General features: G+C 31.4%; 56 protein-coding genes and 1 pseudogene (2 of these 57 cut by a window edge). 26 read left to right on the forward strand and 31 right to left on the reverse strand.

Features of this window, described 5'->3' with window-relative positions; all coding sequences use genetic code 11:
- On the forward strand, positions 1–828 hold the 3' portion of the coding sequence (murA, locus tag EM932_RS01290) for a UDP-N-acetylglucosamine 1-carboxyvinyltransferase (RefSeq protein ID WP_135874669.1). The gene continues 483 nt to the left of window position 1, outside the view; 828 of the gene's 1311 nt are visible here — the last part of the coding sequence; its start codon lies beyond the left edge, outside the window; its stop codon occupies positions 826–828.
- Positions 829–926: 98 nt separating this feature from the next.
- Here the strand turns inward: murA and EM932_RS01295 are convergent, their stop codons facing one another.
- From EM932_RS01295 to EM932_RS01315, 5 genes are all read right to left on the reverse strand, one after another.
- Positions 927–1718 (reverse strand): class I SAM-dependent methyltransferase, encoded by a 792-nt coding sequence (locus tag EM932_RS01295; RefSeq protein ID WP_135874671.1) that lies wholly within the window; start codon positions 1716–1718, stop codon positions 927–929.
- A gap of 122 nt (positions 1719–1840) precedes the next feature.
- A complete protein-coding gene (locus EM932_RS01300; protein ID WP_135874673.1) occupies positions 1841–3352 on the reverse strand; it encodes an alpha/beta hydrolase-fold protein in 1512 nt (503 codons plus the stop codon).
- Positions 3353–3743: 391 nt separating this feature from the next.
- Positions 3744–3959 (reverse strand): hypothetical protein, encoded by a 216-nt coding sequence (locus tag EM932_RS01305; protein ID WP_135874675.1) that lies wholly within the window; start codon positions 3957–3959, stop codon positions 3744–3746.
- Positions 3960–4116: 157 nt separating this feature from the next.
- Complete coding sequence (locus EM932_RS01310) at positions 4117–4341, reverse strand: hypothetical protein (RefSeq protein WP_135874676.1); 225 nt, start codon at positions 4339–4341, stop codon at positions 4117–4119.
- Positions 4342–4679: 338 nt separating this feature from the next.
- Entirely contained in the window at positions 4680–5345 is a 666-nt protein-coding gene (locus EM932_RS01315) for an MIP/aquaporin family protein (protein ID WP_135874678.1), read from the reverse strand.
- Positions 5346–5517: 172 nt separating this feature from the next.
- Between EM932_RS01315 and EM932_RS01320 the strand changes: the two genes are divergently transcribed.
- On the forward strand, positions 5518–6366 hold the full coding sequence (locus EM932_RS01320; RefSeq protein ID WP_135874680.1) for a DUF2911 domain-containing protein: 849 nt from the start codon (positions 5518–5520) through the stop codon (positions 6364–6366).
- 177 nt (positions 6367–6543) lie between these two features.
- Here the strand turns inward: EM932_RS01320 and EM932_RS01325 are convergent, their stop codons facing one another.
- The 7 genes and pseudogenes from EM932_RS01325 to EM932_RS21280 all read right to left on the reverse strand — a co-directional run bounded on the left by EM932_RS01325 (position 6544) and on the right by EM932_RS21280 (position 15913).
- A complete protein-coding gene (locus tag EM932_RS01325) occupies positions 6544–7518 on the reverse strand; it encodes a Gfo/Idh/MocA family protein (RefSeq protein WP_135874682.1) in 975 nt (324 codons plus the stop codon).
- Positions 7519–7617: 99 nt separating this feature from the next.
- Positions 7618–9432, reverse strand: coding sequence for a sodium:solute symporter family transporter (locus tag EM932_RS01330; protein WP_135874684.1), 1815 nt, complete (start codon positions 9430–9432; stop codon positions 7618–7620).
- 115 nt (positions 9433–9547) lie between these two features.
- Positions 9548–12070, reverse strand: coding sequence for a PIG-L family deacetylase (locus EM932_RS01335; RefSeq protein WP_135874686.1), 2523 nt, complete (start codon positions 12068–12070; stop codon positions 9548–9550).
- A 288-nt stretch (positions 12071–12358) separates the two neighbouring features.
- On the reverse strand, positions 12359–12613 hold the full coding sequence (locus EM932_RS01340) for a thioredoxin domain-containing protein (RefSeq protein WP_135874688.1): 255 nt from the start codon (positions 12611–12613) through the stop codon (positions 12359–12361).
- A 4-nt stretch (positions 12614–12617) separates the two neighbouring features.
- Complete coding sequence (locus EM932_RS01345; protein ID WP_135874690.1) at positions 12618–15380, reverse strand: outer membrane beta-barrel protein; 2763 nt, start codon at positions 15378–15380, stop codon at positions 12618–12620.
- 105 nt (positions 15381–15485) lie between these two features.
- Positions 15486–15539: pseudogene (locus EM932_RS21450) on the reverse strand (hypothetical protein); the annotation flags it as partial.
- Between the two features lie 203 nt (positions 15540–15742).
- Positions 15743–15913 (reverse strand): TlpA family protein disulfide reductase, encoded by a 171-nt coding sequence (locus EM932_RS21280; protein WP_135874886.1) that lies wholly within the window; start codon positions 15911–15913, stop codon positions 15743–15745.
- On the opposite strand from EM932_RS21280, the gene EM932_RS21390 reads away from it, so the two are divergent.
- Complete coding sequence (locus EM932_RS21390) at positions 15912–16169, forward strand: RNA polymerase sigma factor (RefSeq protein ID WP_369074040.1); 258 nt, start codon at positions 15912–15914, stop codon at positions 16167–16169. The two genes, EM932_RS21280 and EM932_RS21390, sit on opposite strands and share 2 nt — an antisense overlap.
- A 226-nt stretch (positions 16170–16395) precedes the next feature.
- On the forward strand, positions 16396–16608 hold the full coding sequence (locus EM932_RS21030; protein WP_211344243.1) for a sigma-70 family RNA polymerase sigma factor: 213 nt from the start codon (positions 16396–16398) through the stop codon (positions 16606–16608).
- Between the two features lie 115 nt (positions 16609–16723).
- Here the strand turns inward: EM932_RS21030 and corA are convergent, their stop codons facing one another.
- The 3 genes from corA to EM932_RS01375 all read right to left on the reverse strand — a co-directional run bounded on the left by corA (position 16724) and on the right by EM932_RS01375 (position 19466).
- The gene (gene corA, locus EM932_RS01365; RefSeq protein WP_135874692.1) at positions 16724–17785 is read right to left on the reverse strand and encodes a magnesium/cobalt transporter CorA; all 1062 of its coding nucleotides are present in this window, start codon (positions 17783–17785) and stop codon (positions 16724–16726) included.
- Between the two features lie 163 nt (positions 17786–17948).
- On the reverse strand, positions 17949–18470 hold the full coding sequence (locus tag EM932_RS01370) for a mechanosensitive ion channel domain-containing protein (protein ID WP_135874694.1): 522 nt from the start codon (positions 18468–18470) through the stop codon (positions 17949–17951).
- Positions 18471–18506: 36 nt separating this feature from the next.
- Positions 18507–19466 carry a septum formation inhibitor Maf gene (locus tag EM932_RS01375; protein ID WP_135874696.1) on the reverse strand — a complete coding sequence of 320 codons (960 nt, stop codon included), beginning with the start codon at positions 19464–19466 and terminating at the stop codon, positions 18507–18509.
- A gap of 278 nt (positions 19467–19744) precedes the next feature.
- On the opposite strand from EM932_RS01375, the gene EM932_RS01380 reads away from it, so the two are divergent.
- Positions 19745–21676 (forward strand): right-handed parallel beta-helix repeat-containing protein, encoded by a 1932-nt coding sequence (locus EM932_RS01380; protein WP_135874698.1) that lies wholly within the window; start codon positions 19745–19747, stop codon positions 21674–21676.
- Here EM932_RS01380 and EM932_RS01385 read toward each other — a convergent pair whose 3' ends face one another.
- The 5 genes from EM932_RS01385 to EM932_RS01405 all read right to left on the reverse strand — a co-directional run bounded on the left by EM932_RS01385 (position 21677) and on the right by EM932_RS01405 (position 25048).
- A complete protein-coding gene (locus tag EM932_RS01385; RefSeq protein WP_135874700.1) occupies positions 21677–22276 on the reverse strand; it encodes a Maf-like protein in 600 nt (199 codons plus the stop codon).
- Complete coding sequence (locus EM932_RS01390; RefSeq protein WP_135874702.1) at positions 22269–23189, reverse strand: geranylgeranylglycerol-phosphate geranylgeranyltransferase; 921 nt, start codon at positions 23187–23189, stop codon at positions 22269–22271. The genes EM932_RS01385 and EM932_RS01390 overlap by 8 nt, the downstream gene beginning before the upstream one ends.
- 20 nt (positions 23190–23209) lie before the next feature.
- Positions 23210–23527 (reverse strand): hypothetical protein, encoded by a 318-nt coding sequence (locus EM932_RS01395; protein WP_135874704.1) that lies wholly within the window; start codon positions 23525–23527, stop codon positions 23210–23212.
- A gap of 242 nt (positions 23528–23769) precedes the next feature.
- A complete protein-coding gene (locus tag EM932_RS01400; protein ID WP_135874706.1) occupies positions 23770–24300 on the reverse strand; it encodes a KdsC family phosphatase in 531 nt (176 codons plus the stop codon).
- Positions 24281–25048, reverse strand: a complete 768-nt coding sequence (locus EM932_RS01405; RefSeq protein ID WP_135874708.1) for a Rossmann-like and DUF2520 domain-containing protein — start codon at positions 25046–25048, stop codon at positions 24281–24283. Before EM932_RS01405 ends, EM932_RS01400 begins: the two co-directional genes overlap by 20 nt.
- Before the next feature lie 408 nt (positions 25049–25456).
- On the opposite strand from EM932_RS01405, the gene EM932_RS01410 reads away from it, so the two are divergent.
- The 3 genes from EM932_RS01410 to EM932_RS20790 all read left to right on the forward strand — a co-directional run bounded on the left by EM932_RS01410 (position 25457) and on the right by EM932_RS20790 (position 29543).
- The gene (locus EM932_RS01410) at positions 25457–25858 is read left to right on the forward strand and encodes a group III truncated hemoglobin (protein WP_135874710.1); all 402 of its coding nucleotides are present in this window, start codon (positions 25457–25459) and stop codon (positions 25856–25858) included.
- A gap of 332 nt (positions 25859–26190) precedes the next feature.
- On the forward strand, positions 26191–29376 hold the full coding sequence (gene ccsA / locus EM932_RS01415; protein ID WP_135874712.1) for a cytochrome c biogenesis protein CcsA: 3186 nt from the start codon (positions 26191–26193) through the stop codon (positions 29374–29376).
- A gap of 8 nt (positions 29377–29384) precedes the next feature.
- A complete protein-coding gene (locus tag EM932_RS20790; protein WP_170179689.1) occupies positions 29385–29543 on the forward strand; it encodes a hypothetical protein in 159 nt (52 codons plus the stop codon).
- Here EM932_RS20790 and EM932_RS01420 read toward each other — a convergent pair.
- Complete coding sequence (locus EM932_RS01420) at positions 29540–30205, reverse strand: HAD family hydrolase (RefSeq protein ID WP_135874714.1); 666 nt, start codon at positions 30203–30205, stop codon at positions 29540–29542. The two genes, EM932_RS20790 and EM932_RS01420, sit on opposite strands and share 4 nt — an antisense overlap.
- 197 nt (positions 30206–30402) lie before the next feature.
- On the opposite strand from EM932_RS01420, the gene EM932_RS01425 reads away from it, so the two are divergent.
- From EM932_RS01425 to EM932_RS01435, 3 genes are read left to right on the forward strand one after another with little or no spacing between them, the layout of a single operon-like run.
- Positions 30403–31809, forward strand: a complete 1407-nt coding sequence (locus EM932_RS01425) for an MATE family efflux transporter (RefSeq protein ID WP_135874716.1) — start codon at positions 30403–30405, stop codon at positions 31807–31809.
- Positions 31810–31841: 32 nt separating this feature from the next.
- The gene (locus EM932_RS01430; protein ID WP_135874890.1) at positions 31842–32195 is read left to right on the forward strand and encodes a DUF1801 domain-containing protein; all 354 of its coding nucleotides are present in this window, start codon (positions 31842–31844) and stop codon (positions 32193–32195) included.
- 6 nt (positions 32196–32201) lie between these two features.
- A complete protein-coding gene (locus EM932_RS01435; protein ID WP_135874718.1) occupies positions 32202–32630 on the forward strand; it encodes a VOC family protein in 429 nt (142 codons plus the stop codon).
- Positions 32631–32762: 132 nt separating this feature from the next.
- On the opposite strand, the gene EM932_RS01440 is transcribed toward EM932_RS01435, so the two are convergent.
- On the reverse strand, positions 32763–33470 hold the full coding sequence (locus EM932_RS01440; protein ID WP_135874720.1) for a 16S rRNA (uracil(1498)-N(3))-methyltransferase: 708 nt from the start codon (positions 33468–33470) through the stop codon (positions 32763–32765).
- 206 nt (positions 33471–33676) lie between these two features.
- Entirely contained in the window at positions 33677–34699 is a 1023-nt protein-coding gene (gene tsaD, locus EM932_RS01445) for a tRNA (adenosine(37)-N6)-threonylcarbamoyltransferase complex transferase subunit TsaD (RefSeq protein ID WP_135874722.1), read from the reverse strand.
- Between the two features lie 164 nt (positions 34700–34863).
- On the opposite strand from tsaD, the gene EM932_RS01450 reads away from it, so the two are divergent.
- Complete coding sequence (locus EM932_RS01450) at positions 34864–39261, forward strand: translocation/assembly module TamB domain-containing protein (protein ID WP_246040825.1); 4398 nt, start codon at positions 34864–34866, stop codon at positions 39259–39261.
- A gap of 4 nt (positions 39262–39265) precedes the next feature.
- Here the strand turns inward: EM932_RS01450 and EM932_RS21035 are convergent, their stop codons facing one another.
- Together EM932_RS21035 and EM932_RS01455 are read right to left on the reverse strand one after the other, a co-directional pair.
- On the reverse strand, positions 39266–39406 hold the full coding sequence (locus tag EM932_RS21035; RefSeq protein WP_211344244.1) for a hypothetical protein: 141 nt from the start codon (positions 39404–39406) through the stop codon (positions 39266–39268).
- A 97-nt stretch (positions 39407–39503) separates the two neighbouring features.
- Positions 39504–39932, reverse strand: a complete 429-nt coding sequence (locus tag EM932_RS01455) for a hypothetical protein (RefSeq protein ID WP_135874723.1) — start codon at positions 39930–39932, stop codon at positions 39504–39506.
- A 391-nt stretch (positions 39933–40323) separates the two neighbouring features.
- Between EM932_RS01455 and mnmE the strand changes: the two genes are divergently transcribed.
- The 6 genes from mnmE to EM932_RS01485 all read left to right on the forward strand — a co-directional run bounded on the left by mnmE (position 40324) and on the right by EM932_RS01485 (position 45299).
- Positions 40324–41748: a tRNA uridine-5-carboxymethylaminomethyl(34) synthesis GTPase MnmE gene (gene mnmE, locus EM932_RS01460; RefSeq protein ID WP_135874724.1), complete on the forward strand. Its 1425-nt coding sequence runs from the start codon at positions 40324–40326 to the stop codon at positions 41746–41748.
- Between the two features lie 166 nt (positions 41749–41914).
- Positions 41915–43033: a tyrosine-type recombinase/integrase gene (locus EM932_RS01465; RefSeq protein WP_135874726.1), complete on the forward strand. Its 1119-nt coding sequence runs from the start codon at positions 41915–41917 to the stop codon at positions 43031–43033.
- 2 nt (positions 43034–43035) lie between these two features.
- The gene (locus EM932_RS01470; protein WP_135874727.1) at positions 43036–44034 is read left to right on the forward strand and encodes a hypothetical protein; all 999 of its coding nucleotides are present in this window, start codon (positions 43036–43038) and stop codon (positions 44032–44034) included.
- 211 nt (positions 44035–44245) lie between these two features.
- Positions 44246–44587, forward strand: a complete 342-nt coding sequence (locus EM932_RS01475; RefSeq protein WP_135874729.1) for a helix-turn-helix transcriptional regulator — start codon at positions 44246–44248, stop codon at positions 44585–44587.
- A gap of 128 nt (positions 44588–44715) precedes the next feature.
- Positions 44716–45087 carry a hypothetical protein gene (locus EM932_RS01480; protein WP_135874730.1) on the forward strand — a complete coding sequence of 124 codons (372 nt, stop codon included), beginning with the start codon at positions 44716–44718 and terminating at the stop codon, positions 45085–45087.
- Between the two features lie 2 nt (positions 45088–45089).
- Positions 45090–45299: a hypothetical protein gene (locus EM932_RS01485; RefSeq protein WP_135874732.1), complete on the forward strand. Its 210-nt coding sequence runs from the start codon at positions 45090–45092 to the stop codon at positions 45297–45299.
- 37 nt (positions 45300–45336) lie between these two features.
- Here the strand turns inward: EM932_RS01485 and EM932_RS01490 are convergent, their stop codons facing one another.
- From EM932_RS01490 to EM932_RS21285, 6 genes are all read right to left on the reverse strand, one after another.
- The gene (locus EM932_RS01490) at positions 45337–45930 is read right to left on the reverse strand and encodes a hypothetical protein (RefSeq protein ID WP_135874734.1); all 594 of its coding nucleotides are present in this window, start codon (positions 45928–45930) and stop codon (positions 45337–45339) included.
- A 411-nt stretch (positions 45931–46341) separates the two neighbouring features.
- On the reverse strand, positions 46342–47034 hold the full coding sequence (locus EM932_RS01495; protein WP_135874736.1) for a hypothetical protein: 693 nt from the start codon (positions 47032–47034) through the stop codon (positions 46342–46344).
- Positions 47035–47044: 10 nt separating this feature from the next.
- Entirely contained in the window at positions 47045–49273 is a 2229-nt protein-coding gene (locus EM932_RS01500) for a ThiF family adenylyltransferase (protein WP_211344245.1), read from the reverse strand.
- Entirely contained in the window at positions 49239–50369 is a 1131-nt protein-coding gene (locus EM932_RS01505; protein ID WP_135874740.1) for a cobyric acid synthase CobQ, read from the reverse strand. The genes EM932_RS01500 and EM932_RS01505 overlap by 35 nt, the downstream gene beginning before the upstream one ends.
- Positions 50370–50498: 129 nt before the next feature.
- Positions 50499–50654 (reverse strand): hypothetical protein, encoded by a 156-nt coding sequence (locus tag EM932_RS20795; protein WP_170179690.1) that lies wholly within the window; start codon positions 50652–50654, stop codon positions 50499–50501.
- Between the two features lie 55 nt (positions 50655–50709).
- Positions 50710–50835 carry a hypothetical protein gene (locus EM932_RS21285; RefSeq protein WP_262709933.1) on the reverse strand — a complete coding sequence of 42 codons (126 nt, stop codon included), beginning with the start codon at positions 50833–50835 and terminating at the stop codon, positions 50710–50712.
- Positions 50836–50977: 142 nt separating this feature from the next.
- On the opposite strand from EM932_RS21285, the gene EM932_RS01510 reads away from it, so the two are divergent.
- From EM932_RS01510 to EM932_RS01545, 8 genes are all read left to right on the forward strand, one after another.
- Positions 50978–51661 carry an RNA polymerase subunit sigma gene (locus EM932_RS01510; RefSeq protein WP_135874742.1) on the forward strand — a complete coding sequence of 228 codons (684 nt, stop codon included), beginning with the start codon at positions 50978–50980 and terminating at the stop codon, positions 51659–51661.
- Complete coding sequence (locus EM932_RS01515) at positions 51648–51992, forward strand: hypothetical protein (protein WP_135874744.1); 345 nt, start codon at positions 51648–51650, stop codon at positions 51990–51992. The genes EM932_RS01510 and EM932_RS01515 overlap by 14 nt, the downstream gene beginning before the upstream one ends.
- Complete coding sequence (locus tag EM932_RS01520; RefSeq protein ID WP_246040827.1) at positions 51979–52767, forward strand: ImmA/IrrE family metallo-endopeptidase; 789 nt, start codon at positions 51979–51981, stop codon at positions 52765–52767. Before EM932_RS01515 ends, EM932_RS01520 begins: the two co-directional genes overlap by 14 nt.
- Before the next feature lie 385 nt (positions 52768–53152).
- Entirely contained in the window at positions 53153–54133 is a 981-nt protein-coding gene (locus tag EM932_RS01525; protein WP_135874747.1) for a radical SAM protein, read from the forward strand.
- Positions 54093–54710 carry an ABC transporter ATP-binding protein gene (locus EM932_RS01530; protein WP_135874749.1) on the forward strand — a complete coding sequence of 206 codons (618 nt, stop codon included), beginning with the start codon at positions 54093–54095 and terminating at the stop codon, positions 54708–54710. Before EM932_RS01525 ends, EM932_RS01530 begins: the two co-directional genes overlap by 41 nt.
- A complete protein-coding gene (locus tag EM932_RS01535) occupies positions 54700–55437 on the forward strand; it encodes an ABC transporter permease (protein ID WP_135874751.1) in 738 nt (245 codons plus the stop codon). Before EM932_RS01530 ends, EM932_RS01535 begins: the two co-directional genes overlap by 11 nt.
- Positions 55428–56450: a type 2 periplasmic-binding domain-containing protein gene (locus EM932_RS01540; RefSeq protein WP_135874753.1), complete on the forward strand. Its 1023-nt coding sequence runs from the start codon at positions 55428–55430 to the stop codon at positions 56448–56450. Before EM932_RS01535 ends, EM932_RS01540 begins: the two co-directional genes overlap by 10 nt.
- Positions 56451–56459: 9 nt before the next feature.
- A protein-coding gene (locus EM932_RS01545; RefSeq protein ID WP_135874755.1) for an HAD hydrolase-like protein crosses the window boundary here: on the forward strand, positions 56460–57671 show its start. The gene runs 1920 nt beyond the window's last position; 1212 of the gene's 3132 nt are visible here — the first part of the coding sequence; the start codon lies at positions 56460–56462; the stop codon falls past the right edge of the window.

The raw sequence follows: 57671 nt of genomic DNA on the forward strand, positions 1-57671 counted from the left end.
TATATGCTTCTTGAGGAAGCATCGGTTACAGGAACAGCAAATATTGTTATGGCTGCTGTTTTAGCAGAAGGCAAGACTACTATATACAATGCAGCATGCGAACCTTACTTACAACAGTTATGTAAAATGCTAAATAGAATGGGTGCCAAAATAAGTGGTGTTGGTTCTAATATGTTAATTATTGACGGCGTTGAAACTTTAGGAGGTACAGATCATACCATGTTACCTGATATGATTGAAATAGGTAGTTGGATAGGACTTGCTGCAATGACAAAAAGCGAACTGACTATTACAAATGTATCTTGGGATGATTTAGGAGTAATTCCAAATGTTTTTAGAAAATTAGGTATCACTGTTGAACAACAAGGTGATAATATTCATATTCCTGCACATACTGATGGTTATGAAATACAAAGTTTTATTGATGGATCTATATTAACCATTTCTGATGCGCCATGGCCTGGATTTACCCCAGACCTGCTAAGTATTATTTTAGTAGTTGCAACGCAAGCTAGAGGAAGTGTTTTAATACATCAAAAAATGTTTGAAAGCCGTTTGTTTTTTGTAGATAAATTAATTGATATGGGTGCTAAAATTATATTATGTGATCCACATCGAGCTACGGTTATTGGACATGACTATAAATCGACATTAAAGGCAACTACGATGACCTCTCCAGATATTAGAGCAGGTGTATCATTGCTTATAGCCGCACTTTCGGCAAAAGGTACATCAACAATTCAAAATATAGAACAGATTGATCGTGGTTACGAGCGTATAGATGAACGTTTACGAGCAATAGGAGCTAGAATTGAAAGAGTAAATTAGTAGAGTAGGTAGCCTTCAATTAGAATTTACTTATATTGAAGATAGACTGTTTAATGGGATAACACCACAAATTCATTGCATTGTTTTAATAAACAGTATTATCTTGCTGAGTTTTTTCCAATTATGTAAAGATAATCACCCAAGTCGTTTTTATATTTTTGAGTAATTTCATCGAATTTCCCACTATTAATATCCTTTCTTAAGTTGGATAAACCTTGTTTGACTTCCATTCGGTTTGCCAATGACGAAAATGAAGAAATCCCATGCCTGATTTGCTTATCAAAATAAAGTTCGGGATTTTGTTTTCCACAATACAGGAATTGATCCTGCAAATCTGGTTTGATGAAATATTTATCTATTTCTGAAAGTTCAATTCCAGCATTTTTCATAGCACTTTCTATGCTTTTTAAAGTAGGCATTTGTTTTATAGAACCTGCTAACATTTTAGGAAAATAATGGTTGAGCCAATAACCTTTCATTTGTTCTGGGGTGGATGTAAAAATCACGATTTTTCCATTTGGCTTCAGAACTTTTTTAAGTTCTAAAAAGCTTTTTTTTAAATCAGTCCAATGATGAATGGTTAGAGAACCTATTATTCCATCTACAAAATTTTTTGGAAGTCCAGTGTTTTCTGCCAAACCAATTCTCCAATCTATTTCCTTATTTTTTATTCTTGCTTTATCTAGCATCTTTTTAGAAGGATCGATACCGATACATTGAAATCCTTTTTTCTGAAATTCATTTGTATAATTTCCAGTTCCGCAGCCAATGTCTAAATAAATACCATCTTTTTTGGGGTTTAGATGGCGTAGTAGCTGTTCTGTTAAAAACGGATCAGCTTTTCGTGTAAGATTATAACCAATACCTATTTTGTCATATTTCACATCCATCCGAACATTTTTTTAGATCGTAGAGTTGATAGGATACTCATGTTTATTTCTACTATCAAATTTAAAAAGCTTCAATTAAAAATTGAATTTTTTATAGAGTTAAAAACAATAATTCATAAAATCTATTTCCTAGAAGGTTTGTGCCAAAACCTATCGAAATTTAACCTACCTGGTTTTTCTCCTGGTGCTTTATAGTAAAGGTTAATTTCCGCTCCTCCGTCAAATTGAAAGTATTCATAACGAATGGGATGTAACCCTTTTTCTAAATATATTACTGTAGACTTTTGACTATGGGCGTTATGCTTTAAATCATTATTAATCATTAATTTATCATGAATGTAAAACTTAAGCCCATCATTAGAAGACAATACAAAATAATGATATCCGCTAGTTTTAGCTTCAAAATACCCTTTGTATACACTAGCAAAGAATTGCTTTTTAGGGAAAGATTTTAATTTAAAACCTTTAGTGACTAAGCCTGTTTTTATAACGTTTATGGTGTCAAAATTTGGAAGCTTATTAAAATTACCTTCATAATAAGTATAGCGTAACCCAGCTGCATGTTTTTTACCTTTTTTTATACCTTTTAATTTTGTGCCTTCAACAAATTCACCACTTACGGCAGGAAGTGTATGGTCTCTTTTTAAAGGAATTTTTACTTTTAAAGTTGTAGCTTTTAATATGGTAACAGAATCGTTCATAAATTCTGAATCAAAATCTGGTTCACTTCCATCTACAGTATACCTCAATTTGTCATTAGGTTGCGTCATGAAAATAGTTAAAGGAATTCCGGGAATGACTTCTCCTTGGTTTGGTGTAAACCTAATTGTACTATTTCTAAAATCTTGAGATATAAACTTAATACCATCATAGTTAAGTTTATAAATAACACTGTTATGAGTTTCGTTTTCGTAAGCTATAATTTTCCAATCTAAATTATTTGGCGCATATTCTTTTAAAACAGTTCCCATAGCTTCTATACCCATTCCTTTATAAGCTTTTCCTTTTCTACCACCTATAAATAAAGTTTTACCACCTGCTTTTGAGAGTTTTTCTTTAGCCATTTTTACTAATAACTTATTATCATACCAAAATGATGGATCGCTTACTAAATATGAATCAAAATATTCTGGCGATTTAAGCAATGCATGCATGACACAAAGTCCTCCAAAAGAATGTCCTGCAAATGTATTATGTCCCGATGTTTTATATTTTGATTCTACAAAAGGTTTCACTTCTTTTCCGATAAAATCTATAAAATTTTCAGCATTTCCTGAGGTTGGGAAATTATCCATTTTTGTTGGTGTCATATCTGAAGTTCTATCTGGACTAACAACCCCCACAAGAATCGTTCTTGGTGACATGCTTTTCTTTTGCATAAAGTCCAGCAACGATTTCTTAAGTTCCATATTCCATTTCGGATCTAGCATATACAGTACATCATATTCAGTCCATTCATTATAACCATGAGGTAGAGCTATTTGAATTTCACGATCTCCTTTCATATATTTTGATTGAAGAGTAAAGGATTCTCCAGGCATATTCTGAGCATTTAAGAATGCACAAGAAATTAGGAAGGATAGTATACATGTTAAGGAAACTTGATTTTTGATTTTAATTGATGCTTTTTTCATTATGAAGAGTTGTTTTATTTATTTCTATGTTATTATTGTGCCATAATTTAAATTGCTGAAAATAAGTGTTTTTTAGGCTTTTTTGTTTTTAAATGTACGAAATTGATACATAGATGTTCGCTAATGGTAGTGTATTGAGAAGTTGAATATTTCAAAAAAATGAAAGATTTGCTTAATGTTATTTATGTTATAATATATTAATGAGACTATATAATCTCAATTATGTTACATAAAAACGTGAACATTTGGCTTCTATATATAATAAAACCCCAGAAAAATATAATATATATTCTGGGGTTAATTTTTTTAGGATTAAGTAAAATACCTAAGCTAAATATAAAGTGATTATATTCATTGCTTTTTTTATTATATACAATGAATAACAGGTATTTTATGGTCTTCCTTTTAACCTTTTCTCTATTTTTTGCTTAATTACAGTTAAGCGTTTCATTAAATCCATAATTTCTGGATCTTTCTCTTCCTTGTAAATTTTATTTAAGCTTAATATTAAATTTTTAACTTCTCTTGATGCTTCTATTCGTTCGCTTGTCGTTTTAAAAGACTGTTTGCGTTGTTCGAATTCTAAAGCGTTGTTAATAATATCCATGAATTTTAATCTAATTTATATCTGTCTGACAATTTTTCTTTTTCAGAATTTGACAATATAATAAAATATATGAGATATTCGATTTTTGCAGAGAATAATTATGTAAAATTTAATATTTTGAGTTTTTTACGACAGCTAATCGAATAGTTTTTTAATTTTAAGTAGTCAAAGGAGCCCCTTTTAATCGCTTTTCAACTTTTCTTTTTATTACAGTTAGACGCTTCATAAGATTCATTATCTTTTCGTCTTTTTTTACTTTATATATTTGATTTAAATCTAAAATTAAAGCTTTTGCTTCCCTTGAAATTTTTACTCTGTCACTAGTTGATAAAGATCTCAAGCTTCTTTGTTCAAATTTTAGTGCTCTATCTATTAAATCCATAATTTCAATTTTTTAAATAGTTTTCTAATTCGTTCTTTAGGGAGTTAGTCTGTATATATTGTAGTAAGTTTAATACAATACAAATTATGCCAAATATACAAAAGGTTGAATATGCTTTTTAAGAGAATTTAAGCATAAATACTGATAGTGTTATAAGAATTCTTTATGATTTCAATCTTTTGAATCTTGAAAGACTATTGTTTTAGACGTAAAGATCCTTATTTAAGTTACTGGTAATAAGCTATTTTGCTCTGCTATATAAGCCTTATTTACTATGATGAGTTAACACATAGTAGATATATATACTGTTTATCTTATTTTATTAAGTTAAATTTATACTAACAACAATTATCATCTTTTACAAGTTTACAACTAGAAACAGCGGTCACAGCACCCAATATTGGTGCAGAGATGTACAGCCATAAATATTGAAAATTCCCAGTAAAAAGGGCAGGAGCTATAGAACGGATAGGATTCATAGAAGCTTTGGTCATAGGACCAGCAAACATGGCTTCTAAAAGGATAACTCCCCCTACGGCAATGGCAGCCATAGTTCCAATTTCTTTACTACCAGTGGATACGTTTATAATAACAACCATTAAGAAGAAAGTTAATAAAAACTCTAAAATAGCAGCCTTAAATGGTGGAAAACCATCTGCTGGAACAGTTTCTCCTAAAAATTGGCTTTCTGGGAATAAAAACCATAAAATAAAACAGGCAAATATGGCGCCTATGGCTTGAGCTAGTACATATTTTGGAACTTCTTTCCATGAAAATTTCTTTGCAAAAGCAAAACCTATAGTTACGGCTGGATTAAAATGCGCTCCAGAAATTTCACCAAAAGCATATATCATGGCCATTACGATGAGTCCCCAAGTAATAGCTACACCAGCATGTGATATGCTACCATTAGTAATTTCGTTTATTGTCATAGCCCCACAACCACAAAATACCATGGCAAATGTTCCTATGATTTCTGCGTAATATTTTTTCATGAAATTTATTTTTTGCTTTCAATAAGGATATAACGAAAACTTTTCCCTTTGGTCAATTACCGTAATCATTTAATATTGGGTAAATATACAACCTCTTATTTTAAGTTTTTGTTAACAATAATAGGATTTTGTATGCTTAATTTTATAGATATTAATAGAACTATAATTAAACTTAATCAAAATGAAAAAACTATTATTAATTGCCTTGGTATTAACGTTTTCTTTGAATGTAAGTGCACAGGTGAAAACACCACAGCCTAGTCCGTTTTCTAAACAGGAACAAAAAGTAGGCTTAACAGATGTAACTATAGAGTATTCTAGACCAAACATGAGAGGGCGTACTATTTTTGGAAATTTAGTGCCTTACGGAAAATTTTGGCGTACAGGAGCTAATAAAAATACGACTATTACTTTTAGCGATGATGTGACTGTTGATGGACAAACTCTTAAAGCTGGAGCTTATGCTATTTTTGTAAAACCTAATGAAGAATCATGGGATGTTGTGTTTTATTCAGATACTAATAACTGGGGAACTCCTCGTGAATGGGATGAAACAAAAGTGGCGGCTAAAACAAATGTGAAAGTTTATAAGCTACCTATGAAGATTGAAACCTTTACAATGTCATTTGATGATTTAAGTAACAGCAATGCTACTTTAGGTTTAATGTGGGAGGATGTTTATGTTGGTGTTAAATTTGAAGTGCCTACAGATAAAGCCGTTGTTGCTAGTATAAAGAATGCCATGAATGGTCCTAGTGCTGGTGATTATTTTTCTGCAGCTGTTTATTATTTACAAGAGGGTAAAGATATAAATGAAGCAAAGACATGGATTGATAAAGCTGTAGACATGACTAAAGATAAACCACGTTTTTGGTTTTTAAGACAACAGTCTTTAATTCATGCAAAAGCAGGTGATAAGAAAGGCGCTATTACTGCAGCTAAAAAATCTTTAGCTGGTGCTGAAAAAGCTGGAAATGCTGATTATGTAAAAATGAATAAAGATTCCCTTAAAGAATGGGGGGCTATGTAATTTATTACCTAACTCTATTAAAGGTCTAAAAAGTCTAATTCAACTTGTCATTCTGAGGAGCACCAATAAGTGCGACGTGAGAATCTTTTAAATTAAAACTAAAATTAAACAGATTGCCACAGTCGTGCCTCCTTCTCAATGACAGAGGATTCAACTTTTTAGACCTTTGTTATATTATTAATACTCTAAATTAATGTTTGCCCTCACATCATCAAGAAGCTTTATAAGTTGCTTACTAAACTCAAATGTCATAACATTACTTTCAACTTTTCCTTCTCGTAAGAGGTTATTGAAATGTAGAATTTCGTAGTTGTAACCAATAGTTTTATAGCCAAAATCAATAACTTCTTCTTTATCATTAGAAATTAAAGTGACTGTTGTTGGCATAAAAAAGCCTCTATTAATCTTAATAGTTCCATTTTCGCAGTAGAAAATAGCTTCGGTAGGTGTTTCTTCTAAAAGTGTACTTTTTAAATGAGCTGTTACATCATTATCATAATTGAAAACCATATGGCATGAGGAGTCAGCCCCGTTTTCAAAAAAAGAAGCACTTGCCTTTATATTTTGTGGAATACCTAAAGTTGATAATGCTGCAAAAACAGGGTAGATACCAATATCTAATAGACTTCCACCTCCTAAAGACTTTCTAAAAAGTCTGGAAGTATCATCAAACTCACGATAAAATCCAAAATCAGCTTCAAGTTTTAAAATATTACCATAGGTTTTATTCTCTAATTCTTTTAATACATATTGATAATGCGGAAGAAAATAAGTCCAAAGGGCTTCCATAAGAGGTACATTTTTCTCTTTAGCTTTAGAAATCATCGTGTTGACTTCTTCAGCATTCATAGCAAAAGGTTTTTCACATAATACGGCAATGCCATGTTCTAAGCATAACAATGTGTTTTCTTTATGTAATGCATGTGGTGTTGCTATATAAACAGCATCGATATTAGAATCTTTTACTAATGCTTCGTAACTGTCGTATGCTTTAGTGGCATTGTACTTAGAAGCAAAAGTATCTGCTTTTTCTTGAGATCTTGATGCCACTGCATATAGTTGAGCATCTTCAATAGTTAATAAATCTTGTGCGAATTTATTAGCGATATTTCCTAGCCCTATAATGCCCCAATTGATGGTTTCCATTTTCATTTAGTTAAATTATTTTATATGCGAAATATAAAATTATAATTATAAAAATGACTAATATAAGTTAGTCAGCTTTTGATAGTTTTCTTAAACCAATTTATATTATGTTGAGATTTTTTTATCATTATTTACAGTGAAAAATTGAATTGTAAAGGCAATTAATATAACCAATGCACATCCAAATAAATTTAGCCATAAATATGGCATCCAATCAAACCACCATCCAATTATGACTATTGCTTGAGTAATTAAAGCAGCAATGAAAACAGCATTTGCTTTTACAAATTTGAAGAAAAAAGCTAGTAAAAATATACCAAGTACATTGCCATAAAAAATGGATCCAATAATATTTACCAATTGAATTAAATTCTCAGCGAGATTAGCAAAACAGGCTATTATTATAGCTACTATACCCCAAATGAGAGTGAAAAGTTTAGTCGCTTTAACCATGTGTTTTTCATCTTTTTCATCTTTCAGGTTTCTGCGATATAAATCTATAGAAGTAATTGTAGCTAACGCATTAATTTCTGAAGCTGTTGACGACATGGCAGCAGATAGAATAACAGCTAAGAGCAACCCAATTAATCCTTTTGGTAAGTATTTAAGAATAAAGGAGATAAACATGTAATCTCTATCGTTTGTTTGGGTGTCTTTTGCAGCTGCTTTGTACAAGTCTTTTAATTCTTCTTTCTTTAATGTATAGACATCTCCATCTTTATTCTTTATAGCTTGCAATTCATTTTTTAAATTGTCATATTTAGACGAATATACTGTATCAACTGCCCTTTTTATTAGATATTTTGATTCTAATCGATATGTTTTTTCAATACTATCTAAACGTGACAAATCAGTTTTTATAGAGGTTTCATTATTTTTTGAGAATAATACACTTAATTCTTTTTTTCTATTGAAAAGTTGATTTTGCTTTTGTTGGAGTTCCTTATACTGTTGAGAATATTCAGACGCTAGAACTGTTTTTGTTGATGCATCAATAAAATTTAATGGAGCAGGATTAAATTGGTAGAAGACAAAAACCATAATTCCCACAAGTAAAATAAAGAATTGCATAGGAACTTTTAATAAACCATTGAATATAAGCCCCATTTGCATTTCTTTCATGGATTTACCTGATAAATAGCGTTGTACTTGACTTTGATCGGTTCCAAAATAGGAAAGCATTAAAAATGTCCCACCAATTAACCCAGACCAAACGGTATATCTATTTTCTAAGTCAAATGAAAAATCAAGAACTTCCATTCTTCCAGTAGCTCCAGCAATGTCTACTGCTTCTGTAAATGAAACATCGTCAGGAATTAAATTTAAGATTATAAATAGCGCAGCTAACATTCCGGCAAAAATGACAAACATCTGCTGTTTTTGTGTTACTGTAACAGCTTTTGTACCACCAGTTACTGTATAAATTATAACTAAAATACCAATGACGATATTTAAGTAAGTAATATTCCAGCCCAAAACAACGGATAGTATTATTGCTGGAGCAAAAATTGTTATTCCTGCTGCCAGACCACGTTGAATTAAAAATAAAATGGCTGCTAGACTTCTGGTTTTTAAATCGAATCTGTTTTCCAAGAATTCATAAGCAGTGTATACTTTTAAACGATGATATAATGGTATAAAAACAATACAAATGATGACCATGGCTATAGGAAGTCCAAAATAAAATTGCACAAAACCCATACCATCTGAAAACGCTTGACCTGTGGTAGATAAAAACGTAATGGCACTCGCTTGAGTTGCCATTACAGAAAGTCCGATAGTCCACCATTTTGATGTATTACCTCCGCGTACATAATCTTGTACACTAGTACTGCCTTTTGTTTTCCATGTGCCATATCCAACAATGGCTAATAATGTAGAAATTAGAACAACCCAATCAATCCAATCTAAAGTCTGCATAATTAAAAAGATTTGGTAATTATGTAAAAGATGATGAAATACAGTATGTTCACTATTAAAACTATAGAGTAGAGCTTAAGCCAAGTCTGTTTAGGTTGGTTTTTATCCAACATATTTAGTCGTTTAGTTTGGTTTCTAATTTTAAATCTTCTTTTCCTATAGAAAGCATATTGGCGAATAAGCGATAAGCACCAGAAACACCTTCTGGAAACTCTCTAAAAAAACTCAGTCCTGTATAGATATAATGGCCTTTTCCATGTTTGGCAACTAATAAGCTACCATCTTTTGGTGATTCATTTTTATCGTTCATAGACAAAATAGGTGTGAATTCATTAGACCATTTATTAGGAAAATACAAACCACGTTCTTGTGTCCAACCTTTAAAATCTTGTTGCGTGATTTTATTCGGATAATTTAGTAGCTCATGTTGTGGGTTTAAAAATCGTACTTCAGCATTTTCATCGGTCACACGATCTCTTGATAATTTTAAATCATAAGGAGCAAGCTTGTCTGCTTTAAGTCTATGATTGGTATTGTATTGTACAATCATATTACCACCATCTGTCACAAAATCAAATAGTATTTGTTGCTTAAACTGTAACGCTTCTACAGTGTTATAAGCTCTTATACCAACCACTACGGCATCAAAACGACTAAGAGTTTCAGGGCTAATGTCTTCAGGCGAAATAGTTCGCACATTATAACCAATCTGTTCTAAGCTTTCTGGGACTACATCTCCAGCACCAGCTATATAAGCAATATTTTCACCCTTCTTTTTTATATCTAAACGTACAACCTTGCTTTCGCTAGGAAGTAGAACGGTTTGAAACGGAATATGTTCATAATCTATTTCAATGAGTTCCTTTGTGTACTCTTTATCATTAACATGAACTATAGGACCCATGTAGCCTTCACTTTGATTTTTAGGTGGCACTATGGTAAAAACTAGTGTTTGTTCTTCTCCTTTATGGGGAATGTTTACTTTTTGCTTTTCTGGATATACGTTCCAGTCCTTTGGGTGACACAGCTCTATGTAACCTTCCAGATTATCACGTCCAGCTTTAACAATCACTGTTACATCCCGTTGAAGATCATTTTCAAAAACGATCACTTTTTCGGTTATTTTTGCTGAAGCTTCTGGTATTATTTCAAACGGACGGTATAATTCTCCCTTATCTGGTTTTGAAAACCGTTGAATAATATGCTTGGTAAACGTTATTGGAACGTTGTTGATAAGCAAATTAAAATCAATATTAAATATTCTAGGCGTTTCTGGTAAGCCAATATATTTTTCATCAGCTTTATACATGCCTAAAGAGCCTTTTTCGTTAAGCCAATATGGCGTCGTAGGCTTTACGTCATCATCAATTTTTAGGGCTTCTTTAAAAGAGAACTTTATATTGTCTTTTAAAGCTATGTTTTTCGAAACATTTAAATCTTTAGCGTTATTGAAACTTACTAAAGTAATGTCTGTTTTACTTCTATTTAGGGCTTCTATGGTTAAGTTTACAGATTCACCTTGTGTTGCCCAATTTGTTTCAGCCGAAGCTTCTAAATATAGACCAGCACACATTTCTATAATGGCTTTTAGTTCTTTCGTTTTTTGAACTTTCCAATGTTCATCTTCAATGTTTTGAAGTAATTTATAAGCTTCAATTAACTTGGGAATGTGATTAGCAGGGGTTACAAAATCAAATTCATTTTCAACTTTGTATAGAATAGCCCCAATCGTTTTTCCTCCTTTAATACGATTCCAAGATGTATCAACACCATCAAAAATGTTTTTGTTATCTGTTAAAGGCTCTCCTTTTAAAAATTCGATATATTCTTGTTGCGATCCACGTTGTGCCAAACGCCCAAACCCTTGGCATAAATGTTGGCTACTAGCCAAAGCTGCGACTTCATTATTTGATAGTCCTTTTAGTGGATAATAAACACCAATATCAAAATTTATCATATTGCTTTTATCTGCCTTTTCAAATTTTTTCTGGCTGCCATAAAACCACCAGCTTGTATTGAAAAATAAGCGTTTAGGTTGCCATAGGCTAACTTGTTTTAATTGATTTGAATATGCAGATGAAGAATTTGCCAAATCAAAAGCTTCAAAACTTAGCATGGCAGAACTTGTATGATGACCATGTGTACTTCCTGGTGTTCTATGATCAAATCGATTAATAATAATGTCTGGTTTAAATTTTCTGATTGCTAAAACGACATCGCCTAAAACGGTTTCTTTATCCCAAATATTAAGCGTTTCATTTGGGTGTTTTGAGTAACCAAAATCGTTAGCTCTACTAAAAAGTTGCTCACCACCATCAACTCGTCTGGCTGCTAATAGTTCCTGAGTACGTATAACACCTAATAATTCTCTGATTTCTGTCCCGATAAGGTTTTGTCCGCCATCACCTCGTGTAAGCGATAAATAAGCCGTTCTTGCTTTTACATGATTAGACATGTAAGATATTAAGCGCGTATTCTCATCATCAGGATGTGCGGCGATATATAAAACAGAACCTAAAAAATTAAGTTTTTGAATAGATTCATATATTTCTGAGGATGAAGGTGTTTTAGGTTTTTGGGCTGTTGAAATTGAAAAAGTGAATACTGTTATAAGTAGATATAGTATGGATTTTTGCATGATTGAATCGTTAGCTAAAGTCCAAATATAACAAAGTTACAAGCTCATTGAGTTGCTTTTAATGTTTCTTTAACGCTTTCCTTATTAATAAAATATTTTGTAGGATTTATGCAAACTTGAAATACTTACCCATACCTGTTTTGCATTTTGATGAAGTTTGTCAATTCTAGTGAATTTTACGATTGAAATGAGTGAAATTTGTATCGAGAATTAGAATTTTTTACTAAAATAATGTGAGTTCACGTTAAAATAGAAATGATTTAACGCTTTACCCTACAAGCCCTTTACTTATTTATTGGCTGCTAATATTTTCTTAATTTCATAATCAAAATTATGCATTGGAAAATCATCACTTATAACATCTCCATTTTTATCTATAACGACATACTTAGGAATACCATTAAACTTGAATAATTGCCTTAAATAATTATAATCATCAGTCGATAATCTATAAGTATTTTTTAATTCTTGCTCTTTTACAAACCCAGTATATCTATGAGTAGGAGACCCTCTCTCCTTAAAGTTAATAAAATTGAATTTCAATCTATCAACCTGTAAAATGCCTGATAACTCTACGCCTACCCATACTTCCTCTTTTTCCTCCCATTTTGTTTAATTCCCAACTAAAATTCAACATAAAATAACGCTTTAAAATATTGCTTTGAGAATCTTGAATATAGTCTACACTTGCTATTCTTCTGGCATTTGTGTTTTGATTAAGTAAATCATATACTTTTAAAGTTAAAGTAGCCCGTTCTTCAAACATCGAATAAGAAACGGTTGAATTCCAAAACCAAGAACTTTTTTGAAATCCAGAAGCTACATTTGGATTATAATTATAACTAATGTCATTTCTCCAATCAATTCTTTTTAATGTTAAAGTAGAGGTTCTTAAACCTACAGAGTGTGTTAAAAATTCTTGATTTTGAAAAGTATCAATATCAAAACTTGTTTTGTTATAAGCTAACCCATAATTAGGTGTGAATTCTAATACGTTATTCCAAGAAAAGGTAGTTTGTATTCTAGGGTTTAATGAGAAATTACTAGATGCATATTTAACATCATTATTAAAATTAATTGTCTTATTCAAACTAGTTCTTAAGTTTAAACCATATTTAAAAGCTTTAGTACTATCTATTTTTATAGATTTATTTAAACCTATATAATTACTTAAATTATAATTACCATTTATATTGGCATAACTAGTTCTCCTTATTAAATCTTCATCAATACTCGTTTTACTAACAATTTGATTATTTATAAATCTGGCATCAAAATAAACAAACAAACCTGACTTCTTTTGAAAATTAAAATCATGAATACTTAGATTAAACGAATGATTGTTTGCTGGTTCTAACTCTGGGTTACCTACAGTAATATTTAAAGGATTAGTAACATCTTCAAAGGTTTGTAATTGTGAGAGCTGTGGAGAATTATTATTCAAGTTATACTGAAGCCTTGCCGACGATGTTTCACTAAAACGATAATTAAGATTAGCACCCAATTCTAATGCTTCAAAATCTTGCTTATCACTTAGCTGAGTTCTTAATTTATCTGTATTTTCTAAGGTTCTTAGTATATAGCTAGATCTTAATGTAGTGATAAATTTTTCTTTTTTATAAGTAAGGGCAATACCAGGAGTACTGGTAGTATTTACATATTTAAAATCTGAACTTAAATCTTCATTTATAAAATTATTGTAATCTTGTTGGTCTTCATCAAAATCAAAAGTATTTCTTTTATTTTTTTGAGTATTCCTATTATAATTATAAGACACATCTAAAAACAACTCCTTACCCTTTATTGGAAACCTATAAGTTAATCCCAGTCCTAAATTATCTGTTTTTAAATTTCCATCTCCTTTTTGATTTCTTATAATACTATCTCTAATTGTGTTTTCCATATTAATTTGGTCAACCTCATAAAAATAAGTTTCAGAGTTAAGGGTTCTGTCAGATTTATTAGAACTTATAGCGTTAGACATATTAAATTTTAAAAAAGCGCCTTGTGAACCAAAACGTTTAGTAATACCAAATCTATTATTAAATGATTTATTTGTAGCATTATTTAGTGTTAAGGCATTAGATGTATTAGTTAAAATATTTTGTTCATCAAGTGATTTTTCATCTGTTGATGAATTACTCAATGTTTCAGAAGAACTAAATGATGGTGCCACATTAATAAATAATGTTGAATCTATTTTTATTTCAAAATCAAGGTTAACATCATGATTATTATTATCATTTAATGAGATTGATTCCGAGTTAGAAAAAAACCTAGAATCTGGTAAAATGTTTTCTCTCTCTGTAATAGTTTTATTATCTGTATTACTTTCAGAATAAAAATAATCTCCAGACACATCCATATACTTGCCTATAGAATTGCTAAAATTAACTCCTGCATTTTTTGATGTTACAATACCACGGCTTCCACCTATTTGTATGTTACTAAAATTTTGTAAGCCTCCAAAGCTAAATCCTGGAGAATTAATATTGTTTCCTCCTCCTAAAACACTTATTTGTCTTTCTTTATTAAAGGAGTTTAACATCCCCGAAAACTCATATCTATTATCGGTACCAGCTCCTACAGCTACTGACCCAAAAACGCCTTTATTATCATCATCTTTTATTGTAAAATTTATGGTTTTATTTAATTGACTTCCTTCTTCACCAGTAAATGCTTGGGTTTTAGTTTTGGTATCAGTAATTTGAACTTTTTTAATTATCTCTTTTTTTAAATTTCTTGTTGTAATGGTGGGGTCATCTCCAAAAAAAGTTTTTCCATTTACTAAAACCTTGTTTACCTCCTTTCCATTAACTGTTATTTTACCTTCAGTATCGACCTCTACACCTGGAAGTTTTTTTAATAAGTCTTCAACGTTAGCATCTTTTTTGGTTTTAAATGAACTTACATTAAACTCAAGTGTATCTTTTTTAATAGTTATTGGCGCTACTGTTATTAAAACTTCGTCTAAAGCATTAGTGTCTGTTTTAAGAACTATTTCTCCTAAATTAATATTTGGATTATTTAAGTCAATTTTTTTCTTAAATGTTTCATATCCAACATACGATATAAATAAGTTTACTGAAGCACTATAAGTTTTATCTTCTAGCTTGAATTTTCCATTTTTATCTGAAATAGAGTACGTAATTAAAGTACTATCTTTAATTCTTTCAACATGAATAGTTGCCGCTTCTAAAGGTGTTTTTTCGTCTTCAGAAATTAAAGTACCTGAAATTTGAAATTTCTTAGATTGAGAAAAAGAAAGTAATGAGCATAAGCATATTAAGGAAAAGTAGATTTTATTCATTCATAATAATTTATTGGAAAATATAATAACTGTTTACTATAACGAAAGTACTGTAGCATGATATGGTTTTTCTTAAAAAAAATATAAATGATTCCTAATGAAATGTTATTTTTTTCGGATATACACACTAATCTCAACACCTTTAAAATCAGAATGTTCACGTAATTTTTCTTCTAAAAAACGTTTGTAAGGGCTTTTACATACTTAGGTAAGTTTGTTACCTACGGTTGCGGTGTTGGATTCGGAGTCGGAGTCGGTGCTTCAGGAGGTTGGTAAATAAAAAGAGAGATACATAATAATGTTGTATCTCCTTCTTAACTAACTTAAAACGCTGAAACTTTATTACATCTATTTGGTGAAAATCAATAACCAAATAATGCCTTCAATTTTTTATCTAGTTCTTTTAAATGCGGAAAGGATGCTCTACAAGGCCTACACCAACTTGCCCAAAAGTCTACAAAAATATATTTCCCTTTAATTCTTGAAAGTTTTAAATCGTTCCCTTCTAGGCTTTTTAAAGTAGATGCTTTTATAAAACACCTAAAGAAGGGTAATGAAGCTGTTTACGTTTATTTAGCTACCAAATACCATAAGAAACTTTTTATTTATGCATTAAGTCTCACAAAAGATCATGCTGATGCGCAAGACATTGTTCAAAATGTTTTTCTAACCGTTTGGAAATACCACAAGCGTTTAAATACTACTTATTCTATAAAAAACTTTTTATATAAAACCACTTATAATGAGTTTGTAAGTCATTACCATAAAAAAGAGCCCTTTCAAAATTAGAAGAAGCTTATTTAGAAGGGGTAAATGAAACGATTACTGAAGATTATAATGACATTTTAAAACGTAAAATTGCTATTATATATGAAGGGATAGAAAAACTACCTGTAAGATGTAAAGAAACATTTATATTAACGTGAGTTTCTAACGCAAGCATTTTTCTAACGATAACCTCACTAATAGTGTTACATGTCGCCTTGAGCGCAGTCGAAAGAGCATAAAAATCTAGATGTTTAAAGTAGGTTTCGACTGCGCTCCCGTTATACTAAGTAAAAAAGAAGGACTTACTAATATAGAAATTGTGGAGTATATGAATGTTTCTATAAAAACTGTAGAGGTGCAGATTACTAAAGCTTATACCATATTACGTAAGCTAATTGGAGATGAGTTAAGGCATATTTTATTTTTAGTATTTGGATTTCAAATAAAAAATGAAATTTAGAATTTTCATTGTTATGCACTGTTATCCCCTGGGTTATTTCATTACTCTTACAAACGTGTAAATTAAAATTGATATCAATTTCTTGTATTAAGCTAGAGCCATTCATTATTTAAAACTAAAGCCACTTTTTACGTTTAAAATATATAAGCATACCAACAAAGAGAACGAGCATAACACCCCATAAAATAAAGTAAGAGTATTTGTAATGTAACTCTGGGATATTATCGAAATTCATTCCGTATATGCCAGCAATAAAAGTAAGTGGGATAAAAATAGAAGCCATTATGGTTAATACTTTCATCACCTCATTCATTTTGTTACTAATGGTGGTCATATACATATCCATTAAACTCCAGGTCATCTCTCGGTAAATGTCCATATTTTCAGATACTTGAATTAAATGATCATAGACATCTCTAAAATAAGTAATGGTCTTTGGTTGAATGAGTTCACTTTCATTCTTTTCAATTCTGTTAAGGACTTCTCGAAGCGGAAAAATAGCACGGCGAATTCTTAAAATTTCACGTTTTAACTCTTGAATATTTTTACTGACATCTTCATTGGTGTTACCTGAAAATATTTCAGTTTCAAAATCTTCAATTTTGTCTCCTAAAACTTCAATGATATTAAAATAATAATCTACTACGGCGTCAATTAAAACGTATAATAAATAATCGGATTCCATGTTACGTATGCGTCCCTTTGCATTTCTAATTCGATTTCTTACAGTATCAAAGACATCTCCTTCTGATTCTTGAAAAGACAAGACATAGTTTTTACCCAAAACAAAGCTAACTTGTTCAGAAACGATGTTATCTTCTTTATCATAGTATAGCATTTTAAGTACAACAAATAAATAATCTGAGTATTCATCAATTTTGGGGCGCTGAGAAATGTTTACAATATCTTCAAGTACTAGCGGATGTAATTTATAATGTATTCCTAATTTTTCAATCTCTTTTACATGTCTTAAACCATTTAGATTAATCCAAGTAGTTGAGTTTGTAGATTTAAATTTAAAACCGTCTTCAACATCAGATAAATGGTTTTCGGTGTATTGCTCTTTATTATAATCGAATGCTTCAATAAAAAGATCCTGAGATTCTTTTTCACCTGTATATATAAGAGTACCCGGAGCTTGTCCGGTTTTTTTCTTGTAATTAGTATTTTTTGCCATTTGGAATAAAATCTATTTAAATATATGGAATATTTAAATAGTATCGCGCCTTTATTTAAACCCTCTTTTTCAATAAGAATTACTGTTTTTTAAAACATTAAATTATTTGAACAGGCTACTAAATCTTGATCACTTTGGGTTAAAAGCATATGTTTTTCAACTTTTATTTATCGAAAGCATCTTTTTCTATTATAGTTACAGCTTTTTGTAGGAGCAAGCTGTTAGGATAAGTTACTAAATCACCATTATCTCTTCTTAAATGAATTTGAAAGGATCTTATGTCTTCAATAATAGCGACTATTTCAAATTCTTTATCATGAATTTTAATTTTATCACCAATTTTATATGGAAAAGAGAAAAACAGAATAATACCTGATGTGACATTACTCAATATAGACCAACTGGCAAATAAAGCAAGCCCTATAATGGCAAAAACAGATGAAAAAATAACGACTAAATCTTCAACTTCAATTCCAAAAATAAAAGCAATGATAAGTAATGTGATAAGGAAAAGACTCACCGAAAAATAGCGTGCCACTATTTTTGCGCGACTTACTAGTATTTTTTTTGATTTTCCAATAGCACGAACTATTAACCCTGTAATAAGCTGAAGAATAAAAAATACTGCAAATACAATAACAGTATTTATAATTTTATCTTGGTGTAGAGAGAAATAGTCTAACATTTTAACAGTTTTAAATATCTCTCAAAGATAAAACAACTATTTCAATTGAAGCTCTTTCCTTAAAATTTCATCTTTATTATGGTTCTTTCCCCAGTAAGCTGATTTGATAGTTTTTAATTTTGTTGCTTTAGTCGTTAGCGCTTTAGCTTTAGAACCGAAACCGCTTTTAAATGTTTCTTCCCAACCTTGTATACCAAAAGGAAAATCAGGGTTAAAATTAATAATTAATGTTCTATTTAAGTCAGGGTAGCTTAAGGTGTAAGTGCCATCTCCTAAGATAGCCGTGGCTTTGTATGCCTTTATCGGAACATGTCTTAACCTGCTATATTCAAAAGAAGGTATGATTTCCAAATCTCCAGTGGGAAGCGACTTAGGGTCGATACGTAATTGTGTCCATAATTCATTTTCTAAAATAGCTTTATCCAAGTTAAAACTTTTATCAGCTTCTCCTTCAAAATAGGAATGCGACATCACCTCAAATTGCTTTTTATTATTAAGTTGAGAGTATACATGTCCACACCATTCTTGCATAGAACTAGATATTTTTATGGCATGCTTATTATTAGAAACAGGGTAGAAGGTGCTCTGCATTATAGAATAAGGATATATGCCCGTATTAAAATTTTTAGTAGCATTTAATTTTAAAACAGGAACATTGTTTGCATTCTGTCTATCTGCCTTTACTTGAACATCTGGTAAGAAATCTTCAGTGACGTATATTAAAACAGCTTGTCCGTTTCTTATTTCACCATACCGTGCTTGCTCTAATTTATATGATGATATTTCCGCTTCGCTCGCATACCAATAATTTTTAAATTCTTGAGATAATTGCTTTGTTTCTTCTGAATTATTATTTAACAGAATGTTGGTAGTTGTGTTAAGAGCTAAATCTTTTGATGGCTTATCCTTTTTGCACGAAGTAAGTATGCTTAAAATTGCAACGATTACGTAAAAAGCGATCTCTACTTTAATGATTTTTTTGAGTGATTGTATCATGGTAAGGATATTTAATATGATAAAGTTACAAACTAATCATGTGTTAACCATGCCATTTAACGTTTTGTAAACAAGGTAAAAGTGTGTAGTTCGTCGAGTGTTTTTTTATAATGTTATTCTTTTAGAAGGACATAGATAATGTAAATATTTGTTAGTATGGTAATATGAATTATCTTTCACAAAAACTAATCAGTATTTAAGTTATGAAGACCTACTTTTTTATAATTAATTCATACTTGATACGTTAATAACCTCGTATAACAAACAGAAGACCCCAAATGAAAAACTTACTTTATTACTTACTCATATTTATGAGTTGTATGGCTATATCATGTAGCAAAGATGATTCTGTAAACGACATCAATGAAGATGTTCCTCCAAACGTAATTACCACACCTTGCGAGTTCGATTTATCTAATGTTACGGCTAATTCTACAATAAAAATAGATTGTGTTTTAGATCTTAAAGATAAAACAGTTACTTTACCTGAAAATGTTATTGTTGAATTTGGAGGTGGTGACATTATAAATGGAAAGTTAAATTTCTCAAGCGGTGGTAAGATTGATGGTAGACTCCTTAGTTCTAAATTGAAACTAGAAGGGGGTGTTACATTAATAGACCCTACATTTAAATTTTATGCCGTAAGATGGAATATTGTTGAAGGTGAAACAAATTCTGATATCGCTTTAAAGAATAATAGCAATTTAGAAGATGTCATGTTTTTTACGAAATCGTTGGGAGCCACAACGTTTAACATAGATAAACTTGACGCTTATTTTGAGGTTACTAAAGTTACTAGTACAACCACTAATGCAAACTGGTATCCATCACAAGAAGCTGTAAATATTCCTTCAGATTTTAATTTAGTAATGACAGATAATACGCATTTACGCGTATTCCCTGCTCAACTAGGAGTAAGTAGAGAAGGGGCGGCCTTACTGGCAGTTAGACATGAATCTAATGTAACAATAACAGGAGGTGTTTTACACGGTGATAGAGAAGAGCGTCAATATTCTGTGGATGATGGTCAGGAAGGTAGTCACCTGTTTCATATCCATTCGGGAAAAAATGTGACTTTAGATGGTATTAAGTTTGTAGAAGGTTCGGTAGGTTCCATAACTATTTACTCTACAGGATTCTCTTTTAATCCTAACTATGAGCCTACAACAGGTGTTGTTATTAAAAATTGTGAATTCTTAAAGTCCAGAAGAATGGCTATAGCACTTACAGATGGTCGTGATGTACTCATTGAAAATAATACATTTACTGATACAGGTTTGCCTTCTCCTAACTCCAGTGGAGGGGAAGTAGGTTATGCCATTAATATTGAACCAGACCGATACCGAGATGAGAATGGTGTACTTAAGGAAAGACAACGTGTTTTTGATGTACTCATTAAAGGAAATACTGAAACAGGAAGTAGAGGAGGTTTCGTGACGTTGACTATCGGACAAAACTTAACAGTAGAAAATAATGACATAGGTACCAGAGTTGTTTATTCATTGGTTTCTGAGAGCAAAGTGATTAATAACAGGTTTGAGGCAACAGGAACTGCTACGGATAGTTGGGCTATTTTTGCAGCAGGAAGTGGTGTTACTGTATTCGATAATGAGGTTGCTGGCAATACTATAGAAGGTTATAGTCTTGGAGTTGTTGTTGGTTCCAATGAGGCTTTTGTGCATGATAATGTTATAAAAGATTGTGGTGCAGGTATTCAGATAAGCAAAGCCTTCAAAGCCCGAATTCATAATAATACCATTAATGTATCAGGAAATGGGATACAGGCAACAAACACGCATAGTAATGATATAGAAATCAAGGGAAATGAAGTGACAACATCTGGTAATTTCAATGCTTATTTAGCTAATTTGAATATTGAAGAGGAACACAAAGATTATAAAATTGTACTCGATGGCAATAAGTTTTTGAGTACTAAGAATGTGACTATTTCTAATGCTAGAGGTATTACTTTTAAAAACAATGAGGTGAATGGCGGTATAGGTGTTGGAGATGTATCTGATGTTGAAGTGTCTGCCAATACTATTAAACCTAACGAAAGTGATGGTATTCGTACGTTTGGTACAAATACATCTTTTTCTGTTTTAAATAATACTATAACAGAACCCACCGGAGCTGCCAGATATGAATGTATTAATAATGATGCAGATAACCCAGATGTAACTATTATGACTGGGAATACTTGTAACTAGTTATAACTTAAGATACATTACAATATCATTTAACGTTTTATAAACAAGATGCGTGGGTAGCCCCATAACGTTAAAATAGGAACCTTCTAATTTGGTAACACCTATTTGCCCTATCCATTCTTGAATACCATAGGCACCTGCTTTATCGAAAGGTTTGCAGGTGCTTATGTAGTATGTAATCTCATCATCGGTTAAATCTTTAAAAGTTACTTTAGTAATAGCGTGTAACGTTTTTTCATAAGTTTTAGTGGTAAAACAAACCGATGTAATGACTTCATGAGTGTTATTACTTAAAGATTTTATTATGCTAAAAGCCTCATCTTGATCCCTGGGTTTTCCTAAAGCTATGTTATTATGCCAAACAATGGTATCGCTGGTAATGAGAATATCATTATCTTTTAATGCTTCCTTAAAAGGAAGCGCTTTTAACTGAGCAAGATAGTTACTGATTTCAAAATGCGTTAAGCGAGGTGGATATTCCTCTTTTACTGGTTTTAAAATAATATCAAAATCTAAACCTAAATCTTTAAAAAACTCTTGTCTTCTGGGAGAACCAGAAGCTAAGATAATACGATGATTTTTAAGTTTGTCGTTAAGCATTGTGTAAAAAGATATACTTGTATAAAAGTAAGGAAAGCATTCCGAAAAGCATCACTAATTTAAGGATGTTACTAATATGATGATGATCTTTTTTTGTTGTAGCGCTAAAAGTCTTAATACTTATGTAGAGTAATGGGCCAATTATAAGTAATATAGCATATAAAACGGCTATTTGGTTCTTATAAAGTTCGTTAATTGTATATAAGGTGATAATAAAAAGCGGAACAAGCGACAAAACAAAAAGGACTTTAGTGGCACGTTCTCTTCCAATAGCAATGGGTAATGTATTCATACCTGCTTTATGGTCGCCATCAATATCCTCAATATCTTTGGCTATTTCTCTAAGTAAATTGATAATAAAAGCGAATACAGCATAATTGAAAATAACTTTAAAAAAAGCTAATTGAATTTGCTGATTTTGAGGTGTTATGGGAGGAAGCAATTCAAACACACCAACAATAATGACGCTTAGAGCTACGAGTACAGAAATAATAATATTGCCTATTAAAAGGGTGCGTTTCAGGTAAGTAGCATATACATAAAGCAATGCCGAAATAATTACAAAAATAGAAAAGAAGGGACTTTTGCCAACCAGATGTGATACATAAAACCCTAAACCAACTCCAATAACATTAAACGCAATAAATAAATTATAGGCTGTTTTTTCTGAAATAGATTTACCAATAATTAACTTATTGGGTTTATTTACTAAATCCGTATCAACATCATAAATATCATTGATAATGTTTCCAGCGGCAGCAATGGATATAGTTGCAAGAATTAGAAGTATGATTCCTATAGACGTTAAGCTTGTTTGTGCTCCAAATGGTTCCAGGAAAGCATATTTAATCAGTAATTGCACAAGGGCAATCATAAGTAAGTTTTTCCAGCGGATGAGGTTTAGGAAGTTCAATATGAGAATATACTTTTGATTTATAAGTTTGACATGAAACTGTCAATTAGTAATTTAATGACGAAAAGAATTAAAATAAATACGAAAACGAATATAAAAATTATTTTTCTCATTCTAATTTTTTCAGCCTTTCTAATCTTGTTTTTTATTACTTCTTTTTCTGATTTAGTTAATTTTTTATTCGAAAAATTTAGCTGATAATGTAAATGCGTCTCACTATTTAATTTTTCTTTAAGAGAAGAAAAAGGCTTGTTAGCATATTGATTGAAAACATTCTGATTGTTGCCAAATCCAATATAACCGAAACCAGTACTGTGTCTCCTTTTGTTTCTTGCCATTACATGGAGTTTTTGAGTATTGATATTTTTGCGAGCAAACTATTATCCTTTTTAAGATTTATAAACTCAAAAGTTTAATTAAAAATACTATCACAAATTTTAGAATATTTATTTTTCTAACATCTAACATCTAACATCTAACATCTAACATCTAACATCTAACATCTAACATCTAACATCTAACATCTAACATCTAACATCTAACATCTAACATCTAACATCTAACATCTAACATCTAACATCTAATCATACTTAGCCCCAAAATTACCATGCCATTTTTCCTGTACCTTTAGTACTTGTTCAATAACATCGCGTACAGCACCTTCACCACCTTTTTTATGTGAAATGTATTTGGAAATATTTTTTATCTCTGGAACAGCATCTTGCGGACAACAAGGTAAACCAATGCGTTTCATGACTGGGAAATCAGGAATATCATCCCCCATGTAAAGCACATTTTCAGATTTAATATTATTACCATTAAGATAAGTGTCTAGCTGTTCAATTTTGTTATGAGCGCCTAAATAAATATTAGAAATCCCTAATCCTTTTAAACGAACTCGAACCCCTTCGTTAGAACCACCAGAAATAATACAAACATTATAACCCATATCGACAGCCGTTTTTAACGCATAACCATCTTTTATGTTCATTTTTCGTAACATGTCACCAGAAGATGTTACAGTAACAGTACCATCTGTTAAAACACCATCTACATCAAATATAAAGGTTGTAATATGCTCTAAGTATTCTTTATAATTTTTTTCTTCCATGTGTGCGTTGTATAGAGTTGGTTAATAGTTGGTATATGTCTTTATGATGTTGATCTTCTAAAAGCTTTAAATGCTTACGAATTGTTTTTTTATCATCGCGTTTTGCAGGTCCCGTTTGCGCTTTAAAAGGCGATAAATCCTGTACTTTTTTAGCAGTTTCAAGAATAAGCGGTTTTAAAAGATCGAATTCGGCACCTTGACTTTCAGTTATTTCGTGTCCTATCCTATATAGTTGATTGGTGAAGTTATTCACAAAAACAGCAGCCAAATGCAATACTTTGCGTTGGTCGCTATTAACCTTTTTCACAACGTTACTAATAGCTAAAGCTAGACTTTTTATAGTAGGGTAACTTTTTTTATCAATAGTTTCAATGCAAATCGGAACATTTTCAAAATCTATTTGAGCTTCTTTACTAAATGTTTGCAACGGGTAGAATACACCTCGTTTATGTTTTTTATCAATATCATACACACTTACACTTCCAGATGTATGCAATACTAATTTGTTTTCAAAAGGAAGTTGAGACGAAAGCCCAGCAATAGCATCATCACTTACAGCCAAAACATAAACATCGGCATCATTGATTAATGATAAGTCATCTATGGTTTCTACATCATTTTTATAAGAAGATATAGCGTCTATACGTCTACTATACCAGTGATTTATATTAATATTTTCCGCTTTTTTAAAAGCCTTAAATAAATGTGTTGCAACATTCCCTGAACCTAGAATTACTACTGAAATCATGTTGCTAAAATACTAACGAATTACGAATTACGAATTATGAATTACGATTTTTTAACTGAAAGATATTGAGTAGTATTTAAAGAGTTGGTTTTAGTCTAAATTGAATTCTATATAATGCTTTTACTTGTAGTTTTTTCTGTATTTATCTTCAATCCTTTGAGACTTTAGCGTTTAATGTCATTAAGTTAAGGTTACAATGTCAGTCTGAGCCTTTCGACTTCGCTCAAGACAGGCTAGAGTCGAAGACATTATTGAAAATAGTATTTCGTTAAGCTTCGTTAGGTATCTTCAATATAAAATACATTTTATATTTTGATAATGTTAATGTGACAAAATAGAATGAATTTTCTTAACTTAATGACATTGACTTTGCGACTTTGTGAGAAAAAAATACACTAACTTTATACTATGAATAAAAAAGATATTGAAACCAGAGACGATGTGTTTTTATTAGTATCATCATTTTATAACAAAGTGAGAAAGGACAAAGTCTTAGCGCCTTTTTTTAATGAGACTATAAAAGATTGGGATGCACATTTAGAACGTTTAACAACCTTTTGGGAATCGAGTCTTTTTATGACACGAAAACTAAAAGAGAAGTATTTAGGAAATCCTTTGGAAGCACATATTAAGGTGGATAAAGAAAATAAACATCGTATTTCTGAAACACACTTTGGATTATGGATGAACTTATGGTTTGAAACTGTCGACGAACTTTTTGAAGGAGACTATGCTGAAAACGCAAAAAGACGCGCTAGAAAAATGAGTACATTTTTATATCTCAAAATTTTTGAAGCAAGAGGGGTTTAGTAGGCAGTATTTAGTGTTCAGTGTTCAGTGTTCAGTGTTCAGTAACCAGTAATCAGTTAATATTATTCAGTTAGCAAGTTTAGGACAATAAAAGAAGCAAATACTTTGGCTTTGCGTCTCCGCGTCTTTGCGAGTATATAATCATTATTTTCTTAAAGAAATAGAGGAGAAGGTCTTATAGCATAGCGTTCATTTTAATAAATACATTGCGTTATAAAAAATCCACAATTCAAAATACACGTCATTTAATTAACATAATATTAGTGAATTCGTTGTGATGCATATTTAGTATAAATACGTAAATTTGCACAACCTTAAAAAGGGTTTCAATTATGCAAAATAAGCTAACCAATATTCTCTTCTCAACACGTCTTACAGCTATTTTATTTATTGCCTTTGCAGCAGCTATGGCTACAGGAACATTTTTAGATGCTGGTCAGGAGACATCGCCAACACCATACACCAGAAATTTAATTTATAATGCTTGGTGGTTTGAAGCCATTATGGTGTTTTTTCTCATAAATTTTACAGGTAATGTTTTTAGATTTCGATTGTATAAAAAAGAAAAGTGGGCGACTTTTATTTTGCATTTAGCCTTCATTTTTATATTGTTAGGAGCTTTCATTACAAGATATGCCAGTTTTGAAGGTATGATGGCTATTCGGGAAGGCGCTACAGAAAACACGTTCCTATCTAGTGATACTTATATAATTGGGCAAATTGTTGGTGATTATAAAATTAATGGGCAACTACAGCAACGCTATTTAGAAAGTAAGGTTGATTTTTCTGGTAGATTGGAAAACGAGTTTAAAATTGAAACCGATTATAATAAACAACCCGTTGCTATTGAATTAGAAAAATTCATAGTTAGTGCCGAAGAAGATATTGTACCAGACGAGAATGGAGAGGAATATTTAAAAATAGTTGAGGCAGGAGGAAACGGACCACATAACCACTTCTTAAAAACAGGACAAGTACAGAGTATTCATAATATTTTATTTGCATTAAATAAGCCTACAGACGGTGCTATAAATATTACTTACAATAACGATGAGCTTACCATCCAATCTCCTTTTGAAGGTGAATATATGACCATGGCTACTAGAGCACAAGGAAAATTAGTAAAAGATAGTTTACAGCCCTTAATATTGCGTTCACGTTACATTATTGGCAATATGCAGATGGTATTCCCTAAACCAGTTGTTAAAGGTGTTTTTGATGTCGTTCAAAAATCAAAACTTTTAAAGAATGATGCAGATGGAGCGGTATTTAAAGTGACTGCTAATGGCGAAACAAAACGTGTTGGATTAATAGGAGGTAAAGGTATTAATGGAAACTATAAACAAATTCAGGTAGGTGGTTTAGATTTTGCATTAAAATATGGCTCTAAAGTATTGGAATTACCATTCAATATAAAACTAAATGATTTTGAGGCAGAACGTTACCCAGGAACAGAAAAAGGATATTCTGCATATTCTAGTCAAATAACGGTTTTAGATGAAAAGGAAGGCGATTTCGATTATAAAATCTTTATGAATAATATCTTAGATCATCGTGGTTATCGTTTCTTTCAATCTGGGTTTGATCCAGATGAAAAAGGGACTATTTTATCTGTAAACCATGATTACTGGGGGACTTTACTTACTTACATAGGTTATTTCATGCTGTATTTTGGAATGATGGCTATTCTGTTTGTAAAAGGGTCTCGTTTTGGAGATTTAAAAAATCAATTAAATAAAGTAAAAGCAAAGAAGGCAAAATTACTTACCATATTGTTATTATGTTTTGGTTTGAATATGTTTTCTCAGGAACATTCTGCAAACGATGGGCATAATCACTCAAAGCCAACTAAAGCACAAATCGATTCTATTTTAGCTGCAAATATAGTACCTAAAACACATGCCGATGAATTTGGCCATTTGGTAATTCAGGACCTTAGTGGGCGTATGATGCCATTAAATACTTATGCATCAGAAATGTTACGTAAGTTAAGTAAACATGATGCTTACGAAGATTTTGAAGCTAATCAAGTGTTCCTATCTATACAAGAAAGTCCAATGCTTTGGTATAATGTGCCTATCATTTATTTGAAACCAAAGAAAGCGGATTCCATTCGAAAAATGATAGGTATTCCTAAAGAAGATAAATATGCCACATTAGCAGATTTTTTTACTGAACGAGGCGAGTATAAATTAGCACCTTATTTAGAAGAAGCTTATAGAGCACAAGTACCTAACGGGTTTCAAAAAGAATTTAAAGAAGCCGATCAACGTGTTACATTGTTGTACAATTCTGTAGAGGGCATGTCTTTAAAAATTTTTCCGGTTCCTGATGATGAAAATAATAAATGGATTTCTACTTACGATTATAGACATGGTACTCATAAAATAAAAGATTCCCTGTATGGTAATTTTATAAAGAATGGGTTTAGTGTTTATCTATATACATTAAATCAAGCAAAACAAACAGGAGATTTCTCCGAAGCCTCTAAGCTATTAAGAGCGTTCAAAAAAACACAACACCAATATGGTGCTGAGGTTATGTTGAGTGATGATAAAGTACATACAGAGATTTTATATAACAAATATGATATTTTTAAGAAACTATTTAGCTGGTATATGTATGCAGGTAGTTTACTTTTTATATTACTCATTGTTCAAATTTTTAAAGATAAAAGTAAAGCCCTAAAGATCTCTGTGACTGTTTTTAAATTCATCATTCTAGGGTTGTTTCTTTTACATACAGCTGGGCTAATTGTTCGTTGGTACATATCAGGGCATGCCCCTTGGAGTGATGCTTATGAATCTATGATTTACGTAGCTTGGGCAACCATGTTTTTTGGATTGGCATTTGGACGTAAAAGTGATTTAACTATTGCGTCTACTGCATTTGTGACGTCTATGATTTTAATGATTGCTCATTGGAATTGGATGGATCCAGCTATTGCAAACTTGCAACCTGTATTAAATAGTTACTGGCTTATGATACACGTTGCCGTTATTGTGGCAAGTTACGGTCCTTTTACTTTAGGGATGATTTTAGGAGTTGTATCATTATTATTAATGATCTTTACGACTAAAGAAAACAAAGAAAAAATGCTTCTAAATATTAAGGAGCTTACTATTATAAATGAAATGTCTTTAACTGTTGGTTTAGTCATGCTTACCATTGGTAACTTTTTAGGAGGTATGTGGGCAAATGAAAGTTGGGGACGTTACTGGGGATGGGATCCTAAGGAAACATGGGCACTTATTAGCATCATGGTTTATGCCTTTGTTATTCACATGCGATTAGTCCCTGGACTTCGCGGACGTTGGTTTTTTAACTTAATGTCAATCATAGCATTTGCTAGTATTCTAATGACCTATTTTGGAGTTAATTTCTATTTAGCAGGGTTGCATAGTTATGCCAGTGGAGACCAAATTGTGAGTGTGAAATTTATTGCTATTGCTTGTGTTATAGTTGCTGTTTTAGGAGTTTTTGCTTACAGAGGCTATGCTAAATATTATAAGAAGTAGTTTGTGCCATGGCAAAAACAGGACGCGAGAAGAACACCAAGAATAAGTCTAAGCATTCTAAATTAATGACTCGGAAGAAAAACAAAAAGAAATCTGAAGAAGCATTAAGAAAAGATCGCTTAAAAGCGATCATTCAGAAAGCGAATTCACAAAATAATAAAGATTAATAGGAGAGGACTAATGCGTTTATTTTGTTAAATGCAATGTCCTTAAAATCTTTTATTATCATGTCAGCGATACTATAATCTTGGTTTTTAGAATGAAAACTATCAAAGCCTACGCAAAAAATATTGGCAGCTTTTGCAGCTTTCATACCATTAGTAGAATCTTCAATAACGATGCATTCGTCTTTATTAAACCCTGAAGCTTCTGTAGCTTTAATAAAAATTTCTGGATGCGGTTTAGATGCTTTTAAATCACCGCCACTTAGTTTAGCAACAAAATATTGGTCTAAATCAAAACGTTCAAAAATTTGATTAATACTTGTCATAGCTGCAGACGATGCCAAAACCAAAGTTAATCCATTACTATGGTAGTCTTTGATTAAATCTAAAACCCCATCAATTAAAGTTAAATCCGAATTACTTTCAAAAAAACGTTTGTAATATTTTCGTTTTAGAGCAACTAAGGATTCAGGAGTTTCTTTTAAATTAAAATGATCGCATAAGAGTTTGCAAATATTAATAGTAGATTGGCCTGTAAACGATTGATATAGCTCATCAGAAACATCAATGCCTACTTCATTAAACATATCATTATATGCTTTATTATGCATGGGTTCACTATCAATAATGACCCCATCCATATCAAAAATAACGGCTTTTAACATCTTCAATTTTTTTTACGAATATATAAGAATCACTTAATATAGCCTAGGAATCTATTTTGTAGTTTTAAATAATTTTGTAATCTTTGTAGTATGATTGTTTAAATTCACTTTCGTACTCGCAACGAGGTTCTCTCGAGCAAAAATCTACTAAATACATTTTATGTATTTGGTAATTAATTATATTTAATACAATCAAAATGCAATCAAATAAAATTTCTTTAAAACAATTTTTTCAATATTTTAAAATAGCTGTAACAGGTAAAGAACAAAACTTTACTTCAGGTAGCATTCGTCGTGCCGTATTTATGCTATCTATTCCTATGATTTTAGAAATGCTCATGGAATCTATTTTCGCCATTGTAGATATCCTATACGTATCTAAAGTTAGTGTCAATGCAGTGGCTACTATTGGCCTAACAGAATCTGTTATTACTTTAATATATGCAGTCGCTATAGGACTAAGTATGGCTGCAACCGCCATCGTAGCAAGGCGTGTAGGAGAAAAAGATATAAAAGGCGCTTCTAATGCAGCGGTTCAAGTGATTTTTTTAGGGGTATTTGTAGCTGCTATTATTAGTGTAATAGGAATATTATACCCTAAAGAAATCTTAGGGCTTATGGGAGGCGAACCAGATCTTATTGCCGAAGGTTATGGATATACTCAAGTGCTTTTAGGCGGGAACATAACTATTATGCTATTATTTTTAATTAATGCTATTTTTCGAGGTGCTGGTGATGCTTCAGTGGCGATGTGGACGTTAATTTTATCAAACGGGCTTAATATTATTTTAGATCCCATGTTTATTTTTGGTTTTGGTCCTATTCCTGCTTACGGCGTTGAAGGAGCAGCCATAGCAACGACGATTGGTCGTGGTACCGCTGTTATATTTCAACTAGCTATTTTATTTTTCGGATACAGTAAAATTAAAATAGAGATTAAAGATCTGGTACTTCGTGTTGAGGTCATGTTTAATTTAATTAAAGTATCGCTTGGCGGTATTGGTCAGTTTTTAATAGGAACATCTTCATGGGTGTTTTTAATGCGTATCATGAGTGAGTTTGGTAGTGAGGTGTTAGCAGGCTATACTATTGCCATTCGTGTGATGATGTTTACTTTAATGCCAGCATGGGGAATGAGTAATGCTGCTGCGACTTTAGTTGGACAAAATTTAGGAGCTCAAGAACCCAAGCGTGCTGAATTATCGGTTTGGAAAACAGGAAAATATAGTGCTATTTTTATGGGAATAGTATCCATTATTTATTTAGTGTTTGCTCCTCAAATAATCGTACTATTTAATGCCACTCCAGATGTGGTTAAATATGGAAGCTTGTGCTTACGAGTCATTGCAGCGGGCTATATTTTTTATGGTTATGGAATGGTAGTGATTAATGCTTTTAACGGAGCAGGAGATACCAAAACACCAACATATATCAATTTTGTATGTTTTTGGTTGTTACAATTACCTTTTGCTTATGTGATGGCCATTACTTTAGATTTTGGACCATCGGGGGTATTTTGGGCTATTACTTTAGCCGAGATATTAATAGCAGTAGTTGCTATTGTTTGGTTTAAAAAAGGACATTGGAAAACAGTTAAAGTCTAGCAAATTATTGCTTGTTAGGAGCTTTATGGTTTATGGTAAAGGAAACAGATACATATTATCTAAATATAAGTGAGCCTAATAGATGTACTTTGCTGGCACTAAGAGATGTTATTTTAGATCTGGATGAAACGATTATTGAGTTTTTAAAACATAAAATACCTTGCTTTGAATATGGGGGTAAGGTATTTTGCTATTTATGGATTGATAAAGAAACAAATAAGCCTTGTATTCTTATGCAGGAAGGAAAAAAACTTAATCATCTGGATTTAGAAAAAACAAAACATAAACAAATTGAAATTTTTAGAATAAACCCAAATGAAGATTTACCAATTAAAAAGATTATTTCAGTTTTAAATACAGGATTAGAATTTCTTAAAAAAGAATAAAACAACATGGAACAAAGATTAACAATAGTCGGATTGGGAGTGAACGATTTAGAGGTCTCAAATGATTTTTATGAAAATAAATTTGGTTGGAAAAAAATGAAATCGAGTAACAACGATATTTCTTTTTTTCAATTAAATGGGCTTTTACTGTCGCTTTATCCAAGAGAGAAATTAGCAGAAGATGCTGGGGTTAGTCATGAAGGAAATGGCTTTAAAGCATTTTCTTTAGCTTTTAATACCAGAACCAAGGGAGAAGTAGATGAATTAATTCAAACATTGGAGGCGAAAGGAGTGAATATTGTAAAACAACCAGAAAGTGTTTTTTGGGGAGGTTATAGTAGTTATATTTCAGATCCAGACGGGAATCTATGGGAAATTGCTTTTAACCCTTATTTACCTTTAGATGAAAAGGGAAATACAGTTGAAGAAGCGTAGCCTGTTTAAATTAAAATAAAGACCATCAAAACGTATTGAAATATTGTTTTCACAATTATGTGATCAATTTATGATTAGAAGAAATTAGTCCAAACTGAAAATTTAGATATTACAGGAGGTAGTCAGCAAAGATTATAATTCGTTAATAAAGGCTACCGAATGACAAGCAACAATAGCAGCTGTTTCTGTACGTAATCGGGTTTCCCCTAGAGTTACAGGTGAGAAGTTTTTTTGAAGAGCTTGTTCGATTTCTTTAATGCTAAAATCGCCTTCAGGTCCAATTAAAATAGTAATGTCTTGTTTTGGTTTTAACGCTTCTTTTAAAGATGTTCTATGGGTTTCTTCACAATGTGCAATGAATAAATCACCTTTAAAATCTTGTTTTATAAAGGTTTTAAAAGGAATAGCCTCATTTAATGTTGGTAAATAACAATTTAGAGACTGTTTCATTGCTGATTGTAAAATACGTTCAAAACGTTCTGGTTTAATGACTTTACGCTCACTATGATCACAAAAAATAGGTGTAATGCTATCGATACCTATTTCGGTAGCTTTTTCTAAAAACCATTCGTAACGATCGTTCATTTTTGTTGGTGCTACTGCTAAATGTAAGTGATAACCCCTTTTTGATTGTTGAGATTTAGAAACAATAGTAGCTATACACTTATTGGTATTTGGTATGGTAACTTCAGCTGTAAACAACCACCCACAACCATTTGTAATATGCAATATATCTCCAACATTCTTTCGTAAGACTTTTACGATATGTTTGCTTTCTTCTTTAGGAAAAGAAAACTGCGTAGTACTGTCTGTAATCTCTGAATTGTAAAATAATTGCATAAAGCTAAGATAGAAAAGGATTTACGATTTACAATTACGGATTTTTGATTTTTTGAGCTATTTATATAGCAAACTATACTGATTACCATACAAAGCCAATTGAGACTGAACACCGAATACTAATTTCTCACAAAGACGCAAAGGCGCAAAGAAAAAATCGAGAACAACAATACCAAGTACTGCCAACTTAAACTGAACACTGCCAACTATATTTTAAGCCTAGCAGAAGCCATAACATCTTGTTCAGCAAAATCTCCTTCTAAGTATTTTAAGTAACCAACAATAGCTATCATAGCAGCATTATCTGTGGTAAATTCAAATTTTGGTACGTAGGTAGTCCATCCAAATTTTTGTTCCCCATCTTTTAAAGCTTGACGGATACCAGAATTTGCAGAAACCCCGCCACCAATAGCAATTTGTTTAATGCCCGTTTGTTTTGTGGCAAGTTTTAATTTCTCAATTAGAATGCCAATGATGGTATATTGAATGGAAGCACAAATATCGTTTAGGTTTTCTTCAATAAAATTAGGATTTGCTTTTACTTTCCGCTGAACAAAATAAAGAATCGCCGTTTTTAAGCCAGAAAAGCTAAAGTTTAAGCCATCAACTTTTGGTTTTGTAAATTGATACGCTTTTGGGTTTCCTTTTTGTGCACGCTTATCAATTTCTGGTCCCGCTGGATATCCTAAACCAAGAATTTTTCCACTTTTATCATAAGCTTCTCCCACAGCATCATCTATGGTTTCACCGATAACGGTCATATCAAAATGACTTTTTACTTCAACAATCTGGGTGTGTCCGCCCGAAATAGTCATTGCGATAAAAGGAAACGAGGGTTTTTCAAAACCTTCTTCATCTATAAAATGCGCTAAAATATGTGCTTGCATATGATTCACATCTATTAGTGGAATATTCAAACCATAAGCTAAAGATTTAGCAAAGGAGGTTCCTACTAATAAAGACCCCATTAAACCTGGACCACGAGTAAATGCAATAGCGTGTAGCTGATCTTTAGATATACCTGCTTTTTTCAATGCTTGGTGTACTACAGGAACAATATTTTGTTGGTGTGCTCTGGATGCTAATTCTGGCACCACACCACCAAACTCTTCATGTATTTTTTGACTTGCCACAACATTGCTTAAAATTTTCCCGTTGTGTATTATAGCTGCAGCTGTATCATCGCATGATGACTCAATTCCCAGAATGTAAATATTTTGTGGAGACATTAGTAAATATTAGGCACAATAATTGTTAATTTTGAAACAAAATAAAAATCTAACCTATAGTTTTTATTCGTAAGTACAAAAATAGGGTATTCTTAATTTAAATTATAATTAAAAAAGACATCAAAAAACTCTTAAAAATAGTATTAAAATTAGCTGGCATTATTTTGCTGCTTTTCATCATTTTGGTGCTTGTACTTTCTATACCCGCAATTCAAACCAGTTTAGGGAATTATGCTACGAAAAGAATCAATAATGATTTTGGAACGAATATAAATATCGATAAGGTTGGTTTACAGTTTAATGGCGATGTCGAACTAAAAAATATTTACATAGAAGATTATAAGAAAGATACCCTTATAAACATAACCGAATTAAATACATCTATTTTAAATTATGGAAATTTATCTAATGGCAAATTAGAATTCGGAGATATAGATATTATAGGTTTGGTTTTTAATATTAAAACCTATAAAGGTTCAAGAGACACCAATCTAGATATTTTTGTTGCAAAGTTAGAAGGAGACAACCCAACAAAAGGAGATGGCAGTTTTCTACTATCCTCTAGCGATGTTTCTATTTATAATGGCATTTTTAAGCTATCTGATGAAAATAGAGAAACCACTAATGTGCTTCATTTTAATAACCTAAACATTAATGCAACCAATTTTTTGATTAAAGGAAGTGATGTAAGTGCTAGAATTAATACATTGTCTCTTATTGATAGCCGAGGCTTGGTTATGGAAAATTTAATGACGGATTTTGCATATACATTAAAAGATATGACGTTTGCAAATCTTCAAATAAAAACACCTAAGTCTGTTTTAAATGGGGATTTAAAGTTTTCTTATGATAGAAAAGATCTGCAGTTCTTTACAGATAAAGTTTTGGTTTCTGCGAGTTTTAAAGACTCTAATGTTCAATTAGATGAACTTAATACATTCTACAATGAATTTGGCGCAAATCAATCTGCCAGGTTTAGTGTCGATTTATCAGGTACTTTAAACGACCTACAAACAACAAATTTAAAATTGAATACTAGTAGGAATACAAGGGTTTATGGAGACATCAATTTTAAAAATTTGTTTAATAAAGAAAAGGACAATTTTTATATGAATGGGTATTTTCGAAACCTGTCTTCTACATATAGAGATTTAAAAGGGTTGTTGCCAAACGTTCTGGGAGACGCCATACCCTCGTCGTTTAATAGACTTGGTATGTTTATTATAGTAGGTAATTCTCAAGTAACAAGTTCTACGGTTATTGCAGATATAGAAATAGTGACCGAATTAGGTTTTGTTGACTCTAATTTAGAAATAACAAAAATTAATGATATTGATAACGCTTCCTATAAAGGAAACATCATTTTTGAAGAATTTGATTTTGGTACATTTCTTAATGATCCAGCAGTTGGAAATGGGTCTCTAAATTTTGATGTAAACGGTAAAGGGTTTATAGCAGAGAATATTAATACACAAGTAAAAGGAGATGTTTTTGATGTTGATTATAACAATTACAACTATAAAGGGGTAAAGGTTGCTGGAAATGTTAGAAACAAAATTTTTGATGGAAACCTAACTGTAAACGATAGAAACTTAAAAATGAGTTTTGCTGGACTTGTGGATTTTTCTGAAGTTATTAAGAAGTATGATTTTGAGGCTAATGTTGATTACGCGAATTTAAAAGCACTAAACTTTGTGAAAAAAGATAGTCTTTCCATATTTAGAAGTCGTGTAAGAATGAATATGAATGCCAGTAATTATGATGATGCTTATGGGAAAATCTCGTTTAGGAATACATCTTATAAAAATCAGAATGATAATTATTACTTTAATAAGCTAGATGTACTTTCTCGATTTGAAGGACCCACGAGATTTATAGAATTTAATTCACCAGATATTGTTGAAGGTAATTTAAAAGGACGTTTTGTATTTAAAGATTTAAGGAAGCTATTCGAAAATTCGTTAGGACATATTTATACCAATTATGAACCGCACGAAGTAGCGACAAATCAAAGTATAGATTTTAATTTCAAAATTTATAATAAGATTATTGAAGTGGTATATCCAGAAATCGAACTTGGTAAAAATACCTTTATACGAGGTAGAGTAGAAAGTGATGAGAAAAAATTCAAGCTTACATTTAAATCTCCAAAAATCAGATTGCTGGATAATTTTGCTAATCATATTGAATTGCAAGTAGATAATAGTAATCCGCTTTTCAATACTTATATAGAAGTAGATAGTTTAAAAACAAAGTATTACAATGTTTCTAAATTCAATTTAATTAATGTAACTGTTAATGATACTTTGTTTATGCGTTCTGAGTTTAAAGGAGGTAAACGAAATAATGATAGTTATAATTTAAGTTTTTATCATACTATTAATGAAGAAAAAGAATCCGTTATAGGCTTTAAAAAATCAGATGTCACTATTAAAAACAATAAGTGGTTTATTAATGAGAATAAAGATAGATTTAATAAAATAGCATTCAACAAAGGTTTTACTAAGTTTGATATTGATAGACTCAGAATTAATCATAACAATGAAGAGATTAAACTTTCCGGTATTCTAAGAGATTCTACAGAAAAAGATCTGAAGCTAAACTTTAAAAACGTTGATTTAGCTAAAATAACTCCAGATATAGATAGTTTGTCATTAGCTGGTAATGTAAACGGAAAATTAGATATACTTCAAAAAAATGGTAATTATTTACCAAACTCTTCTGTTATCATTGATGACTTAAAGGTTAATGACTTTCTATTAGGATCTTTTGACGCAACTATTACAGGTAACAAAACGCTTACGAATTATAAGTTGGATGTTACAATTAAAAATGATACTTCAAGATCATTTAGTGCGAAAGGTGATATAAGCGTTTTAGGAGACGATGCAAAAATAGATGCAGATTTAAACTTTGACAACTTTAATTTGGTGCCTTTAAATCCGTTATTGGAAGGCGTTTTAACTGATATACGAGGAAAAGTTTCTGGTGATGTAAACGTAATAGGTAGGCTTAAGCATCCAAATATTAATGGAAGTCTCACTTTAAATGATGCAGGGCTTGGTATTCCATATCTCAACGTAGACTATGATTTTAAGCGTAATGCGTCAGTGACTTTAAAAAATCAGAGTTTCATTTTTAACAAGATTCAAATAAGAGATACTAAATTTAATTCAAAAGGAGAACTTAACGGTTCGTTAAACCATGTGAATTTTTCTAAGTGGAGTTTAGGTTTAAACCTGAAAACCCCTCGATTGTTGGTGCTAGATACTAAAGAAACTGAAGATGCTTTATATTACGGTACTGGTTTTGTAGGAGGGAGAGCAAGTATTATTGGACCTACAGAAGAATTAGTTATAGATGTAGTAGGAGCAACCAAACGCGGAACAGTATTTAAAATACCACTTAGTGACGCTGAGTCTTTTGGGGATAATTCTTTTATTCATTTTATAACAAAAGATGAAAAAGAGGCTAGAAAAAAAGGAGAAGAAGTTATTTTTAATGAAATTAAAGGACTGGAGTTAGATTTCGATTTAGATCTTACAGAAGAAGCCGAAGTAGAAATTATTATTGATAAAAACACCGGTCATTCATTAAAAGGACGTGGTAGAGGTGGTTTATTAGTTGAAATTAATACAAATGGCAAATTTAATATGTGGGGTGATTTCTCTGTATTTGAAGGCGTATATAATTTTGCTTATGGAGGGTTAATTCAAAAAGAATTCATTGTACAACCTGGTGGAACATTAGCATGGAATGGTGATCCATTAGACGCTATAATGGATATGAATGCTATTTACAAAACACAAGCTAACCCTTCGCCACTATTAGATAATCCAATTAATAGAAGCATTCCTGTTGAATTAAATATTAGCTTAAAAGGTAATTTAGAAAAACCGGATCCAGATTTTAGTTTTGAATTTCCTAATGTAAACTCAACAATTAAATCAGAGCTTCAATATCGATTAGAATCTGCAGACGATAAACAAAATCAAGCCCTGTATTTAATATCCACAGGGTCATTTTCCAGAGGATTAAATGAATTGAATTTCTCAGGAACCATAGCAGAGCGACTTAATGGTATTATTAGTGGCATTTTTGGAAATGGTGATAGTAAACTTAATCTAGGTGTAAATTATGAAGCTGGTCAAAACCGACCAGATTATCAAACAGATGATAGAGTTGTTGCCACCATACAAACACAAATTAGTGACCGTGTACTTATAAATGGGAAAGTAGGTGTGCCTGTGGGCGGGGCGGGAGCAACCGAAACCGTTATTGCTGGAGATGTAGAAATTGATTTTCTTTTAAATGAAGAAGGCACCCTAACAGCGAAAGTGTTTAATAGAGAAAATAGTATTAGGAATTTTGGTGAAGATATAGGATACACACAAGGAATTGGACTTTCATATAATGTCGATTTTGACACCTTTAAAGAATTACTTCAAAAATTCTTTAAAAAATCTAAAAAAGAAGAGAATATTCAAAAAGAAAAAAAACAAGAAATAAATCCTAATGCATTACCAGATTTTATTACAATAAAACCTTCTACTCAAAAATAAATTGCTATTTTTTTACTTTACTGTATATACTATTCATAGCTTCATGAATAGTGTTATAATTGATTTTATTCGCATCGCAGAATCTATTCTCAATTTCTGCATTCATTTTACTGGCACTGTTATGACCAACTACGGCATAATACATAAACGGTTAATCAAGATACTACAGTAGCTTTTAAAACCTCTGGGGGCAGGTGTTATTGCTATAATAAAGATTATCTGAAAGAGATGCTATAAACTTTTTAGTTTAATGAGAATAAAATATCTTTTTTTACTTTGCTGTAAACATTATCTATCGCTTCGTAAATACTATCGTAATTGATTTTATCTGAGATACAGAAATTGTTCTCAATTTCAGCATTCATTCTACTCGCACTATTATGTCCAACAACCGCGTAACTACGTAAATTTTTAACCTTCTTTCTAAATAAATCTATATCCAATAATTTTACAGAATAAGAATTTACTCTATTAGCAACTACGCCAAACGGTCTGGAATCACCAAAGTAGACTTTTAGCTCATCAAAAATTTCTGATGAATTATTAATGTCAATATGTACTCCTTCGTTAAACTCTATAACGGCTATGTGATTAAAAAAGAATATGACTCCCAATTCTTTTTGTGTTGATTTTATAACATGATTAGAAAAATCTGATTCAATAATTTTCATATACTACTCTTTTATTATACACTTCAAAATTTATTTGGGTTGTGGTTGGAAGTTATAAACTCTGTTAAATTATTATATGGTTATAAAAATGGATGGCAAATATACTATGTATGCATAATATATACAAGTCTAAATACTTGTTAACCATATAATTGCATATAATCCTATTTAATATGTAATAAATTATATATTATATGAGTTTTTCACGTAAATATTGCTTAATATTTATATTTAATATGATTTCATTATTATATAATCAACCGTTTAAACCTCACTTTGTCTTTTTAATACGAAAATACTTATAAGGTAAAGTGTTTAATTTCTTTTAAGGATTAATTTTTTGCAGATTAATTTATAAGTATTAGCATTTCAAATTTAGTATTTTTGCCAGATGATTGATCAAGACACTATAGTGGCTTTAGCTACACCATCTGGAGCAGGTGCAATTGCAGTAATAAGACTATCTGGAAAAGATGCCATAACTTTTGTAGAAAGTCAATTTAAATCGGTTTCAGGAAAAGAATTAAGCAAACAAGCTACCCATACCATCCATTTAGGTCACATAATAGATGAGCATCGTATCATAGATGAAGTATTAGTATCCGTTTTTAAAAACCCTAATTCTTATACCGGTGAAAATGTAGTTGAGATCTCATGTCATGGTTCTAATTATATTCAACAAGAAATTATTCAATTGTTTTTGCGTCAAGGTTGTAGAATGGCAACAGCAGGAGAATTTACTTTAAGAGCATTTTTAAACGGGAAGTTAGATTTAAGCCAGGCAGAAGCAGTAGCAGATTTAATTTCTAGTGATAATGAAGCGTCGCATCAAATAGCGATGCAACAAATGCGTGGTGGGTTTTCATCTGAAATAGCAAAGCTGCGTGAAGAGCTTTTAAATTTTGCATCTTTAATAGAGTTAGAGCTTGATTTTGCAGAAGAGGATGTTGAATTTGCAGATAGGACGCAATTTAAAGATTTAATTGAACGCATTATATTTGTGTTAAAGCGCTTAATAGATTCTTTTGCTGTTGGTAATGTTATAAAAAATGGGATTCCTGTAGCTATTGTAGGCGAACCTAATGTTGGAAAATCTACACTTTTAAATGCGCTTTTAAACGAAGAACGTGCCATTGTAAGTGAGATAGCCGGGACAACCAGAGATACGATTGAAGACGAAATATCTATAGGCGGCGTAGGTTTTAGGTTTATAGATACTGCGGGTATAAGAGATACTAAAGATGTAGTGGAAAGCATAGGAATTAAAAAGACCTTTGAAAAAATAGAACAAGCACAAGTTGTTGTTTATCTTTTTGAATCGAATATCATTTTGAACGCTAGTGAGAAATCTCAAAGTATTAAGATAGAGATAGAAAAAATAAAAAATAAACACCCACAAAAACCTTTAATAATAGTTGCTAATAAAATTGATAAACTTTCAGAAAATGCAGTTGCTGTTTTAAATAAGGAGCTCTCTGTCATTTCGAGCGCTAGCGAGAAATCCCATAGTCTGTTACTATCAGCAAAGCAGGGGGTAGGAGTTGAGGAGCTTAAAGAATGCTTGTTGAGTTTTGTTAACACAGGAGCTTTAAGAAATAACGATACCATAGTTACTAATTCACGTCATTACGATTCTCTTTTAAAAGCGTTTGAGGAAATTAGTAAAGTTAAACATGGGTTAGATTCTGGTTTATCAGGAGATTTATTGGCTATTGATATAAGACAAGCCTTATATCACTTTGGAGAGATTACTGGAGAAATAACTAATGATGATTTATTGGGTAATATTTTTGCCAATTTCTGCATCGGAAAGTAACTAGCACAAACTACATCAAATTATATTAATATAATACATTGATAACCAGTTAATTAATTAATAATTTATAAATATAGCTTTTGCTTGTTTGTCTTTTTTTAGCTATTTTTGTCACGTATTTGTACCATTTTTAACTCGCGTGACAAAACGTGACAAAAATTTCACAATGACTATAACATTAAGAAAGCGAAAATGTAAAGACGGAATGGAAAGCTTAATTTTGGATTATTACTTTCCTAAAGCTGGTAAAAAACGTATAAGAGAGAAACTTGATCTTTATATCTACTCTTCTCCAAAAACTGCTAAGGAGAAATCACATAATAAAAAGACTTTATTATTAGCAGAAAGTATTAAGTCAAAAAAGTTTTTAGAGATTCAGCATGAAGAGCATGGTTTTTCTCACCTGATAAAGGATAATTTAGATAAGAATTTCATCACATACTTTTCAGAGCAAACTGATAAAAAATATAACGAATCCTCCGGAAACTATGGTAATTGGGATAGTGTACTAAAACATTTAATTAAATTTAATGGAGATGTTGTCCTTTTTAAAGATGTTAATTCTAAATGGCTAGAAGACTTTAAATATTATTTAAAACATACGGCCAGAACAAAAAGTAATCAGCCATTATCTCAAAATTCATGTTATTCTTATTTTAATAAAGTGAAAGCGTGTTTAAGAGAAGCAGTAAGAGAAGGTATTATTACTTATAATCCTGCAGTTGAAGTTAAGGGGTTTAAACAAGGAGAATCAGAAAAAGAATTTCTTACTTTAGATGAACTAAAGAAGGTTTCGAAAACCGAGTGTGAAATACCTATTCTTAAGCAGGCTTTTATATTTAGCGCATTAACGGGTTTGAGATGGTCAGATATACAAAAACTAGTTTGGAAGGAAGTTCAGTTTTCTGAGGAGCAAGGTCATTACATTCGATTTAAGCAAAAGAAAACAAATGGTTATCAAACACATCCAATTCCTGAGCAAGCCTATAAATTGCTAGGTGAAAGAGAAGAAGATGAGGAACGTGTATTTAAAGGTTTACGGTATAGTGCTTGGAGCAATTTAAAATTGCAGCAATGGGTTATGAAAGCTGGAATAAGTAAGACTATAACGTTTCATTGTGCGAGGCATACCTATGCAACTTTGCAACTTACATTTGGGACTGATATTTATACAGTGTCAAAATTGCTAGGACATAAAGAGCTAAAAACAACACAAGTTTATGCTCAAATTATTAATCAGAAAAAGGTTGATGCAGCGAATGCTATCCCTGATATTAACTTATAATAATGGAAGCTAACTACGATTATTATAAGATTGATATTGCTGATATATGGAAATTTGAACAATTCTCATTTCTAAAGGGCAAGAGTTCTGAGAAATATGCAAGAGAATTATTTCAGCGAATTGAGGATCTAATTATAATCAAAGGCGAACCTTTTCTCACTACAGAAGATTATGACAATCGAGATGATGAATATAGACGAATTTTCAATTCATACATTAAAGATTTTAGAGAAACCATTGGTGATTTTAAGAGTAGATATAGCCTAAGTTACTTTTTTACTAATGATTATTGTTTTCATTATGGTAGATCTATTATTATTGATAGAAGTTGTGACGGTTTTGACTTTTGGTTTATTTTAAAGCTTAAACAATACGATTCTAAACTTTCTGAAATAAAGAAATTCTTGGACTTTCAATTAGAGACCAATTTTACAAATGAAGTAAGTGAATTTGTTAATTTTCTAAAAATAAGTATTCGACAATATCAAGATGAGTTTCATGAAAAAAGAGTTGTTGAAACAGTCAATGACTACATTGATAGTAGAGATGATAAGAAACTGTCTAGTAATAAGAATAAACGTAAAATTTCAGGTAACATTTATTCCCTTTATCTTAGAATACTTAAGACTGATCCAAAATTTTTTCGAAAACCAGACACTATAAAAAGTTATTATGAAGCATTCAATAAACTTAAAAAAGAAAAATTTATATCTGGTAACACTTCATTAGATAATTTCAAGGAGATCTTCAGAAGTAAAGAGATTTCTAAAAACAAAAGAATAGTATGGATTGGAACAAATAAAGAACTTCAATGGTTTATGAAATACTTAGTTAGGGACTCTAAAAAAGTAGTAGACTTAAAAAAAGATATTTGGTTGGTTACAATCAGATGTTTTGTAAAAAGTGAAAATAAAGAATTCACTGTTGAGCAACTAAGGGATGCCAAAGGAAAAGCAACTCATAGAAAACTATTATTAGAAAGTATTCTTTCCCTCCTATAATGTTCACTCCGTGATTCCTTATTACGGAGTCTAGTTTAATTTAGATTCAAACTTATAGTGTCTTTAAGGGATTGTTAATTAACTACCCTGTATTCACTCCGTGATTCCATGTTTGATTATTGCAGAACCTTGATATAATTAGGTTCTTTGATACTAGAAATTTCAATCAATGTATTGCGCAATGCTCATTGTTAATTTAAAAAAAACGAAAATGAGTGATTTATCAAAACCAATATATTCTCTCACAGTAGGGGAGTATATGCAGCTTAATAAAAAAGCCTTCGCAAGTGAGGCAGAAAAAATAATTAATAATTACCAAAAGAATTCGGGAGGTAATAGTTCAAATAACGACATCATATTTATAGATGAAGTTAAAGAACTTACAGGCTATAAAAAATCAACAATCTATTCCAAAGTATGTCGTTTCGAAATGCCAGTTATTTCGAAAAGGCGGCCATTAACGTTTTCACGCAAGGAAATTATTAATTGGTTGAAAGAAGGAAAGCCAACTGTAATAGACCAAGAAGCCAATGACTATTTAAGGAAGACTTAAACTTATAACCAATTGCATTCAAAACGAACCAGATTAATTTAATCTAATGTTGTTAATCAATGAATTAATCTACATCGCTTTGCGTTAATCTTAACCAAAATAATCACACTAATTTAAATAAATTAAATATGAATAAGGAAGATACAAGGACTGCTACAGATCCATTTACAGGAGAAACATTTATAAAAAGCCGTAGTAACCAAGTTTTCGCATCTAGAGAAAACCAGGTTAAGCATAACAACTTAAAGGCTTATAATAAGCGAAAAGCAAAAAATGAGATAGATAAAATTTTAGATAAAAATAGACAAGTATTAATGGACGTCTTAGGTACTAATAATGAAATTGTTAAATCTCTTGACTATTTACATGGTGCTGGCTTTCATTTTGGTTGTTCTACACATACTATAAACAGAGACGGGAGCAAATGGGTATGCATTTATGATTACGCCTATTCAATGATTGATACAAATACGTTTAAAATAATAAAATTAACACCTTAGCTATGAAAGAGGAAATTATTAATTGTTATCAATTAGATATTAAGCAGGATTTTCCTGAAGGCTTAAGGGTTGCTCAAGAAGAGTGTAAATCATTAAAGCGTACTAATGAAGTTCTTGCAACTGCTTTAATAATTGTTGGTCTTGGGTTACTAGTTTCTTTTGTATTTAGCCAAATAGTTCAAAGACCAGTTAAAGAAGAACCTCAAAAATAATACGCATGGAAACACCCATGCGTATTATGTTGGCTTATTACCACTCATATGTTACTTCCAAATCAACCAATATCTCATCAGGTTGACTAACCACGGTAATTACATCAGGAAAATTATTAGTTGATGTATAAGCGAAAAATCCGTAGCTTGTCATGAAATCATCTTCACTAGCTGTATCATAATCCCAAATATTTACTAAAAAGGGTTTATCAAATTTGGTAAGCTCAATTGAAGGAGACAATGAAAACTCAAAAAACGTGACTGCATCAGAAATAACATTTTCGTGAAATGTTGGGCTATCATAAATCGTATTCAAATCAGCGTCCTGAAAAGTGATATAAACATCAGGTAAAGCATCATCAACTGTTGGTACGCCCAAATCCCAAAATTCACCATTATTGGTGTTGGGGAACACCTTTACTATGGCTTTAGTTATAATAACTTTTTTTGGTGTTACTTGGGCAGAACAGTCAATCCCAGTATAGCCTTGTGGGCATTCACATGCGCAATCAATAAACACTCCTTCATTTAGGCAGGTAACGGTTTCACAATCATTTGATTTTGAAGAACAACCGGAGTAGGTTGCAGTTAAAATTGATAAGAGTATCAATTTGAAAATTTGGTTTCTCATAATATTTAATATTATAATCACCCAGTTCCAAAGTGAAGTTAGTTAAAACAATAAGCGTGGAACTGTAGCCTATCGTATCTGAGGTACCGCCAAGCACCCATTCCACAAATAGACTAAGCCCACGCCATAACGTGAGCATTAGTACTACTAAACTTGCGGAATATCTTTTTGGAAAATTGGCGGTTTTCAGATACAAGTTAAATAGCTAACGCTATACTTTATATGTCAAGCAAATATATAACTTTAGTATTTAGTTTTAGACAATTTAATCTGTATTGAGAGTAAATACATTTAGATGAAAGCAAATTAATTTAAATTAATATGTATTTGAGTTAAGTCAACTCAAGTTGATTAGACTAATCTAAATCAACGCAAATCCCATTAAGTTATTTAAATTTACTACTGATTATTTTAGACTTTTAAAAATTGTTCAAATAAAACTTTTGCGTAATATCTTCCATACCGATTTACTAAGTACTTACTGAATAAAATTGGTAATGAGTAAAGAATACCAAATCCAATACTAATATTGAATGCTAATGCATTTGGAATAACACTATTAAAAAAGTAAAGGTTTAATAATGAAATAAATACTGCTATTGAGCAACCACCAATCAAGTTTCTGGTAAAGCCATATTCTATATTATGTTGTAACAACAAATTATTATCCCTTGTAGCATTTCTAATTTGAGCAACGGCTCCTATAATGGTCTTACGAGCTTCTAACTCATTTTCATCTTCTTCACTTTTAGTAAGAAGTTGAATGTCAAATTTTTCTTTAATTTTTTCACGAATATTTCTTTTTATACTTTCTGCAAAGAAAGTCCCTGAATGAAGTATGAAATTGGTCGTAGGCATATTTATTTCATCTTTAAAAAATATTTTTTGAAATAACTCTTTAGACACAAATCTGTTTATCTGGGTCATCAGATAAATTATGGCTACTGAAATAGTAATATCACTTACCCATTTGTACCCTTTAAGGAAGGCTATAAAGTCAATTACTTTCTCGCTAAAACCAAAATAATACAGTGTTAATATTGGAATAGCACAAATTATAGTAGGAAATAACCTTGCCTTTATATAATATTCTGTTGGTTTCATCTTTTTTGAATTAAATTTTAAAGTTATTGAGATATATCTGGAACTCACTATTATCTCCAAGAATTAGCATTAGTGCTGGTTGTCCATTAAGTTCAGCTTCTCTTGTAAGCTCAGCGAATTGTATTTTATCGTCCTCACTCATGTTCAAACTACAATATCTAGGGTGGCTGTGCCATTCGCCCAGATATTTAAGATTCTGATTTGTAATTTGACTTATTCTTATCAATTCATTAGAAACACCATCAATGCCCCTTATAAATAAAGTAGGTCTTTCAATACTATCCTTAGGCGACAAAATAGTGTGAGCGACGTATATTTTCTTATAATAAGTATCGACAGTTCCAATTAAAATACCACCTGTCTCATTAGGTAATTTGTTTTTTCTGTGGCTTGAAATTATCTTCAGAAGATTGTCTTCATTTATTAATATTGTCCAATCACTAATAGAAACTTTATGCCAATTATCAATGGCAAAATTGAAGTGCCTTACAGATTGTAATTCATCAAGTCGCCAAATTTCAATATCTGCATTATTACTCGATAACTTTTTTTTGAAATTTTTTGCAGAAATACCAGAGAAAATAGACAAGTTTTCCTGTGGTATCTTTGAGGTTATATCTCTGCAACCTCTGGCATACCTTATTTTACCACTTTGTTCGAATACTAAGTGATTAGCTAAATTAGGATTTTGTATTAACTCCTTATAATACTGAACTTCCAGAGTGTCGAGCGGAAAAACTCCTTCATTGTCTTCAGTAAGCATTATCAAATCAGTACCGCTAGGATTTAGAAAGGAGGATAATTTTCTAGGACCTTCAATCTCGTTTACTAAATATCTTTCAGCTCCAATAGAAGTGGACATATCTACTATTATGTCTGATTCTTCTAGTGTAGTTTTGTCTAAACTAGAAACTGGTATAGGGAATGATTTAGAAAAGTCGTTGTCGCTCAAAAGTTCATTGGCTTGTTTGGACAAGGCCTCTGCTTTATTTAGTGAAGTGTGTTTCTCAATATTTGTTGACGCGTGTCTAATAAAGTTATGAGGAAGTAGAACATCTTTGTCAATTAGGTTCCAGTTTCCAAAGCCATTCCTGGCTAAATTCATAAAAAATTGAGAACCTAAAGCACCTACACCTACCAATGATATTTTATTGTCGATACCTTTACCATTTTCTGTATCGCTATATTTTCTTGCCCACTCCACGTCTAGGTTTGGAATTGGGTTTAGTATTTCAACCTCGATTGCTTTCAAGTTTTCTTCGGAAAACTTTTCATCAGTATGATGAATATCTTTAGCTCCTAAGATTGTGAACCCATACATATTTAACATTTCGCCTAAGGTGCAATCTACCTTAAAACAAACTAGAGTCGGTTCGGTTAGGTCTTCATATCTAATAATAGGAATTTGGACATTTATGAAAAGTATTGCTTCCCAAAAATCATGGCCTTTATTTAAGCTTAACCCAAACTCTCCCAATTCTAATATTCTTTGCTTTAAAAAATCCTTAAAATCTACTCCCTTTGAACTAAATAATTCAATCAAGTCAAATAGATTATCTACCCTTTGATGTACGACACCATTTTCTAGAGGAGAAATAGAAATAAAGATTTTATGAAAACTCTTTTTTACAGGATTATCTGTACTCTTATAGAAGTTCCCAGATAATTTATCAAAAAATTTATGGGTGTTATTACCCATAATCATTCCTCCATTACCGATAATAAAAGGTTCTAAATGCTGGTCTTCTTGATGCAATGCATCAATAGCAGTCAATTCTAACCAATTCTTTATTGATTCTAAAAAAAACGAACCAGACCAATTGTGCTTTAACTCTTCAAAAGTTTCTTCAAAAAGGCAAAGGCTAACTGGTCGCTCATCTTTTGTAATATTTGTATGGGGCAACCCTACAGGGAAATCTTTTCTTAGAGCATAAACCTTTGGTAAGTTCTGGTTGTTTACAGATGTAATTATTACTAAATTTTCTTCCTGACGTATATCATTTATTGGATTGTTGGGAATATCAGGAAGAATATTTATGTAAATAAATTCTCGATACCCATCGTCACTATTTGATATTTCTAATAACTTAATAGTATTATCAAAAGCAGAAATTGATGAAATGATTTGTCTTGAATGTTCGTTTTTTAATTTATCTACATTTAATTTTTCACCAGAAGGTTCTTTATAATCTTGCTCCATATTTTTAACCTGCTCTAGATGGTTTTTTAATTCCAGCACCTATTGCCGCTGTTGCTGCTCTTTTTAAGGTTGCGCCGTAATCATTAACTTCAAAAACTATGGGCTTTTTGTGATCATCATAAAACTTTTGCGTGTTCTCAAAGTTAGTTTTCCCTACAACTGAAACATACTCATTTCTTGCGGAATAGTGTGGTGGATTATCTTCGTCATCAACAACTAACTTAGAGGTAGCAACAACTTTTGCTCCAGTTAATTTATAGTTCAAAATATCCAAAGAAGTTTGCTTTGGTTCGGAGTTATCAATGCCCTTGTCATCATCTTTATAAGGAGTGTCGTTAAAAAAGGTCCAAGAGCAATGATGTGGTGTTTGAAAAATGTCCCATTCTAAAGCATCTTTGTTATCATTCTTTTCTGATTTTTCTTTGATTGTGGCCCATCTATAATGGTCGGCGTCTCCACCGTGCAGAATTCTGCAGGCAAAATCGGTTCCGTTGGTTTTGGAAAACCTAGCTTGATAAACAATGCTCGACATATTTCTATCTGCAACCGCATTGGATTCAATAACATCAGCCTTGAATGGAGCGTGAATAAAGAACTCGAATTTTTCAAGTGTATTACCATTGATTTCATTGACAATCTGCCCTGGTATGTGTTGTGGTACATTTGTAAAATTATTATTGTCATCGTAACCAATCAATACCAATCTGTTTCCACGTTCGTCTTTTGAACTATCGTTATTTTTGTACAGATTTCTTCTTCGTTTTACTTCTTTTCTTATAACATCCGCATCACTGTCATCTGAAATATTTTCGTCTCCTAGAATGTACTCATTAACCCATAATTCGTCAATAATTATTTTTTCATCGTCGGTATCATAAGAACTAACTTTTCCAGTGTGAAAGTGTTTTTTAAAATTAAGACAATGATCTTTATCGTGATGAGTCAGTATGAACAAATCTGTATAAGGTTTGTCATCTCTTTTATCTAATTCTTCTACTAAGTCTTTTTTCACATCGTATATATCTTCTTTAACCTCGCGAATGTTACAGTCTGTAATTATGTTTGCATTCTTTGTCTTCAGGAGTGAGGTGTCACCGTTTCCAACAGGATAATATTTTACTTTTTTCTTTCCCATATTCTTATTTTTTTAACATTTTATTTACAATTATTGCACCACTTTGTTATTTCAGTTATTTATGACAAACTGGCGGATTATTTTTTTAATTATGGTGACCTACATTTAGAAGTCACCATAATTAAGCTTCTAATTAGATTGTTCCAACATTGAAGCTATGCCACTTATAACAAAAAGAGTGGCAATACCAAAGACAATAGCTTTTGCTATATCGCCTCTAACGTTTACACAATTGTTCTTATGACATACACTAAGCTCTCCCTTGGAGAAGTTAATACTATTCATACAATGAATTATTTAGATTATACATTCTCCATTCAGAGCTGTGGAGTTCCGCTCGTTACTTTCCTTTACTGTCTTTCCTATTACTTCTTATATGTTCTTTGACAGTAATTGTTTTTCCACTTACTTTTCTTTTGTGTTCAGGTATTCTGTTGAACTTTTTTCCTGATGAATCTTTTGCCATAATTTCATTTTTAATTTTAAGAGAATTTTCTATATTTGGATACTCCTTTAGTTATTAGCACATAATTTTATTGTTTAATCCAAAGGTTTGTGAGTACCTTTCACTCATATACCATAATAGATATATCCGTTTTGGTATATAGATGAATACAAACACAAAACAGGACATAGAATTTGCAAAAACACCTAGTATTGAGCTACTAGAGTACATATCTTTTAAAGATGAATTCCCTGCCGAGGCGCAGAAAGCTTTTGTAGAGTTCTGTTATCGTTTTGAGAAAGATTTGAAACGTAAGTCGGAGATTTATTGTAACAAGTATGGATATAGCGAGGTGGTAGCTTTGGAAATCACAAATTGTACCTTTTCAAGAGTATGGAAGTATCCAACTTTTAAAAAGGAGAAATCTAAGTCTAAAGATTTGGACAAGGGTATATTTATTTGGATGTGTCGTATTCTATACACACAGTTAATAAAATACGGTGAGTTAAATACCTGTGCAGAGCCTACTAAAGAAGAGGATTTAAGCCTCGTCAATGATGCAGATGAACTTTTAGATAGATTTGATGCTCCAGATGTTGAAGCAAAAAGGGAGGTTAGGGCTAAACTGCTAACTATAGAAAAGGCTTTGACACAATTATCAGAAAAGCACAAGGTTATTTATTTTACCTATCGCGCGTATCAGAAAGAAGGTAAAAAAGTACCCCGTACCATCACTAAACTGCTAAGAGAAAAACTGGGATTAACACAAAAATCAGTTAACACCTACTATGGTGATGCGCATAGACACGTTACTAACTATTTAAACATTATGAATGGCCAAGCCTAAAAAAATAGAACTGATTGAAGTTGGAGATTTAGACAGTTGGTTAGGTTCAACAGGTTTCTTATTTCCTAGTAATGAAATTGAACTTGACAGGTTTAATAAGTTATATGTAGATTATGATTATAAGTTAGACAATGTATCGATTGACCCTATTGCTATTATCAATAATACATTTCATAAAGAGCCTAAAGTCCTTACGATGTTTGAAAACGATATCACTGAGGAAATGGAAAGCTTAAGAATGGTAGCACGAAAAGGTAAAAAAGATTTGCCACAACATATCATTGATAAAATGAGGAGAAAGCACAATCAAGATTCTAGTGACGAGGAATAGAAATAGTATAAAAAAGTTAGCTGAAGCAATAGCATTAGAATATGAGGAAAAAATTACTCCTTTGGATAAAATTGTTGAAGATGAAGGTTTATCAGTATTTTATGATAGTTATGGGAGAGATACTTTCGATGGAATGACTATTTATGAGAACGGACAGTTTTATATTCATATAAATACAGATTTAGGTAACAAGAAAGATTCTCCAAGAGGGCGATTTACACTTGCCCATGAGCTTGGTCATTACTACATAGACTTCCATCGATTAGGACTTAAAAAAGGGTTGTTAGAACCTCACCCTTCGCGAACCAATCGAAAGCAATTTAATCAAATCGAAAGAGAGGCTGATTTTTTTGCATCTTGCTTATTAATGCCAGAAGAAAGGTTCTCCAAAGATTTTTACAGGAAGTCTTTTGATATAAAGTTGATTGATTTTTTGAAAGATGAATATAACGTTAGCCGAACGGCTTGTGCATTTAGATTTGCTGATATTGGGAATCATTCAATTATGATAGTTTATGCCGAGGGTGGAACTGTTAAGTGGTACAATTGCAGTGAGGATTTTCCTTATAAATATCTTCTTCACGAAAAGACTGTAGCTCCGAATACTGTAATGGGAGAATTCTTTAAAGATATTACTGATGACATTTTTAAAACAGAGGAAATTTGGGCAGTTGATATGTTCAAGTATGTTAAAGATAATCATGTAAATAATAAGTTCTTTGAGCATTGTATCACCTATAAAAATAGAGCTCTTAGTATCATTTGGGGAGAATAGCTTTATTTTAAATGTTGACAATAAAGTATCACATTACTTTTAATTTTGTCCCGTATTTGTACCATTTTCCTTGAGATACCTATTAATAGGAGAGAAGTACTTTATGTATCCGTATCAAACAGTACATATTTAGGCTCTGGTACAACTAATTAATGCTTGGTGTTTTTATTTAGAAACCGCTCTAATCGAGTGGTTTTTTTTGTGATTCATGAAAAAAGTAAATTAATAGTTTGAGTTTGCCAAAAATGTGAATATATTGTTGTTTTGCGTAAATCTTAAATAATTATTTAATTTTATGAATTAAATTCTTTTAAACTGGCATAGATTATGAGAACAATCAAAATGAAATTTATTCGTCATCAAGCAAAATTAAATAAATAGAAATATGGCAGGAGCAATAGCAGGGGCAGCAATACTCAACGCAAATAAACAGACAGATAGTCTTCACACTATCACAGTAACTATCAACAATAAGTGCAATTTGAAATGCCCTCATTGTTATCTACAATACAATTCGAACAAAACAACTATCGAAGAGTCCACAATCGAGAATATTTTCAAGGCAGATTTTAAACATTTAGCGATAGTAGGTCAAGAACCATTTTTGAATAAGGACTCAATTTTTGTACTCGAACGTCTAATAAAAGATGCTAAGAAGCATAATAAAACAGTAAGTGTAATAACAAATGGTCTTAATTTATCAAGACTTAAAGCTGTTTATTTCTCATTTATAGATTATATAGATGTAAGTTTTGACGGTGGCCCTGAAACGTATCAGAATTATCGGATGGCTAAATTCGATAAAGTTATTGATGGAATTGATTATGCGTTCTCAAGTGGATTAAAGAAAATAAATGCTTTACATACATTAAATACTTTAAATATTAAGGATATAGATGATATGGTTAAAGTTCAGAATTATTTTGACTTTGATAAGATTTTATATTCACCATATTTAATCACAAAAAATGACGGTAGTAATTCCGTAAGTGCCTTAGAGCTATTTAAAATTATATACAAATTAGCAAAGAGTAATGCTTTTGTGAAGAGCAAAAATTCATTTTTGATGGTTGATTTATTCCACTTATGGCAACAAGGATTGTCTGTACAAGATTTTAAAGATAAGCTAAGTCTATATCCTAATTTAATTAATAAAGTATTGTTTTTTGAACTTGACCCATTATTCCACGGGATAATAAGAGTTTCTTATGATGATTTTATTTTAACACCTCAAGAATCTTTGCACCCAACAACATATAAGGAGTCCAAATTAACGACTTCAGAAATAAACTTAAATGAAGCATTTTCAATGTTAATTAATAACTATGACCAATCTCGAAATAAAGAACTTGAGCTTTCAGTATAATGACTTAAATCTTTTTTCAGATTTTAGTTTTGTCCCTTCAGACAGATTTAATTTGTTGAAGGGTCATTCAGGTTGTGGTAAAACTACATTATTAAAAATTATTTTTGGGCAAATTGAAATAAGTGATGATCAAGCAAGTTTTATCAAGCCAGATAATTGCTATTTGATTCTGCAAGATGATGCCCTTCTTCCTTGGCTAACTGGAGAAGAAAACATTAAGTTTATTTCAGAAATAAATGATGTTCCCTCATTCTTAAATGAATATCAAACCTATTTATCACCATTTATAAAAAAGAAAGCTTATCAAATGTCTTTTGGTCAAAGAAGATTGATAGAGCTATACAGAGCATTATTATATTGTCCTGAACTACTTCTGTTAGATGAACCATTTAATTATTTAGATGAGAGAAGCAGAGAAGTCGTCTCCAAAGCAATTAGTGGTTACTTAGAGACCAACATAGACTCAGCAATTGTAATGTCAAGTCATTTACTTGAACAAAGTGAATACTTATCGCCTAAAACATACCTATTTAAAGGTGCTCAGCCTTATAATTCTTTAATAGCCGATGAAGAATAAGAGCATCTATATATTAATCGGAACAATTGCAATTCCCATAATATGGGTTTCGGTAAAATATATTTTCTCTATTGAAGATAGATTTTTACCCGATCCAGTAGATGTCTTAACTTCAGTGAATGAAATTAAACCTTCCATTCTATTCCATACTACATATTCTGTATTTCGCTTACTTATTGGATTATTATTTGGCATAGCATTGGGCATTTATTTTGGTCTCTTATTATATAAGAGCAGAATCTATTACTATATTCTTAATCCAATTTTCCAATCATTACGTTCAGTTCCACCATTTGCTACTATTCCATTCTTTCTACTTTGGTTCGGCTTTAGTGAAACAGGTAAATTCCTAATAATAGTAACGGGGATTGCTTTCAATCTTGCTATTGCTACATATCAAATACTTGAAGACACCCCAGAGAGATACAAAGTTTTCTTTCGTTCTATTAAATCTTCTACAAGAAAACAGACACTTAAATTTGCGCTACCTTATTCACTAAGCAAACTACTTCCTACCATAAGATTCTCATTATCTATGGCTGTAGGTTTAGCAGTAGTTTCAGAAATGTTAGGTTCGCAAGTAGGATTAGGTTACTTGATTCAAACAGCAAAATCCACTTTCTCACTTGATGTTGTGTTCTTAATAGCAATAATTTGGGGAGTTATCAATTACATTTTAGATAAAACTATTCAATTCATATGGTCAAAATTAATTTTATGGAAATAATTAAAAGAACAGCTTTTGCAAGCCTAATAGTATTACTACTTCTTACAGGGTGTAAGAATGATAAAGAGGTCTTAAATGTCGCTATTTCACCTTATCAAGATATTGCTATGATAGTTAATATAGATAATCTAAAGCTTGAAGAGAAATACAATATAAATGTGAACCTTATGACTATGAATTGGGAAGACATTCTTCCAGCATTAAGTAGTGCAGGGAAAACTGCAGATATTGGATTTGGAAGTTATATTGAATATCTAACTAAATATCCTAAACTGAATAAAGACACCAAGGACCCTGTTCTTTTTATTTATCCAGCATATATCTTTAAAGGAGGTGGGTTTATAACTTATGACTCAATACAGCCTTTCAATAGAAGTAATATAGACTCCCTTTACTTGGTAAATTCTTTTTTTGGAAAAAAAATAGGGGCACAAAAAAATTCTGTTTTTGAAATGATGCTATATTCTTTGGCGAATAGAAGCAATTATGACATAGCCGGTGCTCAAATATTTGACTCGCCTTTAAATGATGCAATTCTCGCCACTCAAAATGGAAGTTTGGATATTGCCGCCGCAGGTCTTACGCAAATAACAGAAGCTAACAAAAATGGAGGAAAAGTTATTCTTACTATGGAGGATTTAGGTTTTGCAGATATAACTGGATTTATTTGTAAAAAAAGTACTTACGACAAACGAAAGGAGGATATTGACAACTTAATTAAAATGTGGTTTGAATGTGTTGATTATGTATTTAAAGACTTAGAAGCAAACTCTGTACGTAGTTTAAAATATCTTGATGAAAAAGCAGCAACTAAATACACCTTTGACCAATACAAGACCGCTTTAAGTCAGGAATACTTTCCAAAATCAATTAATGAGGCTGATACTGAAATATTAAATGAAGGAGGTCTTTTTTACTACAAGCAAATACAGACTGAGGTTATTGACTACCTCAAAGCAAATGAGGTAATAAAAGAAAAATATCAAGCACCTGATTTTGTGAAAATAGAATAATTTGAACTGATGGAGTTTTTATCGGAAGAGGAAATATATAAAATTTTAGAACCCTTACAAAAGCATCAAGTAAAGGTTTATTATCCGTTTTACGCCAATACGTTTCCATTAGCATTTCATTATTCACAATTGTTACGAGATAAGAATGAAACAGGATTTATAAATGATAAAATAATTGAATACTCTTGGACCGATGATTTTCCTTCAAAGGCTGTTACTGATAGTGTGGCAATAGACAGTTTGAAGTTAAGTGATTATCAGTTGCCAGAAAATATTAATGTCTTCTACTCTAACAAAGAACTTAATGAATTTAAGATAAGACTTAAGAACAAAAGAGGAAGTCGGAGTACTGGCGAGCGTATAGATTGTGTTGATTTCTCTGAATACCAGCAACGATTCTTTTTTATAGATCATTCGAATATTGCTACTTCCTTAGTTCAAAAATATGAGGAAACTGTTTTAAAAAGAAATTCGGATTTTGAAGATTTGTTAAGAAAATATACTGTGGGTCTTGATGATAGTGTTTTAATAGAATTTCTTGCAGCAAACGATGAAATTGAATATGAAATTTACACGGACATTCCAGATGAAGCAAAAGCATATTTTGAGGCCTTTCCTAATTTTAAAGTAGATAATGTTGTTGAGAGTTCATTACGTTTTCTAAATCCAACAAAGAAGAATAAATCATTTCGTATTTATTTTTATGGTGCTCCAGCTACAATGTTTTTTCTCGACAGAGCCAAGCATGGTAGTAGATTTGTTCCAATATTTAATAGTAAAACAACTACTGGAGCTAAAACATATCTATATATTCATTACAACAAAAATCACAAAAGAAGTAAAATTAAAGAGATTAAAGTATCTCTATCGTCTTATTTTAAATACCTTTTTTGTACAGCTGCAAATGATAGAACAGGTTATGTTCTCAACAATATTAGAGAGGCATATAATAGAATTGCGGCAATAAGAAGACATCCTTCATATTTCTATTCACCTGATTCTTTTGCTGAATGCATAAGTCTACACCATAAAAATGGAAATGAATCTGTATATGTTAATAATGAGCTAACTGTAAAAGGAAAAATAGAGGATTATGAAAATAAGATCACTGTTTGTCATTTCGGTTTAGGCAGAATAGGCCTAGGTTTGGTCCTGCCTTCTATATACTATGACATTGAGGATAGCAATGATGCCACAAGGAAAACCGTATATGCTATTCAA

The organism is Flavivirga rizhaonensis, assembly GCF_004791695.1.
GTDB lineage: Bacteria > Bacteroidota > Bacteroidia > Flavobacteriales > Flavobacteriaceae > Flavivirga > Flavivirga rizhaonensis.

What these genes read in the sequence shown, in the direction of transcription:
- EM932_RS20795 (WP_170179690.1), bottom strand. Translation starts at nt 50,654, where the DNA reads ATGAATAGTATTAACTTCTCCAAGGGAGAGCTTAGTGTATGTCATAAG.
- ccsA (WP_135874712.1), top strand. Translation starts at nt 26,191, where the DNA reads ATGCAAAATAAGCTAACCAATATTCTCTTCTCAACACGTCTTACAGCT.
- EM932_RS01375 (WP_135874696.1), bottom strand. Translation starts at nt 19,466, where the DNA reads ATGATACAATCACTCAAAAAAATCATTAAAGTAGAGATCGCTTTTTAC.
- EM932_RS01435 (WP_135874718.1), top strand. Translation starts at nt 32,202, where the DNA reads ATGGAACAAAGATTAACAATAGTCGGATTGGGAGTGAACGATTTAGAG.
- mnmE (WP_135874724.1), top strand. Translation starts at nt 40,324, where the DNA reads ATGATTGATCAAGACACTATAGTGGCTTTAGCTACACCATCTGGAGCA.
- EM932_RS01330 (WP_135874684.1), bottom strand. Translation starts at nt 9,432, where the DNA reads ATGCAGACTTTAGATTGGATTGATTGGGTTGTTCTAATTTCTACATTA.
- EM932_RS01305 (WP_135874675.1), bottom strand. Translation starts at nt 3,959, where the DNA reads ATGGATATTATTAACAACGCTTTAGAATTCGAACAACGCAAACAGTCT.
- EM932_RS01465 (WP_135874726.1), top strand. Translation starts at nt 41,915, where the DNA reads ATGACTATAACATTAAGAAAGCGAAAATGTAAAGACGGAATGGAAAGC.
- EM932_RS01475 (WP_135874729.1), top strand. Translation starts at nt 44,246, where the DNA reads ATGAGTGATTTATCAAAACCAATATATTCTCTCACAGTAGGGGAGTAT.
- EM932_RS01320 (WP_135874680.1), top strand. Translation starts at nt 5,518, where the DNA reads ATGAAAAAACTATTATTAATTGCCTTGGTATTAACGTTTTCTTTGAAT.
- EM932_RS01400 (WP_135874706.1), bottom strand. Translation starts at nt 24,300, where the DNA reads ATGGAAGAAAAAAATTATAAAGAATACTTAGAGCATATTACAACCTTT.
- EM932_RS21030 (WP_211344243.1), top strand. Translation starts at nt 16,396, where the DNA reads ATGTTTAAAGTAGGTTTCGACTGCGCTCCCGTTATACTAAGTAAAAAA.
- EM932_RS01385 (WP_135874700.1), bottom strand. Translation starts at nt 22,276, where the DNA reads ATGCTTAACGACAAACTTAAAAATCATCGTATTATCTTAGCTTCTGGT.
- EM932_RS01405 (WP_135874708.1), bottom strand. Translation starts at nt 25,048, where the DNA reads ATGATTTCAGTAGTAATTCTAGGTTCAGGGAATGTTGCAACACATTTA.
- EM932_RS01300 (WP_135874673.1), bottom strand. Translation starts at nt 3,352, where the DNA reads ATGAAAAAAGCATCAATTAAAATCAAAAATCAAGTTTCCTTAACATGT.
- EM932_RS01525 (WP_135874747.1), top strand. Translation starts at nt 53,153, where the DNA reads ATGGCAGGAGCAATAGCAGGGGCAGCAATACTCAACGCAAATAAACAG.
- EM932_RS01535 (WP_135874751.1), top strand. Translation starts at nt 54,700, where the DNA reads ATGAAGAATAAGAGCATCTATATATTAATCGGAACAATTGCAATTCCC.
- EM932_RS01335 (WP_135874686.1), bottom strand. Translation starts at nt 12,070, where the DNA reads ATGCAAAAATCCATACTATATCTACTTATAACAGTATTCACTTTTTCA.
- EM932_RS20790 (WP_170179689.1), top strand. Translation starts at nt 29,385, where the DNA reads ATGGCAAAAACAGGACGCGAGAAGAACACCAAGAATAAGTCTAAGCAT.
- EM932_RS01295 (WP_135874671.1), bottom strand. Translation starts at nt 1,718, where the DNA reads ATGGATGTGAAATATGACAAAATAGGTATTGGTTATAATCTTACACGA.
- EM932_RS01530 (WP_135874749.1), top strand. Translation starts at nt 54,093, where the DNA reads ATGACCAATCTCGAAATAAAGAACTTGAGCTTTCAGTATAATGACTTA.
- EM932_RS01480 (WP_135874730.1), top strand. Translation starts at nt 44,716, where the DNA reads ATGAATAAGGAAGATACAAGGACTGCTACAGATCCATTTACAGGAGAA.
- EM932_RS01345 (WP_135874690.1), bottom strand. Translation starts at nt 15,380, where the DNA reads ATGAATAAAATCTACTTTTCCTTAATATGCTTATGCTCATTACTTTCT.
- EM932_RS01515 (WP_135874744.1), top strand. Translation starts at nt 51,648, where the DNA reads ATGGCCAAGCCTAAAAAAATAGAACTGATTGAAGTTGGAGATTTAGAC.
- EM932_RS01425 (WP_135874716.1), top strand. Translation starts at nt 30,403, where the DNA reads ATGCAATCAAATAAAATTTCTTTAAAACAATTTTTTCAATATTTTAAA.
- EM932_RS01410 (WP_135874710.1), top strand. Translation starts at nt 25,457, where the DNA reads ATGAATAAAAAAGATATTGAAACCAGAGACGATGTGTTTTTATTAGTA.
- EM932_RS01505 (WP_135874740.1), bottom strand. Translation starts at nt 50,369, where the DNA reads ATGGGAAAGAAAAAAGTAAAATATTATCCTGTTGGAAACGGTGACACC.
- EM932_RS01325 (WP_135874682.1), bottom strand. Translation starts at nt 7,518, where the DNA reads ATGAAAATGGAAACCATCAATTGGGGCATTATAGGGCTAGGAAATATC.
- EM932_RS01370 (WP_135874694.1), bottom strand. Translation starts at nt 18,470, where the DNA reads ATGTTAGACTATTTCTCTCTACACCAAGATAAAATTATAAATACTGTT.
- EM932_RS01430 (WP_135874890.1), top strand. Translation starts at nt 31,842, where the DNA reads ATGGTAAAGGAAACAGATACATATTATCTAAATATAAGTGAGCCTAAT.
- EM932_RS01455 (WP_135874723.1), bottom strand. Translation starts at nt 39,932, where the DNA reads ATGAAAATTATTGAATCAGATTTTTCTAATCATGTTATAAAATCAACA.
- EM932_RS01310 (WP_135874676.1), bottom strand. Translation starts at nt 4,341, where the DNA reads ATGGATTTAATAGATAGAGCACTAAAATTTGAACAAAGAAGCTTGAGA.
- EM932_RS01540 (WP_135874753.1), top strand. Translation starts at nt 55,428, where the DNA reads ATGGAAATAATTAAAAGAACAGCTTTTGCAAGCCTAATAGTATTACTA.
- EM932_RS01485 (WP_135874732.1), top strand. Translation starts at nt 45,090, where the DNA reads ATGAAAGAGGAAATTATTAATTGTTATCAATTAGATATTAAGCAGGAT.
- corA (WP_135874692.1), bottom strand. Translation starts at nt 17,785, where the DNA reads ATGGCAAAAAATACTAATTACAAGAAAAAAACCGGACAAGCTCCGGGT.
- EM932_RS01470 (WP_135874727.1), top strand. Translation starts at nt 43,036, where the DNA reads ATGGAAGCTAACTACGATTATTATAAGATTGATATTGCTGATATATGG.
- EM932_RS01490 (WP_135874734.1), bottom strand. Translation starts at nt 45,930, where the DNA reads ATGAGAAACCAAATTTTCAAATTGATACTCTTATCAATTTTAACTGCA.
- tsaD (WP_135874722.1), bottom strand. Translation starts at nt 34,699, where the DNA reads ATGTCTCCACAAAATATTTACATTCTGGGAATTGAGTCATCATGCGAT.
- EM932_RS01420 (WP_135874714.1), bottom strand. Translation starts at nt 30,205, where the DNA reads ATGTTAAAAGCCGTTATTTTTGATATGGATGGGGTCATTATTGATAGT.
- EM932_RS21035 (WP_211344244.1), bottom strand. Translation starts at nt 39,406, where the DNA reads ATGTATTATGCCGTAGTTGGTCATAACAGTGCCAGTAAAATGAATGCA.
- EM932_RS01440 (WP_135874720.1), bottom strand. Translation starts at nt 33,470, where the DNA reads ATGCAATTATTTTACAATTCAGAGATTACAGACAGTACTACGCAGTTT.
- EM932_RS01380 (WP_135874698.1), top strand. Translation starts at nt 19,745, where the DNA reads ATGAAAAACTTACTTTATTACTTACTCATATTTATGAGTTGTATGGCT.
- EM932_RS01510 (WP_135874742.1), top strand. Translation starts at nt 50,978, where the DNA reads ATGAATACAAACACAAAACAGGACATAGAATTTGCAAAAACACCTAGT.
- EM932_RS01395 (WP_135874704.1), bottom strand. Translation starts at nt 23,527, where the DNA reads ATGGCAAGAAACAAAAGGAGACACAGTACTGGTTTCGGTTATATTGGA.
- EM932_RS01495 (WP_135874736.1), bottom strand. Translation starts at nt 47,034, where the DNA reads ATGAAACCAACAGAATATTATATAAAGGCAAGGTTATTTCCTACTATA.
- EM932_RS21285 (WP_262709933.1), bottom strand. Translation starts at nt 50,835, where the DNA reads ATGGCAAAAGATTCATCAGGAAAAAAGTTCAACAGAATACCTGAACAC.